This window comes from Paenibacillus sp. EB106-06-01-XG199, assembly GCF_058791575.1.
In genome coordinates this window covers 168,416-223,976 of the sequence record NZ_JBYTDQ010000001.1, presented here as the reverse complement: position 1 = coordinate 223,976, position 55,561 = coordinate 168,416, and the positions used below count along the sequence as shown (strand labels likewise).

68 protein-coding genes and 1 pseudogene (1 of these 69 only partly in view) are annotated in these 55,561 nt (G+C 48.3%); 7 read left to right on the top strand and 62 right to left on the bottom strand.

Annotation, left to right across the window (positions count from 1 at the left end; genetic code table 11):
- Positions 1-10 precede the first annotated feature (10 nt).
- The 25 genes from fliY to AC3WT9_RS01195 form a co-directional block, all read right to left on the bottom strand.
- Entirely contained in the window at positions 11-1,321 is a 1,311-nt protein-coding gene (gene fliY / locus AC3WT9_RS01315) for a flagellar motor switch phosphatase FliY (protein ID WP_341093987.1), read from the bottom strand.
- Positions 1,311-2,309: a flagellar motor switch protein FliM gene (fliM, locus tag AC3WT9_RS01310; protein ID WP_038593500.1), complete on the bottom strand. Its 999-nt coding sequence runs from the start codon at positions 2,307-2,309 to the stop codon at positions 1,311-1,313. Before fliM ends, fliY begins: the two co-directional genes overlap by 11 nt.
- Positions 2,310-2,348: 39 nt before the next feature.
- A complete protein-coding gene (locus AC3WT9_RS01305) occupies positions 2,349-2,816 on the bottom strand; it encodes a flagellar basal body-associated FliL family protein (RefSeq protein WP_038593503.1) in 468 nt (155 codons plus the stop codon).
- On the bottom strand, positions 2,813-3,037 hold the full coding sequence (locus AC3WT9_RS01300) for a flagellar FlbD family protein (protein ID WP_038593507.1): 225 nt from the start codon (positions 3,035-3,037) through the stop codon (positions 2,813-2,815). The genes AC3WT9_RS01305 and AC3WT9_RS01300 overlap by 4 nt, the downstream gene beginning before the upstream one ends.
- Before the next feature lie 84 nt (positions 3,038-3,121).
- Positions 3,122-3,940 carry a flagellar basal body rod protein FlgG gene (gene flgG / locus AC3WT9_RS01295; RefSeq protein ID WP_341093988.1) on the bottom strand — a complete coding sequence of 273 codons (819 nt, stop codon included), beginning with the start codon at positions 3,938-3,940 and terminating at the stop codon, positions 3,122-3,124.
- 123 nt (positions 3,941-4,063) lie between these two features.
- A complete protein-coding gene (locus AC3WT9_RS01290) occupies positions 4,064-4,447 on the bottom strand; it encodes a TIGR02530 family flagellar biosynthesis protein (protein WP_076110103.1) in 384 nt (127 codons plus the stop codon).
- The gene (flgD, locus tag AC3WT9_RS01285; RefSeq protein WP_341093989.1) at positions 4,444-4,935 is read right to left on the bottom strand and encodes a flagellar hook assembly protein FlgD; all 492 of its coding nucleotides are present in this window, start codon (positions 4,933-4,935) and stop codon (positions 4,444-4,446) included. Before flgD ends, AC3WT9_RS01290 begins: the two co-directional genes overlap by 4 nt.
- 28 nt (positions 4,936-4,963) lie before the next feature.
- Positions 4,964-6,598, bottom strand: a complete 1,635-nt coding sequence (locus AC3WT9_RS01280) for a flagellar hook-length control protein FliK (RefSeq protein WP_341378944.1) — start codon at positions 6,596-6,598, stop codon at positions 4,964-4,966.
- A gap of 23 nt (positions 6,599-6,621) precedes the next feature.
- Positions 6,622-7,569 carry a MotE family protein gene (locus AC3WT9_RS01275; RefSeq protein ID WP_341093991.1) on the bottom strand — a complete coding sequence of 316 codons (948 nt, stop codon included), beginning with the start codon at positions 7,567-7,569 and terminating at the stop codon, positions 6,622-6,624.
- Between the two features lie 18 nt (positions 7,570-7,587).
- Positions 7,588-8,031 carry a flagellar export protein FliJ gene (gene fliJ / locus AC3WT9_RS01270; protein ID WP_341093992.1) on the bottom strand — a complete coding sequence of 148 codons (444 nt, stop codon included), beginning with the start codon at positions 8,029-8,031 and terminating at the stop codon, positions 7,588-7,590.
- Between the two features lie 6 nt (positions 8,032-8,037).
- On the bottom strand, positions 8,038-9,351 hold the full coding sequence (gene fliI / locus AC3WT9_RS01265) for a flagellar protein export ATPase FliI (RefSeq protein ID WP_038600094.1): 1,314 nt from the start codon (positions 9,349-9,351) through the stop codon (positions 8,038-8,040).
- Positions 9,344-10,198 (bottom strand): FliH/SctL family protein, encoded by an 855-nt coding sequence (locus AC3WT9_RS01260; protein ID WP_341093994.1) that lies wholly within the window; start codon positions 10,196-10,198, stop codon positions 9,344-9,346. The genes fliI and AC3WT9_RS01260 overlap by 8 nt, the downstream gene beginning before the upstream one ends.
- On the bottom strand, positions 10,191-11,207 hold the full coding sequence (gene fliG, locus AC3WT9_RS01255) for a flagellar motor switch protein FliG (RefSeq protein ID WP_341093995.1): 1,017 nt from the start codon (positions 11,205-11,207) through the stop codon (positions 10,191-10,193). Before fliG ends, AC3WT9_RS01260 begins: the two co-directional genes overlap by 8 nt.
- A 4-nt stretch (positions 11,208-11,211) precedes the next feature.
- The gene (gene fliF / locus AC3WT9_RS01250; RefSeq protein WP_341093996.1) at positions 11,212-12,801 is read right to left on the bottom strand and encodes a flagellar basal-body MS-ring/collar protein FliF; all 1,590 of its coding nucleotides are present in this window, start codon (positions 12,799-12,801) and stop codon (positions 11,212-11,214) included.
- A 35-nt stretch (positions 12,802-12,836) separates the two neighbouring features.
- A complete protein-coding gene (gene fliE, locus AC3WT9_RS01245) occupies positions 12,837-13,145 on the bottom strand; it encodes a flagellar hook-basal body complex protein FliE (protein ID WP_341378948.1) in 309 nt (102 codons plus the stop codon).
- A 30-nt stretch (positions 13,146-13,175) separates the two neighbouring features.
- Complete coding sequence (gene flgC, locus AC3WT9_RS01240) at positions 13,176-13,622, bottom strand: flagellar basal body rod protein FlgC (protein ID WP_341093999.1); 447 nt, start codon at positions 13,620-13,622, stop codon at positions 13,176-13,178.
- A 6-nt stretch (positions 13,623-13,628) separates the two neighbouring features.
- Positions 13,629-14,036, bottom strand: coding sequence for a flagellar basal body rod protein FlgB (gene flgB / locus AC3WT9_RS01235; protein WP_076110108.1), 408 nt, complete (start codon positions 14,034-14,036; stop codon positions 13,629-13,631).
- 380 nt (positions 14,037-14,416) lie between these two features.
- Positions 14,417-15,817: an ATP-dependent protease ATPase subunit HslU gene (gene hslU / locus AC3WT9_RS01230; RefSeq protein ID WP_341094000.1), complete on the bottom strand. Its 1,401-nt coding sequence runs from the start codon at positions 15,815-15,817 to the stop codon at positions 14,417-14,419.
- 33 nt (positions 15,818-15,850) lie between these two features.
- Positions 15,851-16,393 carry an ATP-dependent protease subunit HslV gene (hslV, locus tag AC3WT9_RS01225; RefSeq protein WP_341094001.1) on the bottom strand — a complete coding sequence of 181 codons (543 nt, stop codon included), beginning with the start codon at positions 16,391-16,393 and terminating at the stop codon, positions 15,851-15,853.
- A gap of 66 nt (positions 16,394-16,459) precedes the next feature.
- Complete coding sequence (gene trmFO, locus AC3WT9_RS01220) at positions 16,460-17,818, bottom strand: FADH(2)-oxidizing methylenetetrahydrofolate--tRNA-(uracil(54)-C(5))-methyltransferase TrmFO (RefSeq protein WP_341094002.1); 1,359 nt, start codon at positions 17,816-17,818, stop codon at positions 16,460-16,462.
- A gap of 24 nt (positions 17,819-17,842) precedes the next feature.
- The gene (topA, locus tag AC3WT9_RS01215; RefSeq protein ID WP_341094003.1) at positions 17,843-19,939 is read right to left on the bottom strand and encodes a type I DNA topoisomerase; all 2,097 of its coding nucleotides are present in this window, start codon (positions 19,937-19,939) and stop codon (positions 17,843-17,845) included.
- A 99-nt stretch (positions 19,940-20,038) separates the two neighbouring features.
- Positions 20,039-21,157, bottom strand: a complete 1,119-nt coding sequence (gene dprA, locus AC3WT9_RS01210) for a DNA-processing protein DprA (RefSeq protein WP_341094004.1) — start codon at positions 21,155-21,157, stop codon at positions 20,039-20,041.
- 227 nt (positions 21,158-21,384) lie between these two features.
- The gene (gene sucD, locus AC3WT9_RS01205; RefSeq protein ID WP_038593560.1) at positions 21,385-22,314 is read right to left on the bottom strand and encodes a succinate--CoA ligase subunit alpha; all 930 of its coding nucleotides are present in this window, start codon (positions 22,312-22,314) and stop codon (positions 21,385-21,387) included.
- A 66-nt stretch (positions 22,315-22,380) separates the two neighbouring features.
- Entirely contained in the window at positions 22,381-23,538 is a 1,158-nt protein-coding gene (gene sucC / locus AC3WT9_RS01200; protein WP_492407242.1) for an ADP-forming succinate--CoA ligase subunit beta, read from the bottom strand.
- A gap of 348 nt (positions 23,539-23,886) precedes the next feature.
- Positions 23,887-24,351 (bottom strand): MarR family winged helix-turn-helix transcriptional regulator, encoded by a 465-nt coding sequence (locus tag AC3WT9_RS01195; protein ID WP_038593568.1) that lies wholly within the window; start codon positions 24,349-24,351, stop codon positions 23,887-23,889.
- A gap of 147 nt (positions 24,352-24,498) precedes the next feature.
- On the opposite strand from AC3WT9_RS01195, the gene AC3WT9_RS01190 reads away from it, so the two are divergent.
- Complete coding sequence (locus AC3WT9_RS01190) at positions 24,499-24,927, top strand: organic hydroperoxide resistance protein (protein WP_341378950.1); 429 nt, start codon at positions 24,499-24,501, stop codon at positions 24,925-24,927.
- 122 nt (positions 24,928-25,049) lie between these two features.
- Here AC3WT9_RS01190 and AC3WT9_RS01185 read toward each other — a convergent pair whose 3' ends face one another.
- Both AC3WT9_RS01185 and AC3WT9_RS01180 read right to left on the bottom strand, forming a co-directional pair.
- Positions 25,050-25,421, bottom strand: coding sequence for a magnesium chelatase subunit ChlI family protein (locus tag AC3WT9_RS01185; RefSeq protein WP_341097706.1), 372 nt, complete (start codon positions 25,419-25,421; stop codon positions 25,050-25,052).
- A pseudogene (locus AC3WT9_RS01180) lies at positions 25,410-25,526 on the bottom strand (ATP-binding protein); the annotation flags it as partial. The pseudogene AC3WT9_RS01180 and the gene AC3WT9_RS01185, both read right to left, overlap by 12 nt.
- 62 nt (positions 25,527-25,588) lie before the next feature.
- On the opposite strand from AC3WT9_RS01180, the gene AC3WT9_RS01175 reads away from it, so the two are divergent.
- A complete protein-coding gene (locus AC3WT9_RS01175; RefSeq protein WP_492407241.1) occupies positions 25,589-26,002 on the top strand; it encodes a helix-turn-helix domain-containing protein in 414 nt (137 codons plus the stop codon).
- A gap of 126 nt (positions 26,003-26,128) precedes the next feature.
- Here AC3WT9_RS01175 and AC3WT9_RS01170 read toward each other — a convergent pair whose 3' ends face one another.
- The 3 genes from AC3WT9_RS01170 to AC3WT9_RS01160 form a co-directional block, all read right to left on the bottom strand.
- Positions 26,129-26,602, bottom strand: a complete 474-nt coding sequence (locus AC3WT9_RS01170) for a YhjD family protein (RefSeq protein ID WP_492407240.1) — start codon at positions 26,600-26,602, stop codon at positions 26,129-26,131.
- A 13-nt stretch (positions 26,603-26,615) separates the two neighbouring features.
- Entirely contained in the window at positions 26,616-26,822 is a 207-nt protein-coding gene (locus AC3WT9_RS01165; RefSeq protein WP_492407239.1) for a hypothetical protein, read from the bottom strand.
- Between the two features lie 85 nt (positions 26,823-26,907).
- On the bottom strand, positions 26,908-27,105 hold the full coding sequence (locus AC3WT9_RS01160) for a hypothetical protein (RefSeq protein WP_492407238.1): 198 nt from the start codon (positions 27,103-27,105) through the stop codon (positions 26,908-26,910).
- 143 nt (positions 27,106-27,248) lie between these two features.
- Here AC3WT9_RS01160 and AC3WT9_RS01155 point away from each other — a divergent pair, with 143 nt between their 5' ends.
- Positions 27,249-28,022: a DUF5677 domain-containing protein gene (locus AC3WT9_RS01155; RefSeq protein WP_492407237.1), complete on the top strand. Its 774-nt coding sequence runs from the start codon at positions 27,249-27,251 to the stop codon at positions 28,020-28,022.
- An 89-nt stretch (positions 28,023-28,111) separates the two neighbouring features.
- Here AC3WT9_RS01155 and AC3WT9_RS01150 read toward each other — a convergent pair whose 3' ends face one another.
- Positions 28,112-28,327, bottom strand: a complete 216-nt coding sequence (locus AC3WT9_RS01150) for a helix-turn-helix domain-containing protein (protein WP_492407236.1) — start codon at positions 28,325-28,327, stop codon at positions 28,112-28,114.
- Between the two features lie 377 nt (positions 28,328-28,704).
- Between AC3WT9_RS01150 and AC3WT9_RS01145 the strand changes: the two genes are divergently transcribed.
- From AC3WT9_RS01145 to AC3WT9_RS01130, 4 genes are all read left to right on the top strand, one after another.
- The gene (locus AC3WT9_RS01145; RefSeq protein ID WP_492407235.1) at positions 28,705-29,001 is read left to right on the top strand and encodes a hypothetical protein; all 297 of its coding nucleotides are present in this window, start codon (positions 28,705-28,707) and stop codon (positions 28,999-29,001) included.
- Between the two features lie 47 nt (positions 29,002-29,048).
- Complete coding sequence (locus AC3WT9_RS01140) at positions 29,049-29,297, top strand: hypothetical protein (protein ID WP_492407234.1); 249 nt, start codon at positions 29,049-29,051, stop codon at positions 29,295-29,297.
- A 67-nt stretch (positions 29,298-29,364) separates the two neighbouring features.
- On the top strand, positions 29,365-29,532 hold the full coding sequence (locus tag AC3WT9_RS01135) for a hypothetical protein (RefSeq protein WP_492407232.1): 168 nt from the start codon (positions 29,365-29,367) through the stop codon (positions 29,530-29,532).
- A 267-nt stretch (positions 29,533-29,799) separates the two neighbouring features.
- Entirely contained in the window at positions 29,800-30,249 is a 450-nt protein-coding gene (locus AC3WT9_RS01130) for a hypothetical protein (RefSeq protein WP_492407231.1), read from the top strand.
- A 94-nt stretch (positions 30,250-30,343) separates the two neighbouring features.
- Here AC3WT9_RS01130 and AC3WT9_RS01125 read toward each other — a convergent pair whose 3' ends face one another.
- From AC3WT9_RS01125 to AC3WT9_RS00975, 31 genes are all read right to left on the bottom strand, one after another.
- Entirely contained in the window at positions 30,344-30,505 is a 162-nt protein-coding gene (locus tag AC3WT9_RS01125; RefSeq protein WP_492407230.1) for a hypothetical protein, read from the bottom strand.
- Between the two features lie 142 nt (positions 30,506-30,647).
- Positions 30,648-31,064, bottom strand: a complete 417-nt coding sequence (locus AC3WT9_RS01120; RefSeq protein WP_492407229.1) for a hypothetical protein — start codon at positions 31,062-31,064, stop codon at positions 30,648-30,650.
- Positions 31,065-31,250: 186 nt separating this feature from the next.
- Complete coding sequence (locus AC3WT9_RS01115) at positions 31,251-31,466, bottom strand: phage holin (RefSeq protein ID WP_492407228.1); 216 nt, start codon at positions 31,464-31,466, stop codon at positions 31,251-31,253.
- Positions 31,466-32,173 (bottom strand): M15 family metallopeptidase, encoded by a 708-nt coding sequence (locus AC3WT9_RS01110; RefSeq protein WP_492407227.1) that lies wholly within the window; start codon positions 32,171-32,173, stop codon positions 31,466-31,468. Before AC3WT9_RS01110 ends, AC3WT9_RS01115 begins: the two co-directional genes overlap by 1 nt.
- Positions 32,173-32,439: a phage holin family protein gene (locus tag AC3WT9_RS01105; protein ID WP_492407226.1), complete on the bottom strand. Its 267-nt coding sequence runs from the start codon at positions 32,437-32,439 to the stop codon at positions 32,173-32,175. The genes AC3WT9_RS01110 and AC3WT9_RS01105 overlap by 1 nt, the downstream gene beginning before the upstream one ends.
- 14 nt (positions 32,440-32,453) lie before the next feature.
- Positions 32,454-32,732, bottom strand: coding sequence for a hypothetical protein (locus AC3WT9_RS01100; protein WP_492407225.1), 279 nt, complete (start codon positions 32,730-32,732; stop codon positions 32,454-32,456).
- A gap of 99 nt (positions 32,733-32,831) precedes the next feature.
- Positions 32,832-33,173, bottom strand: a complete 342-nt coding sequence (locus AC3WT9_RS01095) for a hypothetical protein (RefSeq protein WP_492407224.1) — start codon at positions 33,171-33,173, stop codon at positions 32,832-32,834.
- Positions 33,174-33,211: 38 nt separating this feature from the next.
- On the bottom strand, positions 33,212-34,018 hold the full coding sequence (locus AC3WT9_RS01090) for a hypothetical protein (protein WP_492407223.1): 807 nt from the start codon (positions 34,016-34,018) through the stop codon (positions 33,212-33,214).
- Positions 34,019-34,032: 14 nt separating this feature from the next.
- The gene (locus AC3WT9_RS01085; RefSeq protein ID WP_492407222.1) at positions 34,033-37,965 is read right to left on the bottom strand and encodes a hypothetical protein; all 3,933 of its coding nucleotides are present in this window, start codon (positions 37,963-37,965) and stop codon (positions 34,033-34,035) included.
- 11 nt (positions 37,966-37,976) lie between these two features.
- Positions 37,977-38,273 (bottom strand): hypothetical protein, encoded by a 297-nt coding sequence (locus AC3WT9_RS01080; RefSeq protein WP_492407221.1) that lies wholly within the window; start codon positions 38,271-38,273, stop codon positions 37,977-37,979.
- Positions 38,273-39,070 (bottom strand): hypothetical protein, encoded by a 798-nt coding sequence (locus tag AC3WT9_RS01075; protein WP_492407220.1) that lies wholly within the window; start codon positions 39,068-39,070, stop codon positions 38,273-38,275. The genes AC3WT9_RS01080 and AC3WT9_RS01075 overlap by 1 nt, the downstream gene beginning before the upstream one ends.
- Before the next feature lie 20 nt (positions 39,071-39,090).
- Positions 39,091-39,921: a baseplate J/gp47 family protein gene (locus tag AC3WT9_RS01070; protein ID WP_492407218.1), complete on the bottom strand. Its 831-nt coding sequence runs from the start codon at positions 39,919-39,921 to the stop codon at positions 39,091-39,093.
- On the bottom strand, positions 39,918-40,358 hold the full coding sequence (locus AC3WT9_RS01065) for a DUF2634 domain-containing protein (protein ID WP_492407217.1): 441 nt from the start codon (positions 40,356-40,358) through the stop codon (positions 39,918-39,920). Before AC3WT9_RS01065 ends, AC3WT9_RS01070 begins: the two co-directional genes overlap by 4 nt.
- A complete protein-coding gene (locus AC3WT9_RS01060) occupies positions 40,348-40,689 on the bottom strand; it encodes a hypothetical protein (RefSeq protein WP_492407216.1) in 342 nt (113 codons plus the stop codon). The genes AC3WT9_RS01065 and AC3WT9_RS01060 overlap by 11 nt, the downstream gene beginning before the upstream one ends.
- A 2-nt stretch (positions 40,690-40,691) precedes the next feature.
- On the bottom strand, positions 40,692-41,672 hold the full coding sequence (locus tag AC3WT9_RS01055) for an XkdQ/YqbQ family protein (protein WP_492407215.1): 981 nt from the start codon (positions 41,670-41,672) through the stop codon (positions 40,692-40,694).
- 1 nt (position 41,673) lies between these two features.
- Positions 41,674-42,312: a hypothetical protein gene (locus AC3WT9_RS01050; RefSeq protein ID WP_492407214.1), complete on the bottom strand. Its 639-nt coding sequence runs from the start codon at positions 42,310-42,312 to the stop codon at positions 41,674-41,676.
- Between the two features lie 2 nt (positions 42,313-42,314).
- A complete protein-coding gene (locus AC3WT9_RS01045; RefSeq protein WP_492407213.1) occupies positions 42,315-46,196 on the bottom strand; it encodes a lysozyme family protein in 3,882 nt (1,293 codons plus the stop codon).
- Between the two features lie 503 nt (positions 46,197-46,699).
- Complete coding sequence (locus AC3WT9_RS01040; protein ID WP_492407212.1) at positions 46,700-47,110, bottom strand: hypothetical protein; 411 nt, start codon at positions 47,108-47,110, stop codon at positions 46,700-46,702.
- A gap of 64 nt (positions 47,111-47,174) precedes the next feature.
- Positions 47,175-47,621 (bottom strand): phage tail tube protein, encoded by a 447-nt coding sequence (locus AC3WT9_RS01035; protein WP_492407211.1) that lies wholly within the window; start codon positions 47,619-47,621, stop codon positions 47,175-47,177.
- A gap of 3 nt (positions 47,622-47,624) precedes the next feature.
- Positions 47,625-48,977, bottom strand: coding sequence for a phage tail sheath subtilisin-like domain-containing protein (locus tag AC3WT9_RS01030; protein WP_492407210.1), 1,353 nt, complete (start codon positions 48,975-48,977; stop codon positions 47,625-47,627).
- Entirely contained in the window at positions 48,958-49,212 is a 255-nt protein-coding gene (locus AC3WT9_RS01025) for a hypothetical protein (RefSeq protein WP_492407209.1), read from the bottom strand. Before AC3WT9_RS01025 ends, AC3WT9_RS01030 begins: the two co-directional genes overlap by 20 nt.
- Complete coding sequence (locus AC3WT9_RS01020) at positions 49,209-49,700, bottom strand: hypothetical protein (protein WP_492407208.1); 492 nt, start codon at positions 49,698-49,700, stop codon at positions 49,209-49,211. Before AC3WT9_RS01020 ends, AC3WT9_RS01025 begins: the two co-directional genes overlap by 4 nt.
- Entirely contained in the window at positions 49,700-50,188 is a 489-nt protein-coding gene (locus tag AC3WT9_RS01015) for an HK97 gp10 family phage protein (RefSeq protein WP_492407475.1), read from the bottom strand. Before AC3WT9_RS01015 ends, AC3WT9_RS01020 begins: the two co-directional genes overlap by 1 nt.
- On the bottom strand, positions 50,181-50,507 hold the full coding sequence (locus AC3WT9_RS01010) for a hypothetical protein (protein WP_492407207.1): 327 nt from the start codon (positions 50,505-50,507) through the stop codon (positions 50,181-50,183). Before AC3WT9_RS01010 ends, AC3WT9_RS01015 begins: the two co-directional genes overlap by 8 nt.
- On the bottom strand, positions 50,504-50,890 hold the full coding sequence (locus AC3WT9_RS01005; protein ID WP_492407206.1) for a hypothetical protein: 387 nt from the start codon (positions 50,888-50,890) through the stop codon (positions 50,504-50,506). The genes AC3WT9_RS01010 and AC3WT9_RS01005 overlap by 4 nt, the downstream gene beginning before the upstream one ends.
- Positions 50,868-51,173: a Rho termination factor N-terminal domain-containing protein gene (locus AC3WT9_RS01000; protein WP_492407205.1), complete on the bottom strand. Its 306-nt coding sequence runs from the start codon at positions 51,171-51,173 to the stop codon at positions 50,868-50,870. The genes AC3WT9_RS01005 and AC3WT9_RS01000 overlap by 23 nt, the downstream gene beginning before the upstream one ends.
- Positions 51,173-52,120 (bottom strand): major capsid protein, encoded by a 948-nt coding sequence (locus AC3WT9_RS00995; RefSeq protein WP_492407204.1) that lies wholly within the window; start codon positions 52,118-52,120, stop codon positions 51,173-51,175. The genes AC3WT9_RS01000 and AC3WT9_RS00995 overlap by 1 nt, the downstream gene beginning before the upstream one ends.
- Positions 52,121-52,141: 21 nt before the next feature.
- Positions 52,142-53,371, bottom strand: coding sequence for an XkdF-like putative serine protease domain-containing protein (locus AC3WT9_RS00990; protein ID WP_492407203.1), 1,230 nt, complete (start codon positions 53,369-53,371; stop codon positions 52,142-52,144).
- A 35-nt stretch (positions 53,372-53,406) separates the two neighbouring features.
- Entirely contained in the window at positions 53,407-54,024 is a 618-nt protein-coding gene (locus AC3WT9_RS00985) for a hypothetical protein (RefSeq protein ID WP_492407202.1), read from the bottom strand.
- 67 nt (positions 54,025-54,091) lie between these two features.
- Positions 54,092-54,922, bottom strand: coding sequence for a phage minor head protein (locus AC3WT9_RS00980; RefSeq protein WP_492407201.1), 831 nt, complete (start codon positions 54,920-54,922; stop codon positions 54,092-54,094).
- Positions 54,915-55,561, bottom strand: the 3' end of a protein-coding gene (locus AC3WT9_RS00975) for a phage portal protein (protein ID WP_492407200.1). The gene runs 832 nt beyond the window's last position; the window shows 647 of its 1,479 coding nt (coding positions 833-1,479); its start codon lies beyond the right edge, outside the window; the stop codon is at positions 54,915-54,917. Before AC3WT9_RS00975 ends, AC3WT9_RS00980 begins: the two co-directional genes overlap by 8 nt.

The window sequence follows — 55,561 nt, the reverse complement described above, 5'->3', positions numbered from 1 at the left end:
CTAAGTATGCTTATTGTAATTTTTGAATTCGGTCCCACTGGCTGACGATATCCGTAACGCGAACTCCGAAGTTTTCGTCGATAACTACGACTTCACCCTTGGCAATGAGCTTGTTGTTCACCAGAATGTCAACAGGCTCACCAGCCAGCTTGTCCAGCTCGATAATCGAACCTTGCGACATTTCCAGAATATCTTTGATCTGCTTCTGGGTCCTTCCTAATTCTACGGTCACTCTCAGTGGTATGTCCATCAATAAATTTAAATTATTTTCATCAATATTACCAAAGGCTCCTGCGCTAAGATTAGCGAATTGAACAGGCTGTACATTTACATTGCGTCCAAGAGGCGGCGCCTGTGGTGGAACCTGTCCGTAAGGCATTCCCTGCGGCGGTACTCCATATGGCGGCACGCCCGGCGCTCCATAAGCGGGCATTCCTGCCGGTGGATAATAATAGCCTCCTTCAGGCATCCCCGGATAAGGCGGCATTCCCTGCGGCGGATATTGCGGCGGCACTTCGCCAGGTCCAGGCGGTGTCTGCTGCACTGGAGGTGCTGCAGGAGCCTGGGCAGGTGCAGATGCAGGCGCTGGTGCAGCAGACTTATCCGCTGTCGACACAGCCGCCTCCTGATCCGCCTGGCTGACATCACCGAGCAGCATGCTGACCATATCCTTGGCGAACTGAACCGGTAAAAGCTGCATAATCGTGGAGTCGATAAGATCCCCGATTTTCAGACGGAAGGAAATTTGAATCAAGGTTTCGTCATCCGGAAGACTGCCTACCCCTTCTCCACTCGACATATTCAGGATATCAATTCCCGGAGGCGAGATGTTGACGAACCGGTTGAAGATCGTTGACATGGAGGTAGCAGACGAGCCCATCATCTGGTTCATTGCTTCCTGCACGGCGCTGATATGAATTTCATTCAGCTCTTCATCCTTCGGTTCTCCTTCACCGCCAAGCATTAAGTCGGCAATGACTTGCGCATCCCTGATCTTAATTACCAATGAGTTAATGCCTTGAAAACCATCGACGTACTGTACATGTACGGCAACATGAGGCTTAGGAAAAGCTTCCTCAAACTGTCCGCGGGTAATGATGGACACTTGCGGAGTCGTAATATCTACCTTCTTACCCAGCAAAGTGGAAAGTGCAGTCGCTGCACTGCCAAAAGTAATATTACCGATTTCCCCCAGCGCATCCTGCTCAAATGGTGTCAGGTAATCATCAACTGTCTTTTCCTGTGGTTCCATTGAGCCTTCCGCGGACTGTCTGAGAAGAGCATCGATCTCTTCTTGGGATAAATAGTCTTTACTCGTCAAACTCTTCAGCTCCTTCACTGACAATCTCGTCTATTTGCACAGCTACACGCTCTTTAATCATCCCTGGACTTCCGATGAATTTCAGCTTGTCCCCTACTTTGATCGACAGCCCGGAATCCACGGTCTTATTGAGAGAGATTACGTCGCCGACGCTAAGCCCGAGAAATTCAGCTATGGATAACCTGGATTCACCCAGCTCTGCAACTATAGGCAGCTGCGCCCTGTGAACTCTCGAACGGATAGATTCAAGTTCAACCTCGTCCCGCACCTTCTTCTCAGAAACAAACCATTGGTGTACGGACAGCCTTGTCATAATCGGCTCCAGTACGACATGAGGGATACATAGATTGATCATCCCGGTAGTGTCGCCTATTTTGGTGCTTAACGAGATCAGCGCAATCGTTTCATTCGGTGATACAATCTGCATGAATTGCGGGTTCGTCTCCAGAGCTTCCATCCGTGGATTAATATCCAGAACCGTCTTCCAGGCTTCCTGTAGACTTTCAAAGCATCTGCTGAAAATTCTCTCCATGATGGTTGTTTCAATTTCGGTCAGTGCATTAATCTTGCTTGGTGCTGTTCCAAAACCGCCCAGCAGCCTATCGAGCATGGCGAAGGCAATATTCGGATGCACCTCCATGACCATTCGTCCCTCCAGCGGTTCCGCTTCGAAAATATTCAGAATCGTCATTTTTGGAATGGAACGGATGAACTCATCATAAGGGAGCTGCTCTACTTGTACGACACTGATCTGCACAAAGGTACGCAATTGGGCCGAAAAGTACGTCGTAAGATAGCGGGCAAAGTTATCATGAATCCGCGTAAGACTGCGGATATGATCTTTCGAGAAGCGCACGGCCCGTTTGAAATCGTAAGAGCGGATTTTTTTCTGGGTTTCTTCTTTTTTAAGTTCGTCGGCATCCATTTCACCGGATGAAAGTGCGGCAAGCAGAGCATCAATTTCATTTTGTGATAGTACATCAACCAATTCAATCACCCCCCATCAAACAATTAAACCCGCCAGCAGCTAAATAGAAGCCATAATGAATTTAGTGAATTCGATCTGGGTTATAGACCCTTCAGTCAAATTCTTGTTGATTATATTCACCAGCTTGCTGCTGATTTGATCTTTGCCGCTAGCACCATTCAGATCCTCTGGCTTGGTATCGGCAATCGCCTTAATAATTAGCGGCGTGATCTTAATAGCTTTTATCTTTTCGAATTCTTCCTTGGACTTCGCTGTATCCAATTGGAACGCGATGTCTACTGAAAGGATGTAATCGGGATCGGCAAGATTAGTTTTGATATCGGTGATTTGCGCCGTCAGTTCGACGATTTGATCAGCACTCATTCTGTTGGTTTCCACATTTTGAACTGCCGCTTTCACATCATTCGCATCGCTTGGGAAGATCTTATCCATTAGTAAAAATGCAGCTACTACGATGAGTGTTACCGCAAGTAAAATTGTAATGAGCCACGGCATCATCTTTTTCATGAGAGCTCCTCCATAGACTGGACTTTAATGGTGGCAGCATATGTGCCTATGTCCCTGTTATAATCTCGGATCTTACGTATGACCTCATCGGCTTTTTCAAGCACGATCAGTCTTTTTCCGGTTACCAGTGTAATGTAAGTATCCGGGCCTTCCTCTACCATTTCTACCAGCAAAGCATTTAAAAACATTGGCGTTCCATTCAATCTTGTTACCGAAATCATAACAGGCCTCCTAACAAAAATAGGGGGAGGAGTTCCTCCCCCAAGACTTCACAATACAGCAAGTTTATGATTATGGTTTAAAAATTAACGCTTGAGGTTAACAACTTCCTGAAGGACTTCATCAGAAGTTGTAATAATACGTGAGTTCGCCTGAAAGCCGCGCTGGGTTACGATCATTTCAGTAAACTCACCCGTCAGATCGACATTGGACATTTCCAGCTGACCGGAAACGATTTTCCCTGTACCTGCTTCCGCATCATTCGGAGTCGTTATCACAAGCTCGCCATCGGCATTCGCATTCAGCGTCATGCGGTACAGATTGCCGCCGATTTTCTCCAACCCTTGCGGATTGCTTACTTTAGCCATACCGATTCTAACGCCCGGCTCTGTTGTTCCGTCAGCCATCGTCTGTACGATAGTGCCGTCGCTGGAGATTGAAAACGCCGTTACCTCCGGAGCAAGTTGAATAGCCTCGCTATCGGAATTCAGAACATGCAGTCCATCGGAAGTGATCAGGTTGCGGGCTGCATCCATATGGAAATCACCGGCACGGGTCAGAAAAGGAGTCTCTTGATCATCCGAAAGTCTAACCACGAAGAAGCCGTCTCCGTCAATCCGCAGGTCGGTAGGATTGTTGGTAGTCATGGCACTGCCCGCCAGATGCATGGTGTCTACGGAACCGATGCTTACTCCAAGGCCAATCTGCTGCGCATTGACCCCGCCTTGACCGCCATCAACCGGAGCAGTAACGCCTGATACAGTTTGGCTCATGATGTCCTTGAACATTACACGGCCTGATTTGAAACCGAGTGTGTTCACATTGGCAATGTTGTTGCCGATGACATCCAGCTTGGTTTGAAATCCGCGCATACCTGAAACGCCTGAATACATAGATCTTAACATGATTAATATCCTCCCGGATTATAGAGTCAACGGACCCATAATTTATAAAGTAATTTATATTTGAGCTGTAGACACGTCAGTCGGTCGGCGTCCACTCCGGCTCTCCCGATAGGACCGGCCGGTTTATGAGATAATAACTGCACTATCAATTTGTGTGAACACATTGTCCTTCATAGAGCTTCCATCCATAGCTGTGACTACAGTACGGTTAGGCACACTGACAATTAGAGCCATATCCTTCATTAATATCAAGGATTCTTTGCTACCCTTGGCTGCAGCTTTATCCACTGCCGAAGAGATCTCATCCAATTGACGGGTTCCAAGTTCAATCCCCCGTTGCTCCAGTCGTTTCGCGGCATGATTGCTGAATTTCAGTAAATTCCGCTGAAGCACACTTTCAAATGAAGCTTCTGTTTTGACCGTATTCTTTGCTGCCTGCTGTCGCTGTAGAGCCTGAGGATGTACACTTGAGGGATACAGTTGTCCTATAGTCAACCTGTCGCTCATATTGTCCCCCCGCTCTCCCCGGCGCCGTCTTGAGTCTTATCGCTCACAGTTTCCACTTTAGATGCTGCATTCTGGATTTGTGTAATGTCAGTTAAGGCAATTCGCTCGGTGCCTACAACTGCATATTGCACACCCTTATTGACAACGATGGATTCCACATTTCCTGTCTTTGGAAGTTTGGTTTCCGTATCAGTCCAGGTGACATCCTTGCCGATCAATCCGGAGACCGAACCAAGCGACTGACTCATAGCCGTCATTTGGGTCGAAATATTCATAAGTTGCTCTACTGATGAGAATTGAGCCATCTGGGCGATAAATTCTTTATCCTCCATAGGCTGCGTGGGATCCTGATTCTGCAATTGAGTCATGAGGATTTTCAAGAACTGATCCTTGCCCAGGACGGAGCTCCCTGTTGTTTTCTTGCTGCTGTCAGGAACTACATAATTCCATTGATCTTTGGTAGTCGTTATCGGAGTCGTTGATTCCATTTCATTTCACCTCACTTTTTTCAAAATATTAAGCTTTGGCTGAAAAGCCTCCGCCTTCGTTACGGATATCCTCCTGGCCGTTTGCTACCCAATCCTTCCATTCCCCATTAAGCTCTGCAGCAAGCACCGCATCAGCAATTTCCTCATGACGTTCCTTGGAGCGACCATCCTGCTGTTGCCCTCCGGAAGCCGATTGACGTCCCTGCTGCCCGTTGAACTGGGAAAGAAGCGCTGAATTCTGCGAAACTTCCAATTTCTCGACCTGAAGTCCTTGAGACTGCAATGCGCTGCGCAATTGACTCATCTGCTGCTCAAGCATATCTTTGGCTCCGGAATGCTCAGTCAAGAACTGGGCAATCAAATTGCCGTTTTGCATCGTAATCTTAACATCTACTTGTCCCAAATTTTCCGGAAAAAGCGTAATTATAGCTTCAGCTACCCCGCCTTTTTTTAGAATTTCAAGTTTCCCCGTGATCATTTTGTCCATTTCTTGAGCAAATTGATGAACGGGCACTTGGACTGTCGCTGCCTTCAGCGGCGCTGTGATACCGCCTCTAAGCGACAATTGTCCTGCAGTCACGACATTGTTCTCATCTGCAGTCCCATTGATCTCGGGCAAAGCTTCTTCTAAGATTCCGGATGGTTTAATCTCCGCTCCAGTCTTGGAGGCCGGTGTTGTGATCACCTCTGCCGCAGCAGCACCCGTATTTGTTACAGGCGTAAGCGGCTCTGCGCTCTCAACGTTAGCGGCAGTTGTGGCGGCAGCAATGCCGACAGTTGGTACAGGTGCCTTAGCTTCAAAATGATATACAGGCTTGTTATTCTCAGCCATTGCCTGTTGTTTCAATGTCACAGCAGGAGTATTGCTAAGGATCGTTGCCTCTACCGTTTTGGCTTTATTGTCCTGTACAGAAGTTTCTGCCCGAGTTAACTCTATAGCACTACCGTTATTCTCTAGGGCTGATGACTCCGCATGGACAACTGGTTTTGAATTAAGTTTATTTTCTGGAACAGCAGCTTGGGCCATAATGACCGTGAACTCGTTCAACATCTCAATGCCCTCGGCCGCAATTTTTTCATTCCCGGTAACGGACGACTGCTGAATCAGATTTACTAGACTAGTAAGGTCATCCTGAACAACAAAACGAACAGTCTCTGAATTTTGGGCAAGCGGAGATAAGCCCGATGCGGGGTCAATATCCATGTTTGCTGCACCAGTCTGAGCAGGGTTGTTACTGCCGGACAGCAGTGCCGATACCTGAACCAGCCAGACCTGCAAGGCAGCGAGTAAAGCAGGGTCAGCGCTGATGTTGTCATCCAGCTTCTCAATATCCTGCAAAAGCCCCTCCAGCTGCTTAGAGCTCTCGGAACTTTCTGCATCCTTACCGCCCAGCGATTGACCAGCTTCTTCCCCTGTCGGGCTTGCACTATTCAGCAAACCCTGCAGCAATGAAGCCAGGTTGCCCAGTAAAGGCGTCTCTGTTTCCTTTGCAATTCCTCCAGTCATACTCTGAACTAGAGTCTGGGCAAAAGGCATTGCCGTTGTTGTTCCATTTGCAGCAGTTGCTCCACCAAGGGCTGAAGCTGCTCCGGCTGCAGCAGAAGAAGTTCCTGCCGATGTTGTCAGGTTACCGCCAGAAAGTGATGGAACGACTAAACTCATTATTTTTCACCTCCTTTCAAGTGTTATTTACCACCCATCAGCCGATTTACAATTTTGGCAGTTTGAGTGCTATTTTTCTTCGTCATCTCGCCTAAGATTGAGGATCTTACACTGTCACTCACCGTGTTCAATATCGTAATCACCTTATCAGGGCTAATACTGTACATGGAACCAAGCAAGGTTGCCGCTTCTGTCGCAGGCATGGATGTGAATGTCTGGCTGAGCTTGTCCTTATTGAGATTAGCGCTTGAAGTTGTTGTGGCCACACTAGCCTCATTCTGCTTCAACCTCGATTGAAGGGCTGCAATAGCCATATCGGTAGAATCCGTCGTTTCTTTTAGCTTAATCGAGACATCTGCAGCCTTTTTAGGATCCATTTTTTCCAGAATCGCTGTTTTGCTGGCTTTACTCATGGCGCTGAAAACTTGAACCATTTCTTCGGTAGTTAAATTTTCCATAATCGGAGCTGCCTTGGAGGCTTTCATGCCCGCATACAGCTTGGCTAATTCAGCAACCTTCACTTCATACGGATCTTCCGTCTCCTCAGGAGCAACCTCCGCAGCTGCAGCTTCTTCCTTCATACCGTCAATCTGCTTTTGGAGCGCCTGAACCTGTGTTTGCTGAGTCGTTTTTTCTTCGGTCACCTGCTGCAGCTGTTTGGACTGCTCAGCAACCTGGGCCTTAAGTTTTTTGATCGTTGTTTCCGAACTTGCCTCCTGCTCTTCGCTTTGCGCTTCAGGATCAGCTGCAGTCTCGCTCCCCGGTTCGGCGGGAGGATCAGGAATCACCTTTTCGATAAAAGGGATCTTGTTTCCGATTGCCAGCACGTTGTTGCGGATATCCATATTAAATAGAGTCAACAACACACCAAGCAGTACGAGAGTGAATATGATCGGAATCATTAAGAACAAAAACCGCTCGAATTTACCTGCTGACTCTTCATTTTCAAATTCCATATCATTGTTAGCCACTAGCGGAAACCTCCCGGGTTAGAGGGATTTCATCGCGAAGCGGACGGTAGCCATCTCATCCAGTTCGTTTTGTTCCCGTAAAATCATATTCTGCTGAAATATAGTTTGAGCCTTGTCTTTGGCTTTCAGCCAGACCTTCTCGTCAAGGACCTTGGTGCTGAGATGATCCTGCTTATGCTGCACCTCTACATGAGCCCGGCGGATATCCAAATGCTTGCGGGTGATACAGGTATCCAGATAATCCATGTAATCCTGCATCTCTCGAATCTTGGCCATCGGTGTCTTTTGTTCGGCTGCACTTTGCAGGGACAGCATCAGTGTGCTGCGCTGAGAGATTAATTCATCAAGACTTTTTTCCTGGGCTTGCAATTCTCCGAGCGCACTTGAAAGCATCCACTCTGCCTGTGTTTTTTCGTTGCCTTTCAAGTCCACAACTTTTTGAAAAGTATAATGGAACCTCACTGCTGATCAACTCCTCGAGAACTGTGAAATTAATGATTGTTGAACCTCGGCCAGCGTCACTTTTTCGTTAACTTTCTGTTTCGTGAAATCCCAGATGCTGTCTATATAATGCATCGACTCATCAATCTGGGCATTGGAGCCTCTCTGATAGGCACCGATATTGATCAAGTCCTCTGAATCCTTATATACCGCCATAAGTCGTTTTACATTCTCGGCCGCGTCAATTTGCTCCTCGGGAGCAATATCCTTCATTACACGACTGATGCTGGCCAGTACATCAATTGCAGGAAAGTGGCCTTTATTGGCGATATTCCGGTTGAGCACAATATGTCCGTCGAGTATACCCCGCACAGCATCGGCAATGGGTTCATTCATATCGTCACCGTCAACCAGCACTGTGTAAAAAGCGGTAATGGAACCCGTTGGCCCTGTTCCCGCCCGTTCCAGCAGCTTGGGCAGACTGGCAAATACGGAAGGGGTGTAACCTCTCATTGCAGGAGGTTCGCCTACCGCCAGCCCTACTTCGCGCTGTGCCATAGCGTAACGTGTTACCGAATCCATCATCAGCATCACATTCAGTCCCCGGTCGCGGAAATATTCAGCAATCGTTGTGGCGATCAGTGCACCTTTGATCCGGATGAGTGCCGGCTGGTCGGATGTGGCAACAATAACTACCGAGCGCTGCAGTCCTTCCGGCCCTAAATCACGTTCAATGAAATCCAGCACTTCCCTGCCCCGTTCACCGATAAGGGCAATCACATTCACGTCCGCCGAAGTATTGCGGGCGATCATGCCCATTAGAGTACTCTTACCGACGCCGGACCCTGCAAAAATCCCTACCCGCTGACCTTTGCCGATCGTAAGCAGACCGTCGATCGCCCGGACGCCAATACTGATAGGCTCATGTACCCGGGGACGATTCAGCGGATTGGACGGAATATTGAAGGTAGAGCTATGCGGCATCCGGGCCGGAATCAGTGAGCCGTCAAGCGGCTGGCCCAATCCATCGAGCACCTTGCCAAGCAGTTCGGAACCAACCTGAACGCTCAGCGGTTTGCCTGTACCTACAACATCACAACCGGGACCTATCGCCTGCAATTCTCCAAGAGGCATCAGCAGCACTTTATTATCGCGGAAGCCTACAACCTCAGCTTGCAGCGGCTTATTGCCTTTTGAAGGATAGATGTAACAGACATCACCGATGCTGGCATCCGGTCCTTCTGACTCAACCATCAGCCCGATCACCTGGGTAACCTTCCCGTTAATTCTTACAGGATCGAAATTACGCAGCTGTTCTTTATATCGCCCACTGTCAAGCATCGCCTTCCCCATTTCTGTGCTCCTCGGTGTCTAATGCGATTCGAACCAGCTCTTTCTTAATTTCTGCAAGCTGAGTGTCGATTCGTGCATCAATGCTGCCGAAGGAAGAGCGGATCACACAGCCAAGATCCTTAACTGTGGAATCAGGCAGGATTTGTAGTTCGGCCTGCGAATCCACCGCCAGTGCCAATTCTTCCCTGGCCGCATTGACGAAAGCGAACTGTGCAGGTGAAACGCAGAGGGAGATAAGTCCCTGCTCGCGTTTGCGGGCCAGATTCTTGCGGATCAGATCCAGTGCGAACTGCGGTTCAACCGTCAGCTGCTTGTCCACAATTTTCTCGGCGATACTGCAGCTAAGTTCCACCAGGAAAGGTTCAGCCTCCTGAATAATGACGTCTCTACCGCGGTATGCTTCTTGAAGAACATTACGTGCTTCCTCCATCATCTCCGCAAGCTTCTGCACCATATCCTGTTCAGCCTGTGTGACGCCTTCCTGATACCCTTGCTGAAACGCCTCGGCCTTGATAGCTTCTATAAGGTGCTCATCCTGCTCCCTGCGCTGTCTCCACCATTCCTCAGCTTCATTCCGTGCCGATTCCACAATATTCTCTGCTTCCTGCGATGCGTTCCGGACCTGTCCTTCAGCGAACTCCTGAGCGTCCTTCAGCATTTGCTTGCGTGCTTGCTCTGCCTCTTCACGGGCCGGGTCCTGATATTGAACCTCTCCTGCTGCTGCTGTTTCTTCGTGAGCCGGTTCTTCAACAAGCCCTGCATGCTGCCTGGCTTGTTCCAGCCGTTTAAGCACATCTACGGGAACATATTGAGAATGTTTAATCAGCTTAGACAATGATGTCATCTCCTCCACCACGGGCGATGATAATCTCACCTGACTCTTCGAGTCTGCGGATCGTGCCTACAATGCGGGTCTGTGCTTCCTCAACATCACGCAACCGCACCGGACCCATATATTCCATTTCCTCGCGGAAGCTTTCGGCCATCCGTTTGGACATGTTGCGGAAAATAACATCGCGCACTTCTTCGCTGGCCACTTTGAGTGCAAGCTGTAAATCCGTATTCTCGATATCTTTGATAATGCGCTGGATGGAACGATTGTCCACATTGACAATATCTTCGAACACGAACATCCGTTTTTTGATCTCTTCGGCCAGCTCCGGATCCTGTATTTCCAGGGAATCCAGAATCGTACGTTCTGTCCCCCGGTCAACACCGTTCAGGATCTGTACGATAGATTCGATACCGCCTGCATTCGTATAATCCTGCGTTACTGTTGCAGAAAGCTTCTGCTCCAGCACGCGTTCGATTTGCGTAACGACCTCTGGTGAAGTACTATCCATAATCGCGATTCTTCTCGCAACTTCAGCCTGCTTCTCTTGTGGCAACGAAGAAAGAATGGAAGCTGCCTGCTCAAACTGCAGATAAGATAATACAAGGGCAATGGTTTGTACATTTTCATTCTGGATAAAGTTTAATATTTGATGCGGATCAGCTTTGCGTGCAAAATCAAAAGGTCTGACTTGCAGCGTTGCCGTCAGGCGGTTAATGACCTCCATAGCCTTGGTTGAACCAAGCGCTTTCTCCAGAATCTCCTTGGCGTAGTTAATACCGCCTTGAGAAATATATTCCTGAGCGAGGCATATTTGGTGAAACTCGGACATGATTGACTCTTTCTCGCCGCTGTCTACCTTACGGACATTGGCTATCTCCAGAGTCAACTGTTCAATCTCCTCGTCTCTTAGATGTTTGAATATTTGTGCCGATACCTCAGGGCCTAGTGTGATAAGCAGGATCGCCGCTTTTTGACGGCCGCTGAGACCCTGCTGGCTAGCTTTTGCCATTAGTTCACCTCTGTTCGTCTGCAAGCCATGTACGCAACAAGTTTACGAATTCATCCGGCTTTTTCTTCGCCAGACTTTCCAACTGCTTGCGAACCTGACTTTCATTCGTCACGCTCTCCAAGTTAATAGAAGGAAACTCGGTAGGAACCTGCAGCGGAATGTCTTCTTCCACTTCTTCTTCTTCTGTCTTCTTGCGGCTGCGGTAAATGAAGTATCCCCCGCCTGCGCCGACCAGCAATGCTGCCGCGGCAATGGCCCAAATCATCCACGTAGCAAGTCCGCCCGACCCTGAATCAGCAGCTGTATCTCCAAATTGTTGCGAGAATACCGAAACTTTTTTGGTCAAATCTGCGTCTGTATAAGTGACTCCTGAATCTGCTAGAGTAGCTCTTACAATATTGGTCAGAATATTCTTAATTGCTGCTGAAGTAGTGTCATCCAAAATATTTTTTCCTGTAGGTGGTTCAACCGCAACATTTATGGTTAAATCTTTTACAGTATACGGGCTAGCGATAATATCCTTGGTGATCCGGTTCACTTCGAAGTTCCGGGTCTCTGATGATTCTTCAGATGTAGAAGTGCCTGTATTAGTTCCAGATGGATAACCTGAGACATCTTCTGAGCCCGTACCCGCAACGCCTCCGGTAGTATTTCCTTGCCCCGAATAGGAATTGCTGATAATCTGCGAACTGATTTCAATCCCTTTCATATTCTCTGTATCTACCGGAGTAACAAGATCTTCTTTCCGGTTCTCTTTGTCAAAATTCAACTTAGAGAAGACAAGGACATCGACTTTATCTGGTCCTGTGAGCGTAGTTAGGAACTGTTTCACATTTTTCTTAACTTCTTCTTCAAATTTCTTTTGAAGAGCAAAGTTTTCTTCAACTTGGTTGGTAACCCCTGCCTGTCCGCCTTTAGCTGTCGGCATCAACTCGATCTCGTTATTTGCAATCGTGATGTTGTCAATCGGCAAATTCGGCACAGCAGTTTTTACAAGGTTGAAATAACCGTCAATATTGTCCTGTGAGGGTCTAAATCCTGGATCAAAGGAAAGTACAACGGAAGCCGAAGCCTGCTCCTGACCCTCTTGAGCGGCAAAGACCGTCTCTTTGGGCAAATTAATCAGCACCTTAGCATCCTTGATTCCCTGCATCCGTCTCATCAGCTGTTCCACTTCACCATTTAAAGCATTGTTGTATTTAACATCAAACTCACTGTCCGTCGTACCGATCATCGACGAAGATTCGTCAAACACTTTATATCCGATGGAACCTCCCTGCACGATTCCCTGCGAGCCAATATCCACTTTAATGCGAGCGGCTTCTGTGCTTGGTACGGATATGCTGTGTCCATCTGGACTTAACCGGTATGAAACTCCTTTTGTATCCAGGTAAGTCATGACTCCAGCGGAGTCTGTGCTGTCCAGATCTCGAAATGCTACTTCATATTCCGTTTTCGAAAGCCTCATGGTCAAAACTACGATTATTAAAATAATAATAAACAATGTAGAAAAAAATAAAATCTTCTGTTTAGCGCTAAATCTGTTCCAATACTGGGTGATTTTCTCCCGGTACTGGGCCAATCGTTCATTCACAGTGTCACCCCATCCGAAACTAAGCTAAGGATTATTTAGATTTGAGTTCTCATAATTTCCTGATAGGCTTCGATCACTTTGTTCCGGACTTGTGTAGTCAGCTGCAAACTCAGCAATGCCTGCTGGGAAGAAATCAAAGCCTCATCAATGTTGACTTCTCCCAATACGAATTTATTATTCATTTCCTTGGAATATTGCTCTTGCTCTGCCACTTGATTAAGTGCATCCTGCAGATAAGAACCAAAGCTTTGTTTGGAACCGCTAACCGCTTCTGACTCTGTAGCTACTGGCTTCATAGCAAGCGGTTGAACAGCTTGGGTTCCGATAGTTAAATTCTGTATCAACTGTTTTCCTCCTAAGATGTCATTTCAAAATTACCGTCCAATTTCAAGCGCTTTGCTTACCATAGCCTTGGACGCGTTCAGCATCGTAACATTAGCTTCATAGGAACGGTAGGAAGACAGCATATCCACCATTTCCTTCGTGACATCTACGTTAGGCATATACACATAACCTTCGGCATTCGCATCAGGATGGCTGGGGTTATATACCGGCTTCATAGGTGAGGCATCATCAATAATCGACTGTACCTTAACCCCTTCGCTTTCACCATTCATCTTTGCATTCAATATGTTGGAAAAGCTTTTGTTCTCGGCTGTTTCCAGCACTACCAGCTTTCTCCGGTAAGGTACGGCTTTGCCGTCCACTACAGAGGCTCTGGTTGTTTCAGCGTTAGCAATATTAGAGGATATTACATCCATCCGCAACCGCTGAGCGGTTAAAGCTGAAGCGCTTATTCCAAAACTGCTACCAAAATTCACTATTTGCTACCTCCCCTCAACTGCTGTGCGCATTTTAGTAATATCACTGTTTAACAGATGTACATAAGAGTTGTACCGAAGCTGATTCTCGGCGCTTAACGCCATCTCGCGTTCCATATCCACATTATTATCATTGTTGTTCATCGAGGTGGTGTGGTCGGTAGTGACTACTGCTGACGGAACGGCTGTAGCCGATCCGAATTGGAAATGGCGGGAATCCGATATCTTCGCGTTAAGCGTTGACTTCAGCCCACTTTCCTGTTGCCTAAGCAAACTTTCAAAAGAAACGTCGGAGCGTTTGAAATTCGGTGTGTCGTTATTTGCCACATTGTTGGCCAAAACACTTTGTCGTTTATTGGCGGCATCAATGCCTGCCTGTAGTCTTTGAAAACTGACATTGTTTAGCAAACCCATGCAAATCCCCCCCTTCCAAAGCTATCATAATGAAAAGAATTCCACAACTTCTTCCGAAATCCTGCTACTTTCGACAAATAAAGCTAAATTTTTAACTTTTAATCCTAGCGCGCAGGTCGAAAGCTGTCGATGAAGATTTAAAATGTCAATCTCATATACATTGATTCTCTTAGAAATTGTATATTATTACAATAAGAAATAAGCCCTATCTTTTCTGAAAAGAGAGGGCTTAAAGCATGGTTTTTCAATTTTTTACCTTTTTCGTTCCAATATCTAACTTTATTTAGCATTTAGTGACATAAAAAGGTTGATTTTCACCGACTTTTGTCATGTCACTACTTCCATATACCTAATTTGAAGTAATTTCGAAGGCTGTCGGATTAGAGGATATACTGGCTTAAATCGCGGTCCTGTGCGATTTCCGACAGTTTTTCACGAACATATTCCGGAGTGATTACCATTGTTTCGAGAGTTAATTCAGGAGCTTCAAAAGATAGGTCTTCCAGCAGTTTCTCGAGAATGGTATGCAAACGACGCGCACCTATATTTTCCATGTTCTGGTTCACAGAGGCTGCAATTTTTGCGATTTCCTGGATCGCTTCCGGTTGGAACTGAATTTCAATATTTTCCGTCTTGAGCAAATTAACATATTGTTTGGTCAGCGCATTCTCCGGTTCAGTCAATATGGAGACGAAATCCTCCAGGGTAAGACTGCTCAGCTCCACACGGATCGGGAAACGCCCCTGAAGCTCAGGGATAAGGTCGGAAGGCTTCGCAATATGAAAAGCTCCCGCTGCCATAAACAGAACATAATCCGTCTTCACAGGTCCGTATTTAGTCATCACCGTAGATCCTTCGACGATAGGCAATATATCACGTTGCACCCCTTCACGGGAAACATCGGGTCCAGAACCTTTGCCCTGGCTGGCAACCTTATCAATTTCATCGATAAAAATAATGCCGGACTGCTCGGCACGGGACACGGATTCCTGAATGACGTCGTCCATGTCAATCAGCTTCGCTGCTTCATCCTGAATCAGCACTTTGCGTGCTTCCTTGATCGGCAGCTTGCGTTTTTTGGTCCGCTTGGGCAGTAGACTGCCGAACATTTCCTGCATGTTCATTCCCATCTGGTCATTGCCTTGCCCGGCAAACATGTCCAGCATCGTAGGAGCGGTATCCTCCACGTCGATTTCTATGATGTCATCTTCCAGCTGCCCTGCCAGCAGTTTGAATTTGACACCACGCCGGCGTTCGCTGAGTGAACCATCCTCGGGCTCTTCCTTTGTGTCTTCGGAGCTTGCGTTATTGCCGCCGAAAATCATTTCGAAGGGATTCCGCTGTGACTTGTTCTTGGAAGTAGAGGGTACAAGAATTGAGACAATCCGCTCATTTGCCAGCTCTTCAGCCCGGTCTTTCACCTTTTCTGTCCGCTCAAGCTTAACCATACGGATGGAGGTCTCCACCAAATCACGGACCATGGATTCCACATCGCGCCCCACATAACCAACCTCGGTAAACTTGGTAGCCTCTACTTTGATGAACGGGGCATTTACAAGCTTGGCGAGCCGGCGGGCGATCTCAGTCTTCCCTACCCCAGTAGGACCGATCATCAGAATGTTTTTTGGAACAACTTCATCCCGCAGCTCTTCAGCAAGCAAACTACGGCGGTAACGGTTACGCAGTGCAACTGCCACCGATTTTTTTGCCTGCTTCTGGCCAACGATATATTTATCGAGCTCTGCTACGATTTGACGCGGTGTAAGCGATTGATTACCCATTATGACTTCCTCCCTCTTTCTGCGGCGCCGTGCCTATAATTGTTCAACAATAATATTGGAATTCGTATATACACAAATCTCGGAAGCGATTTGCAGTGCTTCCCTGGCAATTTCGGCAGCTTCTAAATTTGGAGCATGGCGCTTCAACGCACGTCCTGACGCCAGTGCAAAGTTGCCTCCGGAGCCAATAGCCAACACATCATCATCCGGTTCAATGATTTCACCGTTACCGGAGATCAGCAGCATTCCCTCTTTATCCATCACAATCATTAAGGCTTCCAGCTTGCGCAGAATTCGGTCCTGGCGCCAATCCTTGGCCAGCTCCACAGCTGCCCGCTGCAGATTGCCGTGATGCTCCTCCAGCTTGCCTTCAAACTTCTCGAATAAAGTAATCGCATCGGCCACGGAACCCGCAAAGCCAGCGATTACTTGTCCTCTGTACAGGCGGCGGACTTTTTTAGCCGTCGTCTTCATGATGACACTTTCTCCAAAAGTAACCTGACCATCGCCGGCTATTGCCGAATGGCCATTATGTCTAACCGCACAAATTGTAGTCGCATGAAAGCTGGGTAACATGATTTTGCAACCTCCTAAAAGTTTTGTGAGATGCCATTGCAAAAGAACGGCTTAACACACCCTAGTTTATGACGGGTTTGGTTCAGTGATCTCCGGTTCTGTGTAGGGAAGTCCTGTACGTGCAGCGAAATCGGCAATACTGTCCAGTGCACGCTGAGCCAGAAATTCATTTTTTTCCTTCTTACTGCGGATTTTCTTCTCAAGCTTAGGAAGCAGGCCAAAGTTGGCATTCATTGGCTGGAAATGCTCTGGATCTGCAGAAGTAATGTAAGCAGGCATGCTGCCCAGTACACTGTCCTCCGGAAAGATCAGGCCTTCCTCGCCAAGCGCAGCTCTGGCCGCGTTGATTCCGGCGATCATTCCGGAAGCAGCCGATTCCACATAACCTTCGACACCCGTCATCTGTCCGGCAAAAAACAATCTTTCTTTGCCTTTCATCTGATATGTGGGATGCAGCAGTTTTGGAGAATTAATAAAAGTATTGCGGTGCATTACGCCATAACGAACATATTCTGCATTCTCAAGACCCGGGATCAGTGAGAAAACACGTTTCTGCTCCCCCCATTTAAGATGGGTCTGGAATCCAACCAGGTTGTACAGTGTACCGGCAGCATTATCCTGACGCAGCTGCACTACTGCATAAGGCAATTTCCCAGTGTGGGGATTCATGAGCCCTACCGGCTTCATTGGACCGAACAATGCCGTTTGCTTGCCACGCTTCATCATGATTTCAATCGGCATACAGCCTTCAAAGTAAATCTCTTTCTCAAAATCTTTAAGTGCTGCGGTCTCGGCCGAGATCAGCGCATCATAAAAAACATCAAATTCCTCTTCCGTCATCGGACAGTTTAGATAGGCTGCTTCCCCTTTGTCATAACGGGAGGCCAAATACACCTTGCTCATGTCGATGGTGTCTTTCTCCACAATCGGCGCTGCAGCGTCATAGAAGTAGAAATATTCTTCACCGAGCAGCGCTTTAATCTCAGCAGACAAAGCCGGAGAAGTCAGCGGACCGGTCGCGATGACAACAATCCCTTCCTCCGGTATATGCGTAAGTTCTTCATTTATGACTTCCACCAAAGGATGATTGTGCAGCGTCGAAGTAATCTCACCCGAAAATCCGTCCCGGTCTACGGCGAGCGCGCCGCCGGCAGGAACGGCATGCCGGTCTGCGGCACCCAGGACAAGTGAATTCAAGCGCCGCATTTCTTCCTTTAATACACCGACGGCATTACCAAGACCATTTGCACGCAGGGAGTTGCTGCATACCAGTTCAGCGAACTGATCCGTGTGATGCGCAGGCGTCTTTACAACAGGTCTCATTTCATATAGTCTGACCGGCACTCCGCTCGAAGCGATCTGCCATGCGGCCTCACTGCCGGCAAGACCGGCGCCTATTACTGTTACTTTAGCTGTTTCTGTCAATTTCCTTTCCTCCTGTAGCGACTATTATTCTGCTAATTCTTCGTTGTCCAACACGGCCTCTGTATGATCGCACGAGGTGCATTGCAGCTTGGTCCCTTGCTTGTTGCGCTTCTCAACCATCCAGGAGTTGCATACAGGGCATGGCTTAATGGAAGGTCTATCCCAGGAAACAAAATCACAGCCTGGATACTGATCGCAGCCGTAGAAGACGCGTCCCTTTTTACTGCGCCGCTCAACAACCTTGCCTTCATGACATTTCGGACAGTTTACTCCGATATCCTTCACGATCGGCTTGGTATTGCGGCAATCCGGAAATCCTGAGCATGCCAGAAATTTCCCGAAACGCCCCAGCTTGTAAACCATCGCTTTACCGCATTTCTCGCAGAGCTCGTCAGAGACCTCATCTTCAATCTCGATCTCTTTCATTTCTTCTTCCGCGAAGATTAGCCGCTTCTCGAAAGACTCGTAAAACTGGGCCAGTACCTTCACCCAATCCTCTGCGCCTTCTTCTACATGGTCAAGATCCCCCTCCATGTGTGCTGTAAATTCCACATCAAGAATTTCGGGGAAAAATTCCTCCATCTGCTCTATAATCAGCTCACCAAGCTCAGTAGGCATAAATTTCTTCTCTTCGATAGCCACATAACCACGCTTCTGGATCGTTTCCAGCGTTGGTGCATAGGTACTTGGACGCCCAATACCCAGCTCTTCCAGCGTCTTTACAAGACGTGCTTCTGTATAACGCGGTGGAGGCTGCGTGAAATGCTGTTTGGGCTCAATGTCCTGTTTAATCAGATCATCTCCGGCTTTGAGCGGAGGCAGAAACTTCTCTTCATCTGTTGTTCCATCATCATTACCTTCTACATAAACCTTCATAAAGCCCGGGAATGAAACCTTCGAGCCTACGGCTCTGAAGATTGCATCGCCTGCGGCGATATCCACGGAGAGCGTATCCAAGAGCGCCGAAGCCATTTGACTGGATACAAAACGCTCCCAGATCAGCTTATACAAGCGGAATTGATCGCGGCTCATATATTCTTTGACGGTTTCCGGCTCGCGAAATGCTGATGTAGGGCGGATCGCTTCATGCGCGTCCTGCGAACCTGCGGCTTTTTTGGAATACTGGCGAGGCGACTCCGGTATAAACTTCTCACCGTATTTTGTCCCAATCAGTTCCTTGGCTTCATCCTGTGCCGTTGTGGACAGCCGGGTGGAGTCAGTACGCATGTAGGTAATTAAACCGACGGTGCCTTCTTTGCCCAGCTCCACACCTTCATAGAGCTGCTGTGCCACAGACATAGTCTTGGCTGCACGAAAACCCAGTTTACGCGCAGCTTCCTGCTGCAGCGAACTTGTCGTAAACGGTGCAGAAGGGTGGCGCTGCCTCTCCTTCTCTTTCACTTCATTTACTTTGAAAGCGGCATTCTTGATAGCTTCCAGAACTTCCTGAACATCGCTTTCCTGGCCCAGCTCTTTTTTCACTCCGTTCAGCTTATGAAACTTCGCTTCAAAACTGGAGTCACGAATGCCGAGCTTTGCGGTGATGCTCCAATATTCAGTAGGGACGAAAGCGGAAATTTCATTCTCCCGGTCCATAATGATCTTGACTGCAACCGATTGAACCCGTCCGGCGGACAGGCCTTTTTTGACTTTCTTCCATAATAGCGGGCTAATCTTGTAACCGACAAGGCGGTCAAGAATCCGCCGGGCCTGCTGTGCATTCACAAGATCCATGTTGATTTTGCGGGGTGTCTTAAAAGCATCCTTGACTGCTTGTTTGGTGATTTCATTAAAAACAACACGGCACTCCTCGGTATTATCCAAATCCAGCGCATGCGCCAGATGCCAGGCAATGGCTTCACCTTCACGATCCGGGTCAGCCGCCAGATAGACTTTTTTCACTTTTTTGCTGGCGTCTTTGAGTTCCTTCAATATGGAACCCTTACCGCGGATCGTGATATATTTGGGACTGAAATCATTCTCTACTTCTACGCCAATCTGGCTCTTTGGCAAATCTCTGATATGTCCCATTGAGGCCTTTACGATATATTTACTGCCTAAATATTTGCCGATGGTCTTCGCTTTTGCAGGCGATTCGACGATAACTAATGCATCCGCCATAGGTTGTTCCTCCTAAAAGTTTTGTAAGCATAAGCTTCCTAGAACTGCTTCGGGCATATCTGAATCCGAAAGCATACGCTTAACACAATCTCTTCTATATTAAATTACCTTATAAATTGCACCCGGTAATTGTGTTACCGCTTTTTTTATGATTAAAGATAACAGAACTGAATGCAAATGTCCAAAATCCCATTTCGTTCTACCCAACAGCTCATCCAACGTAAATGGGCCTTGATGCAGTATATGGTATAGGTGAGACTCCTCACTTGTCAATTTCTTTTCTGCCTGCTTGTCTCCGTTTTCCGGGTTAAAGAGCTCTTTCTCTCTCTGTTCCACCGGCTTTACAGGCAGATAGGATATGTATTCCTCCACGATGTCGTGAGCGCCGGTCACTAATTTTGCCCCTTGTTTGATCAGGTCGTTCGCACCCCTGCTTTTGGGTGAAGTCACTGGACCCGGTACGGCAAAAACATCTCTACCAGCCTCAAGGGCTGCATCGGCAGTAATTAGTGAGCCACTGCGGCTGTCCGCCTCTACAACCACCGTCCCAAGGGCAAGGCCGGCAATAATCCGGTTGCGCTGTGGAAACAAGCCTGGGTGGCTTTTAGTGCCTATTGGATATTCGCTAATTACAAGTCCGTCCTGAGCGATTTGATGTTCCAGTTCCCGGTTTTCTAAGGGATAGACCTTATCCAGTCCTGTCGCGACCACCGCAATCGTACTCCCGCATCCACGCAGGGCCGCTTCATGGCATACACTGTCGATCCCCCGGGCCAGTCCGCTGACCACAGTAAGACCTGCCCCGCTCAGCTGCTCTGACAGCGTCTCCCCTACCTTACGGCCATAAGCCGTAGGCACACGGGTACCAACCATGGCAATCGCCGGGCGGGAGGCCAGGGGCAGGCTGCCTCGATAGTAGAGCACCCACGGCGGCTGCGGCGTCTCTTTCAGAAGCCCGGGATACTCCTCGTCGAGCAGAGTTACCATTTCTACTCCGCTTTCTTTCATTAGAATGTGACGACGGTGTATCCACTCGGAAGTATATACAGCTTCGAGACGCTGCGACATTTTCCCGCTGATTCCCACACGTTCCCAATCACCGGCACCACAGGTAAAAGCCACATCCGTTAACATACCCGCTCGACAAATTTTGTCGATACTCTTCCAGCCGATGCCTTCCACTTCATTTAATCCAAACAACAAATATCGCGAATCCATACGTACATCTCCCTCGTGAGGAAGGTCAGCCTTCCCTATTTTGTGATACCTGTGTCAGAAATGCAAGTTACAGTTCCTTAAACGTCTATACGGCAGCAGACTTGAACGCAAAAAAAGCAACCTTTTATCCCCATGAACAGGAACAAAAGGTTGCTTACCTTTGAACATATTATACACGATGCCCTGCTAAAGAACATACGTATGCTGATAAATATAATAGTAGAAACTTAGCTTCCAGTAAAGGCGCTCAGAATGCCGCGCTCTTCCAGCACACTTACAAGCGTAGAGCCCATTTCTGCCGGAGTAGGGGCCACCTTAATACCGCAGGATTCCAGCACGGCAATTTTTTCGCTGGCCGTCCCCTTGCCTCCGGAAATAATCGCACCTGCATGGCCCATTCGTTTGCCGGGAGGTGCGGTAACCCCGCCGATAAAACCAACTACCGGTTTGGTCATATTTTCCTTGATCCATACAGCAGCTTCTTCCTCTGCCGTACCGCCGATTTCTCCGATCATAATGACCGCCTTGGTTCCCGGATCCTCATTAAACAGCTTGAGAATATCAATAAACTCCGAGCCCTTAACCGGGTCTCCGCCAATCCCTACTGCCGAAGACTGGCCAATGCCGCGCTCAGTAAGCTGATGCACCGCCTCATAGGTCAAAGTTCCACTGCGTGAGACAACCCCTACGTACCCAGGAGTATGGATGTAGCCCGGCATAATGCCGATTTTACACTCTCCCGGTGTAATCACACCCGGACAGTTCGGACCAATCAGAACCGTAGAACGACCTTCCATGTAACGCGATACTTTCACCATATCCAGTACCGGGATGCCTTCAGTAATGCAAATGACCAGTTCCAGTCCTGCATCCACTGCTTCCATAATGGAATCGGCAGCAAACGCCGGTGGCACATAGATTACACTCGCAGTTGCCCCGGTCGCTGCCTTGGCTGCTATCACCGTATCAAATACCGGAAGGCTGACCTCACTGCCGTTCTCCAGCGTGATATTCACCGTCGTGCCGCCTTTGCCCGGTGTAACCCCGCCCACCATTTGCGTGCCGTAATCCAGCGCTCCCTTGGTATGGAACAAGCCCGTCGAACCTGTTATGCCCTGCGTGATGACTTTCGTATTTTTATCTACAAGAATGCTCATGTTTTAGGTCACATCCCTACTTAGTTTGTCGAATACGAGCACTGGTGCCCAAAGGCCCAGCTGCGATTACACAAGAGCAACAATCTTTCGGGCACCGTCCGCCATGGAGTCGGCAGCAACGATATTTAGTCCGGAACCGGCAAGAATCTGCTTGCCCAGTGCCACATTGGTTCCCTCAAGACGCACGACGAGCGGTTTGGTCAGACCAAGCTGCCGGGCCGCTTCCACCACACCCGTGGCGATAACATCGCAGCGCATAATTCCACCGAATATATTGACGAAGATCCCATTCACTTTATCATCGGACAAAATGATTTTAAAAGCTTCGGTAACCTTCTCGGTCGTCGCACCGCCCCCTACATCCAGGAAATTGGCCGGTTCGCCGCCGTAATATTTAATGATATCCATTGTAGCCATCGCAAGTCCCGCGCCGTTGACCATACAGCCGATGTTGCCGTCAAGGGCAATATAGCTGAGATCGTATTTCGAGGCTTCAATTTCCTTCTCGTCCTCTTCATCAAGGTCCCGCAGCTCCAGAATATCCTTATGCCGAAACAATGCGTTAGAGTCAAAATTAAGTTTGGCATCCAGAGCCATTACATTCCCGTCAGCTGTAACGACCAGCGGATTAATCTCCGCAATAGAGCAATCCTTATCCACAAAAGCCAAATATAGCGCTTGCATGAACTTGACAGCCTTATTCACCAGTTCTGTCGGAATAGCAATGCTGTACGCCAGTTTGCGGGCCTGGAAAGTCTGCAAGCCTACTGCAGGATCAATGATTTCCTTGAATATCTTTTCCGGATGAGTGGCCACTACCTCCTCAATTTCCGTGCCGCCTTCTTCAGAAGCCATCATGACCACCCGGCCGGAGCCACGGTCCACCACGATTCCAATGTAATATTCTTTCACAATCTGGCAGCCTTCTTCAATCAGCAGCCGCTTTACAACCTTGCCTTCAGGACCGGTTTGATGGGTCACCAGTGTCTTGCCAAGAATCTCTCCGGCATAAGACCGGACTTCTTCAAGCGACTTCGCTACCTTCACACCGCCGGCTTTTCCGCGTCCGCCTGCATGAATCTGCGCTTTTACCACCACTACCGGTGTACCCAGCGATACTGCAGCTTCTACTGCTTCCTCCACTGTATAAGCTACTTTTCCGTTCGGTACGGCTACGCCGTACTTCTTAAGTACTTCTTTTCCCTGATACTCGTGGATATTCATACCGGAAGCCTCCTAAAGTGTTGCGGTGGCTTAAACAGGCAGCCTGCAGCCATTCCGCTTTCCGTTTTGATTGTCCAAAGCCGGGTCCAGACCGGTTTATTGCTACATATTCCGGCACAAGCAGAAAACCTAACCGCATCTAATAGAAACGGCGTGGCTTCTGCCAGTGACACAAGCTTTGAAATACAGATTTTCATCTATATTTAGCTATATGTCAGAAAAGGAAACCCAGAATATTGTAACATGTTTTAAAAGCGCTTTCCTCAAAAACTTTCACTATTTGCACACACATTTTCGCTTGATTTCATGCCGGAATGCGAACGATTATATTGACACAGCTTTCAAGAGCTATTTAGAGGCATTAATGTTAGCTTCGTGTACACGAGCCAGAAGGTCTTTAAACTGGCCCAGCAGAGCAACAAATTCATCTGCCGAGAGCATCGTTCCTTCCGCCATTTTCCCCGGGATGCATGCCGCTTCACCCTGCAGCGCCCAGCCCTTTTCTGTCAGGGAAATCAGAACCTTCCGCTCATCCTGCAAGGAACGCTCACGCAGAATTAAGCCTGCTGCCTGCAGCCGTTTCAATAGCGGCGTTAAGGTACCGGAGTCCAAAAAGAGGGCTTCGCCCAGTTCTTTAACCGTACACTGCTGTCTTTCCCAAAGCACAATCATTACTAGATACTGGGAGTACGTTAAACCGATCTTGTCCAGGTGAGGCTGATACAGCTTCGTAAATTCGCGCGAGCAAGCATAGATGGTAAAACAAAGTTGATTATCAAGCATTAGCTCAGGAGTTGTCGTTGTCTTTTGCATTTCTTCTTCACCTGCCTTTATGACATTATTTTATCACAATTCATCCGTAATATCATGTTAATAGCGAAAAATAGATTGACTATTATTTTAATTGTGTTAAATTAAGTTGTGTACAATACATTATCGGATGAACGGGAGCGGATAATAATGATGACTATTCAACAAAAAATGTATGAAACTACAGTTAAAGCAGTAGGCGGAAGAAACGGAACTATTGAGTCGGAGAACCCTAAGCTGGCGCTTACGATCAGCACTCCCCGCGAAATGGGCGGCGCCGGCGGAGAAGGCACAAATCCTGAGCAGCTGTTCGCTGCCGGATATTCTGCTTGTTTTGACAGCGCGCTGAACATGGTGGCCCGGATGGGCAAAGTGAAGATTGAAGGCAGCGAAGTTACCGCTACTATAAGCTTCGGCAAAGTTGAAGACGGAGGTTTCGGCATCGCTGTGAAGCTTGATGTTCTTGTTAAAGGCGTTGACCATGAAACTGCAGCCCAGCTTGCAGAAGCCGCCCACGGCGCCTGCCCTTACTCCCGCGCTACCCGCGGCAACATTGAAGTGGAAATAAACGTACTGTAAAGAATCTGCGTCCTTCCAATCATTCTCAGAATGAGAACATTACAAGCCGTCCATTGGCTATGGGCGGCTTGTATGCCGTTAATATATCTCATTATTCGTAATAGTCTATATACTATAAATCGCTAGTCCTCTGTCATGATCTGCCTGTCGAGATTGCGGTACTGCACTGCCTCCGCCAGATGTGCAGAGACAATGTCTACAGATCCCTCCAGATCGGCAATCGTCCGGGCCAGCTTAATAATCCGGTCATGGGCCCGCATGCTTAAGCCGAGACTTTCCAGAATGGTGTGCAGCATCAATGTGCCTTCCCTGCCCAAGCTGGCATAACGGCGCAGTGCCGCACCGGATAGTTCGCTGTTCCAGGATATCGGCAGAGTCTTATATCTCTCTGTCTGAATAGCCTGGGCTTTCAGAACCTCTGCGCGCATCTCTGCCGAGGATAATGAAGGCCCCTCACCACCCCAATCCTTCGGACGGGGAACATCCACCTGCATATCAATCCGGTCCAGCAGCGGTCCGGAAATCTTAGAGCGGTATTGTGCAATCCTCGCAGGACTGCAGGTGCATCTCTGCTGCAGCTCTCCGCTTCCCAAATACCCGCAATGGCATCCGTGAAGAAAATACCTCTGGAATTTCTATATTGCAACGGAAACCAATGCAATTGACACAAATAGATAACGTGATACCAACTAAAGCCGGCAGTAGAATACGACAAGGTAGAATTAACAAAGATTTACTAATTGCCGAAGTGGCCAAAGAGATAGGAATATCCCCCACAGCTCACTCTTATATAGAAAGAAATATTCACGCTCCTTCCCTCCTTACCTTAAAAAAGCTATCTGCTCTTCTGGATCTCCCTGTCTCATTCCTGGGTTGTTTTGAAAACTTACCTGAAAGAACTTTGGGTGAACGGATCAGAAAGGCTCGTGTTTATAACGGCATGACAGTTAAGGGGCTCGCGATTTATTTTTGCGTAGATGCGAAAACTATAACAAACTGGGAAAATGATCGACATAAACCGTCTTGCATTAAAATGAAGGAAATAAATCAATACCTTTCGATATTACAAGGTTAATGCCTTGATATATCAATAGTCAGATTAATTATCTTTCATCTATGTCAATGTGGTACACAAATGTTATCAACACGCTGTGAATAAAAAGAGAGAGACCCCGCCAGTAAAATCACTGACGGGGCTTTGTTATTTAAGGTGATCTTTTAATGAGTCTCCGAGCTCTGCGGTATATTTGGTCAGCTGCAGACTGATTTCAGTACGCATTACATCGCGGGTAAGCCCGAAGCGCTCCTGGTAGCCACGGCAAAAGACTTTGTAATAAGAAATAAAATCGTCTTGCTCATCAGCAATAAACCGGACGTTCCGCTGCTTCAACTCTTTTTGCAGTCGATAGGTATCCTGCATAATCCTGCGCTGGATCGCTTCTCCGGCCAGCAGATACGCACGCTTCAGGATGCCGCTGGAGTGTTCGATCTCCTTCAGGCTCTTACTAACCATAGTATCTATGTAAGGGAGCAGTATGAGGTCCCGCACCATTGTCCGCTCATCGACGGTTATCATTTTTCTGACCTCATCAACTTGTTTTTGATCATGTTGATCTACATGTTCAGTCATTAACATTTTGGTTTTCCACCGCTCGTTACCGTCTAATTTGCTCACGATATGTACCCCCTCAATGATACAACCAGTAATCTATGTTAGGTCCACGCCGGGCGCTCTGTGAGCCTCCCTGCAGCTCTCTATCATACGGCACGTTACGTTCCCAGCCCTCAATTATTACAGCCGTCTCAATAGGTGCAGACGACTCCCATAGTATATATTGCTCCGCTGCCAGCGCTTTGAATCCCTTGATTATCTCCGCAGGCCGCCGCCCGCTCAATCGTCGCAGCTCCTTAATGTTGGGCATCCGTCTAAAATGATACCGGAACTGAAATATGATCCGAAGCAGCTTACGCGGGGTATCATCAAGCATAACGTTTTTCCGCGACAGGCTGCCAGGCGAGGATGTTCGCTGCCAAAAACACGCGCGGCGCGCCAGTGGTCAGGCAAGTAGCTCTTACACGTCCATCACGGACTCCCTTAACCTCAATCTTCCTCTGTGTAATCTTTCCGGCTTTGTCCAGGTATATGATTTCGATGGTTTGGCCGATGCTCATCTTCATGATTGATCGCCTCCGATAAAATAGGAACATTTGTTTGTATTATATACAACAAATGAGATTTTAATCAATGGAATTTAGAGGTATATGACTTGGAACCCAGAATAAGAACATTGAGTTAATCTTATTTAAAAGGAGTTATACAAATGGACACTGAAAAAAATGATGAATTGCTCACGATTGAGGAAGGTGAACTGCTCGCTGAAAAAGATCTTGAGGAAGAAATAGGACCTTATTTTATAGGTATTAATAAAACAATTAATGCTATATCTAATGCAGTTGGATTGATCCCTGAGATGGCTTTGAAAGATGTATCAATTTCATTGAAAGTCGTCAACTCATTATTAATGAAATCTATAAACGATCTACGTACAATGTTGATTTTAGCCAAAAAGGGTTATTCTGTTCAATGTGCTACTGTGGCATCATCTTTGTATGAATCAACATTTATGTTGGCCTATATTGGCAATAACGACGAGTTAGCTCACAAGTGGAATACACATGCCAACCCTAAAAACTCACCATTTGGTTCAGTTAAAACTGTAACTACCGAAGCTTTAAGAAAACAGTTTCCGATTGATTTTAAAGACATTGCGGATAAAGAGTATGAAAAATATACTCTTTTATGTATGGCCAAACATGGTAATCCCTTAAATCAAAAAAGCCATGTGTACAAATATGAAAATCATACAATCGTCGCAGACTCCGGTCCTGAAACTAGTGAGCATTCAAAGCGGTTAACATGTTATGCGATTTCAATGTCAATAGGTTTTGCTGGCTATGCAATAGTCTCCTATGTAAATGAACATGTTGTTGCAAACACTACACCTGAATGTATTGCGGAGTTCGAAGAACTTAAAAACTACAATCTTTCTTTAATTGATCAATATGAAACTAAATGGAATGAACAAACAATTTGAGTTTCTAATTAATTCACTACTGGAACTAATCCGCCATGCTGCGCAGACCGGTATTTACTGAATTTATAGTAAAAAAGAGCCGCCCAGGTTTAATCCTGTGGCGGCTCTTCTACGTGTTCTAATATCTCTCCTACACTAACATCAAGAAACGTACACAGCTTGTCCAGCGTGTCCAAGTCAACACGTTTGGAAGTATCGTGGTATAGCCCCGACACTGTATTTATAGCTAATCCCGTACCACGGACCACATCCCGAACTTTCAGCCGTTTCCGCCCCAATATCTCACTCAAGTTATTTTTGATCATGTATAATCCTCCTTAAAGTGAATATACACTAAATAACTTAAAGTATCAACAAGTTAATATTTTATGTTGACTTATGTATTAGGAAATGTTATATTTATATCAGGAAGTTAATACAAATCACTTCCGGAAAGGAGAAAGGTACATGAAAGATTGGGTAAGCTTAGTACACTCCTTCGTGAACTTGGTAACAGCGCTAATCCTACTAAAAAAAGCGACGAAGGAAACAAAAAAGAAAGGAACCAAAAAACGCCGCCGGCCAGGCAAACGTAAATAGGTTCCCGGAGGGTAGGGGTTAGGGCCCCTGCTCTCCACCCAATCTTAACATAAAGGATTTACCGATACAATTCGCCGGCGGGCATACGCGGGAGGGATAAGGGATGGACAAGAAAATAGCTCAGAAAATGATTGATTCATCATTATCACTAAAATCATCGTTTCCAGACGACAAGATCGAAAAGTTGATAGAAACCTACGAGGATACAATAGACGATCTACAAGAAAAAATAGATCGGCTGGAAAGCATGGACGCGTTGGGAGACATGCTGCAGGAACGTCTTGACACTTACAACCTTCGTATGGAGTCTTTGGAAAATTTGAAAGAGCAACTTGAAGCAATACAGGATGCATTTTCTAATTTTGAGGATGCCGTTATAGATTTGCAAACCACAATTTAACCGCTTAACGACTGCCGCAGAATCCGCAACTAAAGGAGGGAAAAGGTATGGAGATCGGCTACACGCGCCCCGATAAAACCCCGCAGCATTGGCGCAGGAATTACTGTTTGAAACCTAGGGCTAAAAAGCAGCTCGAGCAAATCGCGTCAGAACGCGAGAGGCTTCATCGGGAATTGGAGTCTCTGCCGGAGGATGTTTCGGATGAAGTGTATGATTTAGCGTGGCAGGAGATTAAGGCAAAATTGGACGCGTTAATTGAGCGCGAGGACGAGATTCGCCGCAAGAATCCTGCCTGATGATGGTTACAGCGGATAAGTTGAATAACACGGGGCTACGGCCCCTCTAAAGGAGGAAATGAACCATATGGATTTCACACTTTCCGAAGAGTTGGTGATTGAAAGAGCTCTCCTTGTTGCCATCCAACGGTTTGAAACAGATTTAGTAATATTTGAGGGCAAACCCATAGCGGAAAACAGCAGAACGGACTTGGTAGCCGCGCGGTCAGCACTGAAAAAGATCAAGGAGGGATAAAATATGTTGAGTGTAATCACTTGGGTTGTCATTGCTACTGGCCTGGTTGTCTCAATCGCCGCATTGATTAAAGCTCGCCGGCGTTGAAATACAGGAACACCCCCCCCCCCGCCTACCAGTAAGGTTGACGGGGGGGTTCGCCGATGCTTTCGGACTACTTGCCTAACATACACTCTTAAGGCAATCATACAATTATATAGATTGATCCTCATTGTCCAAGAGCATCCCCCATTTCTTTCATATAACATAATGGAGGAGGTGATACTTATGACAATTCAATTTGTAGATCTAAGAATTTCGAACTCGGCGAGTTCGGATGCAACACCAGTAATAATCCCTTTGGCAGCTACACCTTTTGTTTTTGGAGATATCGGCATTCAAACTGCAGGTATCCCAGTAGTGAACCAAAATAACGTGCGTGTCCTTTTAGCTGGATACGCAAAAACTGAAAACAATCCTCTCTTTAACACCAACACCATTAACGTCCGAAGAAATGGCATTATTATTTTCACAACAACATTTGGAGTTGCCATCAGTAGAGAAAATGAGGCTTTTGGTTTTACAGCAGTTGATAACCCGCCAGCGGTAGATGTAGCCGCAGGCCAAATTCGATATACTGCTGAAATCTTCACTAACGCAGCTGCCACAGATGTATTTAATAACATCCAAGCGAGAAACTTTAGCGGAGTAGCTGGAGCAGGTAATTTTACCGGATAAATGTTATAAGCCCGTCAACCATTAATGGTCGGCGGGTTATCTAATGTATGCTCTAAATTCAAATCGTTCCCGGACAAAATATCCACCGGCAATCTTAATTGTCTCTGGGGGAATACCCCTCCACCAACCCGCCATAATCCATTAGGTGACTGATTGGGTCTGGATCTTCCCGGTACCACACTGACACTTTGGATTGCGCAAGGGCAGCAGTCAGGAAGTCTGTATCGCTCTCCAGAACCTTGTATGTAGTGCTCAAAAAATCCCCCCTATGTCAAAATACCCCGCCAATGATGGCAGAGTGCGGTACTTTCGTTGCCTTTATATTACTGGATGCCTGTTTAATATGTAAACGACAAAAAACCCACCAGCCGGAGCCAGTGGGCAAAAATTTGTTCCTACTACAGTCCAATTGCTGTTGCAGAAAATGCTATTGGCCCCTTAACAAAAACTCCAGTCTCTGAAGTACTAACAGCAAGCTGGTAATTTTGCACTCCAAGGATAGCACCATCCACTGCCATGACATTAACAATCGCAGTTGTTGAAAGTGATGTTACATTAAATTCAATTTCTACTAAGCCGTTGTATACTTCAGCCCCATTTCTGAAAATGATTATGTTGACGTTAGGATGATTGCTAGCATTATCGGTGAAGAACCCGATACTCCCTTTAAGTTCTACTCTCGCATTGTAGGACGCTGGATTAGCAGGATCAATATAAACAGCTGCGGTTGCAATTTCTCTTCCTCCTGTTAGCAGTATTCCCGGTGCTGTATTTGCGCTGATATAAGTTGAACCGTAATCAATAATTGATGCCATCTCTCAACAACTCCTTTTCATAGTTATGAAGTATCATATGCAAAGGAATTGTTGAGCGTATAGATATTTTGTCCGGTAAATCAACACATTCTAAATAAATCCAGACTAGTCTATTTGTTTAAATCTAAGTTTTGAAAAAGGCCTGTCTTTTTTAACCAGTGGGCAAAATCCCAAACGCTTCGGAATTTACTTTTTAACCGTATAACCCTTGCCCGCCTCGGGATTGCTCACAATACCCAGCACAACCAGAATGCCCAGTACTGCATTCACTGCCGCTGTAACCTCGTCATACTTCTCCGGGGCCAACTGCACCCCGAATATCACCCCAACCGTTTGCACGCCCAGCAGCACGGCTGCCGTCAAAGATACCCACAATCCATAATTACGCCATTTGCTTTTCATTATTTATCCCCCTTGCTTGTGATTGTCATAGTCTTTGTCTTGGCGTCATAGTCCACTGTAGCCCCTAAAGCCTCTGCTACGGCCCGAGCTGGCGTATAGGTAACTCCTTCATCTGCTACACCGTCAGCCACCTTCTTACCGTTTACGATTACTGACACGATTACATCTTTCTTCACTTCTGAAGCCTCCCCCTTACATTTATTAATCTTGGCATATGCCGCTTTTACCTGTGCTGCCGTTGGCTCCTTGCCTGCACGTAACTGAGAGGTTGTAAGACCGAAGGTCATCTGCAGATGAGGATAGTCTTTAAAGGAAGTCCAATCGCCGCCCCAATCAAACCCCAGTTGTTTAGCTACCTCAGCCACTTCCTGCCAATCTGCGACCTTATCACCGTCTCCATCGCGTTTCAGGTCCCAGGATACCTGTTTCCCATCCGGCAGCAGTAGGGCAAAGTCGATAGCAAGTCCAAAGTTGTGGTAACTGGTACCGCCCTTGGCGTTCGTGACGATTTTCCCCGGCTTTGTACGCCCCTGAGCATAAAGCGCGTTCTGTTCTTCAATGGTCCGCAGCCCTTGGGTAATGACTATATTGACCCCTCGGGCGTAACATCTTTCAATGAGGGCCACCGTAGCCGCTGCAAGGACAGGATGCAGGCCGATTAGGCGTTTATGTGATTTAAGCTTTACCTTTTCAAACGTGAGCGCCATTACTCGTCACCGCTCTTTTGGGCCTGCTTGACCAATTGGTTTCCGTATACAGCCACAGCGCCGCATAAGATACCCTGCAAAAAGCTCTCAGCGGTAAAACCCTGCGTGAGCGATACAAGGATAATGGCCACAACCGTAACACCGTAAATAATCGTCCAGTCCGGCACCTTTGGCGTCTGCTTCAAAATATAGCCGACAACCCAACATACAGCGACAATAGCCAACAGCTCCGGCTTAATAAAATTTGCTACTGCATTCCATTCCATTAATCCCCTCTCCCTTATTCCTCGATTTTGTCTATCCGCTTGTGAGCCTGCTTGGTTGACTCTTCAACCCGCGTCACTCGCTCTGTCAGCGCATCAAATCTCCTTACTTGGTCCTTTAACTCAAACCGGACATCATCAACGCCATGTTTGATGTACTCAACGTCTGTGCGCAAGGCTGCTCCACTCCCGGCCTCTTGAGCCACATCCTTTTTAAACGCTGATGTCCTAGTCACCCACCCAAGCACAACTCCACTTACTGCTGCGACTATTGCTGTGATTGTTGTTATCTCCACTCCCGTTCCCCCGCTCTCTCCCTCAACGTAAAAACCCCCGGAGCAGCTCCGAGGGCAAAATAAAAGACATACCCAATTCAGGCATGCCTCAAAAATTATTCATAATCTTTTCTTTTGAACCGGCTTTCCTTCACTTATATCCTTTTTTGATCTATTAATATAACTAATAAGGTTATTGTAAAAAGACCCACCCATAAGCTGCTTCTTCCGCTCTAATTGCTCCGACTCTTTTAAGAAGGTGTATAGATCGTTTAATTTATCTTCAAAGTTAATTTCTTTGTTGCTCTGTAAGGAAAGAATGTGGTCATAAACTCTCTGGGCTGGTTCTCGGTCCCCATGACCTTTGCTGTAGCCGATAGTGTAACTGGGCAACAAAGGTGATTTCGCCCACCTTTTGCATAAATAAAATGCATTACGAAATTCCGTTTCCCTGTCTATCAACCGCCTCGCCCCTTCCCATTTATCAGGTGACTCCAATTCTACGCCAACAAACCAAAAGCGTAAACCTCCCGGTAACTCTCTGCGGAATTCGTGAAGCGTACATACACTGCGTCGGCTGCTGCAGGCATCTTTACGATTCCATCGACAACCACTGTCAGGCTTGAAGCTGCTGCCCCGACTTCGACCGTGATTCCCTCCTGGGCTTCCAGGTACAGCCGGATTGTGTTAGTAGACTTACCCAACGGCAGCTTAACCGTCCGACATTTTCCGCCCGGATGAATGGCCATTACGCCGTCGCCCATGTTTGCCGCATGCTCTGCCAAATCGTCAGAAAAATGATCCAGGCTAAAATCTTCGTCGTAGTACAGCAGCTGCTGGGGCTTGTACGCTTTTTCCAGGCTGGCCCGCTTGGCGGTACTTAGTTCGTCGAAGGTGAACAGGCTCGGCTGCTCCGCGAAACTCACCTGGTACAGCTCCACATTCGGTACCATAACCGGCTCCAGGTATTCCCATGCCGTAGCGACCTTGGCCGTTTTGCTTACCGGTGTCCGGCTGCCGTCCTCATTGATAAGGTTATATTCCTGAGTCTGTTCCTCCCAGGCTGTAGCAATCCTGGAAGTAGTGACTTCGTTCTCTGACTCCGTGCCGTCTTCCTCTGGGATCGGCTCGCCATAGTACAGCAGCTGGCCGTCTTCATTTTTCTTCTGCTTCTCTCCGTTGATCCGGGATACTTGTTTATTTGCTGTAATTGGATACGGAAGGGCCAGGCTATATTCCGCAGGACCAGCCGGGCGATTAAGCCCGGTAACAGTGTGATCTTGCCGATTAAAAGTGACGTTATCCATAGGTTCAATCCTCCTTAAAGTTTAATTAATGGGCGACCAGGTAAGCGAAAATATACATATGTCGCACCGCCGCCCAGCCCAGGTAATGCTTTTCGACTTCTGCGGTTCAACTGCAGCCGAATAAGCAGCTCACCATTATATGTCACTAATGATTGTGTGCAAAACAAGAATTCAGCTATTTGTTTGCACCATTCCGGCAGATCATCGGTGTACCATGCCGTAGATAATTTGGCGACGTTAGGGGAGTCTGCGTAAGTATAGCGCACCACGCTAGCGACGTAGTTATCTACATAATTACTAGTCTGCATAAGACTCTGCGGGTCCACTTTGTAATTAAGATCATCCCCTGGACCCATTAAACGGGCAATAGCATTACTGTAGCTGTTTAAATCACCGTAGGCCTTATTCGTTCCTGCTACTGAAACGATGCCCTGCATGCTTAGTAATACATCTGTGGTGTCAGATAAGGGGGCTGTGATTGTAGCCATATCTTGCATCGGCAGGTAATCCCCCAATACGAAAATTCCGTTATCTTCGTCATTACCTGGGAACAGGCTTTCGACTTCTCGGGTCGTTCTGCGGACATAGAGGATACTGCCCAGGCCAGCGTCACGCCGCGCATTTTCTGGAACCAGGGCATCGTATCCCATTTTTGCATTGAAATCTAAAGTGATATTAATGTTATCCACGTACAGGGTGGATGGTGTTACACCGTCCGAAGCGTCGGCACATACAAGTACGTGCAGCAAGCCGCCGGTGGTTATAAATTGATTTATATTAGACGATGCAGCAGCGTTCCAGATTCCCGCGACCGTTCCCGTAGTGTTGGTTATGACGCCGGTCCAGCCAGGTGTGGCAATGGAAGCATTCCAAACATAGATGGACACTTTACTCCCTGCAGGGCTGGTTCCGTTGCCCACGGCCCACCAGACTAATCTGCCAACATTAGCCACAATCCAAGCGACCTTTTCTGTCGTAGTATACGCGCCTGGAATTGCCCCAAATTTATCCTCTATCAGCCGGATAATATCAAAAGTAAAGAAGTTTTGTGCGATCCCACCGTTAACCGTTGTGGTCGTGGTCCGTAACGAACTGTCTTGAACTTTGATAGCATCATAATCCGCTTGTGAAAATTCTGTACCCGTAGCCGATGGAGAAGCATGCGCGGTAGCTATAGAGCTATAGGCCTTATGCGGATTAATACTGGTGTTGCCTGTAATTTTATCAGCAAAATCGTCCTTTACAGCAGTTGACCCTACAATCAGTTTTTTACCGTTTGCTTCACCGCCCCGCGTGGTCGTGTATACCTGGTACAGCCCACCCTGTCCCGCAGGCATATTAAGGCTGTATTCGATTATGATTTCCTGGGCAGCAAGACCTGCAGGCAATGACCCAAGGGTTACTTCGGCTTCGTTTGTTCCAAGGGCGGTCCAGGTTCCCGGTACGGTCGTCGAAGTGCCGGAAATGATAGTCCGCACAACAGGACTTGAAGTGCTAGCAGTCGTTTCCACTAAATAGTATTGATTCATGTTATTTAACTCTACTGAAGTACTCAGGGATACGGTTTTGGTTTGGGCGTCTATAGCTGTAATGCTAATGGGATTGCCTACTGCATTGACAGTTCCGTCCCATATTCGAATGGTATCATTTACTGCAATTTTACTCAGATCATCTACCTGCCAGATAAGGCCAATACCCCCGCCTGTACTATTTATTTTCGTCAGTGCCGTGTCTGCGTCAATTACCCCGCTGATAATCTCCCCAGCAAGGCCCATCACTTTGATTTTATCCCCAGCTTCCCATACTGCGGTATTAACGCCGCTTCCCTTTGTGACGGTGACCCCGCGCTCCTGGGTTTGATTCTTCACCTTTGCGACCGCATAGGATTTCTGGGCAGTCGGTGCGTCGCTATTGATCCGGCGCTGATAGTTTAGCGCCGGCATAACATCGGCATAACCGGCAATAAAATCAGACGGTAGGTTAGCAAAAGCCGCGCCCCGGTTTACTTTTGAAATGGATACGTCGCAGACAAGACCGTCCCACGCATACGTTTGGTTATTACGCTCGTGCATAAACAAATAGGCGTAGTTTAGGGCCGCCCCGCCTAAGTCCGGCATAACGATGGAATTGACCAGGCTGCCGTTAACGTATAGCGTCAGCGTCCGGGTTGTTAAATCCCAGGTAAGACGTACATGAGTCCAGCGAATATCCTTTGGTACGGTCTGGGCAATGGTCGTCAGTACGACTCCGGTTAGACCTGTGGTGCTAGCCATGATTAATTCCCGTTTTGAATGCCTCCACCATAAATCAAAGTACCGGTAATTCGCCCCACTGGTTGGGTGCGCATAATGCACCGAAAACAAGCACCGGGAATCTGTATTATATCCCCCATCGGTTAGGGACCAGCTATCAAACCAGGCATCGAATGTTCCCTGGTTCGCGATATATCCAATGGGCAACGAACCGCCGTCTGTTGGTTTATTAATACGGGCAGCGCCGCCCGTAACACCAGGAACTAACCCTCCGACAAGCCTCGCGCTATCAGCTACCGTGCCGACTTCCGGAACATTAGTACCGTCGAAGGAGGCATAAAATACATGATTTGCATCCAACGGCGTTTTTCTTACCCCTACATACGTTTTCCGCATCGCCGTCTTCCTCTCAACCTGGGAAGCACCACGAAGAATTTGGTCCGTGCCGTCGATCAGTAACTGCTCGTAACTCGGGGCTATCAAGTGTGTCTTGTGCCGCAGGTCAGTTACATCTCGGGTGGCGATAATATTCGCGTATAGACCGTCCGGGCGCTCAGATTCTAAATTAAAGGTGACGTTACTAGACCCGCCAGCGCCGGTTATGATCTCGCCATCCGTATTAAACACGGTGATCGTGTTAGCGTCCACTATGGACCTCACTCGGCATCTTGGGTTAAAAACGGCGCCCTGGCCGTTTGAAATGGTAACAAGGTCTCCTACTTGAATACCAGTTGGAAAGTTACCGGTAACTGTGACCCAGTTCTGGCCCGGGGTCCAGCTTTGTAACGCTTGAAAAGCGTAGTAATTCCGCGCCCCGTTTGGATTAGTAACGCTGTATCCCCCGGTGTTTCTCCGGCTAACTTTGGCTACAGGGATCGCATATACGTAGCCGTCATAGGTTTTAAGCAGGGCTTTACTCGACTCGTTTCCATTTCCTGCAACATATAACCCAAAATCACTGGGTCCACCTTGATTAGCAAATAACCCATTCCCAGGATGGGTCCGCTGTGCAGCACCTTGAAATATTGTAGCGAATCCTCCTACCGTATCCGCCGGAAGTATAACCGGCGCAGCGTTACCGCCTTGCGGCATTATGTTCCCGTTATTAGCGGGTCGGGGATTCTCATTTAAGGTCATATAGCCGGAGGACCCCGTCGCTTCCGTAGTAAGGAACCCATCAACGGGGTACTTTGCAAAATCGACTCCCGATACAACCCGGAAACGGTACTTCCAGGCCTGCGTCGCTTGATCTCTCCAGGCTTCCAAAAAGACAAGATCGTCGCGTGTGCCTTCTATAGGCGGCTCAGGCAATGCAATCCGGGTTAGCATACCATTCCAAGGGAACCCCGGGTCGGTACTTTTAACCGGTAATATATGCCCCATTATTAGGGCCTTGGACTCGCTCAAACCGATAGCGTTAATGCTCGCAGAATACCAGGACGATTGCGCTACCTGTATTTGACCTGGTTTTAAGGTAGGTAAGGAAGTATCATAAGCCGGATGAATCCCCACATGGTCAATAAATCCACTATGCGCCGCAGCTGCGCCAAGCTCCCCAGCTGTAAGCGCCATAGCATTCGCCAGGCCTTCTTCAATGTGCAGCAGGTTCTTCGCATTCAGCGGTGTACCCTGCTGGACGATGTTGCCCTGGCTATCCTTGATATGATCTTTCCAGGCTGTTTTTGTATATGGCATCATCTGGCCCCCTATACTCTTGTGAGTGTGTATTTAAATGTCACCAGCAGCCCATTAAGCGCTGGCTTTACAATGCTGTCTGGCTGGTCGTCCCAGACCCCGCCGTCTTTGTCGATCACCTGGAACTGTGTAATCGTACCGGCGACCGTTTCGGCCAGATAAAACTGCAGCGTGATTACGTCCCCGGTCAAAGTCAGCGAATGAATAGGCATTTGGGTAACCGTACTGCCTATCGTGTACGTTCCATATGCGATCATGTCCCGGAACCAGGATTTTGTCTTGTTATGGGCGCTTGTCGTTAGTGCCATTACGTTTCCTCCATTCCAGTATTAATTGTGCCGGTTAGCTTGTAGGTAGCCTGCTGCGTGGCGCTGTAAGTTGCGGTGATCTGTTCCCCGCCGGAATAGGTGACTGCCTGGTTAACCGGGATCACGGTCACCGGTGCGGCCAGTCCTCCAGCATATAGTGCGCCGGTGATCGGGAAGGCCGCCTGCAGGACCCGTTCAAAGGTCTGCGCGATCCGCTCCCCTCCGGAATAAACCGGTGGCGTAGGTAGTGTTATGACCTGCGGGCCGTCATATGGAACGCCGCAGTAAAGTGTCTCGCTGGCGAATGCCTGGAACGGGTAAGAAATAACCGAATACTGCTCAGCTATCGCTATACCACTATTCCAATCTGGCTCCTTGAGACTCACTACCATAGATCGAACATGAATGGGCCGAATATATTCAAAATTACGTTGTAAAGACTCCTGATCGATAGGGTTTTCCGTTGAAAACTGGAATTCGATCTCCTTGTTATTTAAATCTTCAATGATATCCACCAATTTGCCATATTGACTCCCCAGATCATGCAAGACAGAAATCCGGAATGGTCTGTCCCCCCAACGCTTCTGCCGAATGGCATCCCTTCGGAAGCTATCAGACCCATTCATTTTTCTTCTGAAATAGATCCATTCCCAAATCCATAAGGACCAAGTCGCCCGCGGTAGAAGAAACTGGTTGCTAAGATCATCAATGGTCCGCTCCCGGTTTATCATCTCCTGTTCCACAACAGAAAAGTGCCGGTCAGCGATATCGATCTCATACCAATATGGTGGCAACATACCCCGGTAGCGCTCTGGAATCACGTCAAAATCACCTCAATACGGGGAATGGAGGAAGGCGTCATCTCGACATCTTCCTCCATTCCGTTCAAGGTATAGTTTTCGTAATCCTCCACTCCATTAACAAGCAGCAACGAACCTACATAATTGTAAGCTAATTTTGTTCGCTCCTTTGCGTATGCCAAAATCCGTTGCTGAATTGTTGTGGCCATTTCATTCAGGTCTGCACCTTCAGAGGTTACTAAATGTGCCGCCACCACTACGACAAAGACCGGAGCAGGATGCACCCCCAAGTCATGGCCGGCGATCCGCCGTTCCTCCCACATCCACGACTTGACGGTGTCAGCAAATGCTTCGGTGATTGGCTGCCCTTCCAGGTCCGTAAGATAGAGATCAATAGAATTATCGTGCCGTTCTTTCTCACGGGCAATAGCCCCACCCACACCGGCCATTTCCAATGCCCAAGTTTCATAATCCTTCCGCCGTCCGCTGCCCACTTCCGTCACAGCGCGCTCCAACATCCGGAGGCGCAACGCGTCGTCGTCTTCCCCTTCTTTTCTCGTTACCCCCGCTGCCCAACCATGGCCGTCCAAAAATTCCCCATCTGCCCAAATCGGAAAGCCCTGAAGGAAACCATATGTCCAGAGAACCTGCTGCTCCGCAATCTCGATAGCCAACGGATACCACAGGTCGTAAAAATATTCGCCTTCTTCCGTAGGCGGCGGGGGCAAGCCACGTTCAAGGGCCAGAGCAATTGCCCGATTGACCCAGCGCCGGTATATATCCTCCGGGGTTTCTTCCAGGATCGGCATGCTAGGCATTGACGGAAGATCAGATAATTTGATAGTCATACACCAATAACCTCCTCTACTTCAGCATTTCCGGCCACACCTATTAAAGAAATGCTTAGGTGCATCTCACGACCAGCTCGTTCCATTGACTTCACTTCAGCACGCTGGATCTCGATGTGGGCCATCAATGCCTCTTCTATGTCCCTCTTAATCTCTACATCTTCCCAACCAGACCACTCGGACCTTTCAACACCGACCTCTTCCCCATACAAAACATACCGAAAACGCTCAGTGTTCAATATCTTCAAGGCTGTCTGTACCAAATACTCTTCATAGGTACTTGTCTTTTTAGGATAACCAGCATCATCAAGCACAGCGCTCCTATTACGATAATCAATAACATAGGTCCACTTGGTCTCTGAAGCCACGGACTCTGTCAGTTCAATACCATCAAGGTCCGTCAGGTCCAGTACAGGAAACAAGCTATCATCCGCCATTGCCGACCACATCCTTTCCGTGTACATAGTAACGCTGTCCGGTTAATCGGGAGACAATGAGCCGGTCACCCGCCTGCAGCGGACTGGGGAGAATCAGAATGCCTGTAAGCGTAGAGACCGCTGGCTGCTTGACCTCAAATACTGTATCGATGCGGCGCTCCAGCAGATACTCTGCAAAGACCAGCTTATCCGCCGGATACGGTTCAGGGTCCTCATCAACCTGAATCTTTGGATTGGCTGGCCAACTTAATAACGTAGCCCGTTCAGTGTCCCTGGCGTCAATGTGACCGGCGGTTTTTTCTCTCAACATTTTCAACGCATCATTAAGCACGGTTACACTCTCCTTTCTAGCTCCAGCTTAACGGTGTACATCCCGTTCTTAAAGCTGGATTCCGCACTCTCCACTATCCATTTCGAGGTGTGGTCCGTTTTGATCAGCACCATCCATCCAGCACGCAAGCGTGAAAGCGAATGATCTTCATGCCTCACAGTAATCTTTTTAATCTGCTTGGCCACCGATAAAGCTTTTAGACGCTGCGTTGCTACGGTTGCAGGGTCCTCATCTTCTTCCGCTTCCAGGATCTCTTCCATTCGGCCCAAGGTCTTCACCGCACCGGCTGCCGTCTTAGTGACGGAGGATGAAAGTTTGTCATCTTTGTACTTCTGTACGGTCACAACAGTATAGGTTTCTTCGATGCTGTAGCCGGCGGTACTTGACTCCATTTGCTCTGGGATAAATACAGGAACAAGAGTATTCGTCCCCTCTCTTACGACCTGTAAGTAAAAACTTTGATCCGTCCGGATTACATCGATATGGTAACGGTAGCCACTGCGCTCATATGCCTTTTGCAGCACATCTAGGATGATCTCAGAATGAAACATGGTGCCGTAGCGTTCATCCAGATTAAAGCCGAAGGCAGGACAGCGGAAATCAATCCCCGTGGATTTAACATATCGTTGCAGTTCTGCTCCTGCCTCCCCCTTTAGATAAGGACGAGCGCCTTTATTCTTAGCCAGATACCAGCTAATCTCCCGGGCATCGATCTCCCATTCATCCGTAAATTCATTTTGCTCAAATTTGAGAATCGGACCATGAAAAAACTGATTTTTACCGTGTAGCAATGCAACTCCCTTTATCTGCTGAGAAAAGCACATCAATGTCCCTGCAGCTTTCAGATCAGTGGCATCTCTCAAACGCACGGTCATACTGCGGGCGATCTCATCCCGCGAAGAAGACCAAGACAACTCTGTGATTGCATCAGTCAGCAAAAATCGACTGTTCTCCTTGCCATATAAAACGGCGAAATTGTCCAAGTTATTTCCCTCCCTTTACGCTGGAGGTCTTATCCAAAATACGCTCCTTTTGAGTCAGGTAATCGAAATTGCCTTTGGCATTGTCTGCCGCCGCTTTCTTCTCAGCCTTCTTCTGCTTCTCGCTCTTCTTTTTTTTATTCTTCTTGTCCGTCTTCCCGGTTGTGTTTGGGCGACTTTTGGATGATTTGGTGATGATCACGCCAGGCTTCAGGAGCTGCTTTGCGTTTGAGTATGATACGATTTTTACCGGATCGTACTCCACAAAATTAAAATTGATATGCAAATTAGCCTGGCCATCTTTATAAGTAGCCTCAAAACTCTCAAACCACATGGTTTGTGAAAATAGCGATTCAAAGTTAATGACCACCGGCTTCGATTTCCATTGCTCCATAAGCTTCCATGCCTGTTCCGGGGATTGGTAAGCCACCGTCTCTTTTCCAGTTTCCCAAATCTCTTTCCAAGCACGCGGGAAGATAACAGAAAAAGAGACCCGCTTCAGTTTAGAAGTGAGTCTCTTACTGGTTTTCTCTTCTCCGGTAATCACCGTGAAGGAATCTATTTCGTTGCTACTGGTGATCTGTATTTCTGTCGGCGTTATAGGGAAGGTGAACCTGTTCTTGTCTCGAATCATGGTCAGCATACTTATCCCCCACTTTCCAGAGCCTTGTACAGCTCCTCGCCAAATATCTTCCGGAACAACGCTCGCCCCTGCGGGCTGGTTAGCATCTTTGCAAATTCAGCAAAGTTGGTAATTCCCTTCGCGAGTTCCCCGAAATCGATGTTGATGTTCTCAATCACGACGTCACGCATCGCTGCGGGTGCCTGTGCCAGCGTCTTGGCCACCGGGATGTTGGACGATTTCATGCCCACCGCCCCACCATCTGCATAAGGACGAGCACCAAGCAATGCCCCAGCTTGTTTCCATAGATCAAGCCCGCGGCCTCGCTTCCCTGCAGATAGTGGAATAATCATTTCCGGACCGGCTTCGCCGACCAGTCCGAGATGAGGGTCATTGATTAGGCCCCCAAACGCATATTTCTTCTTTTTCCGCTTCTTTCTGCGGCCGAAGAAACCGGAAATCCCATCAAACAGTTTGGTTGCCAGCTTCTCGCCCCCAATCGTCCCCAACAGACCGCCAATCGCGCCACCAACAGCTGTACCGACACCAGGCATGAGGAATGTACCAAGCAATGCGCCAGTTGCAGCTCCGCCGGCGATCCCTCCTCCAATTCCCCCTGCCACTTTGGCTGCCTGCCGTCCACGTTTACCTTTGCCAGCAAAGAGGATATCCCATCCGTCCATAGCGTAACCAATCGGACGAACTACTTTGCCGAGAAGCTTTGTTCCTTTAGCGAAGTTCTTCATTTTGGTGGCTTGCCTACGCAGTTGATGACCGGTTGCCCGGATTTTATACGCATCTGTGAGACTGCTGGCTTTGCTCATAGCCTTTGTGTAACGCTTCAGGCCTTGCTTCTTCACCATTTCAAGTGATCCATGGATACCTTCAGCATAGCCGGCCCCGTAACCTATTTTGTCGTTGTTATCATCAATGTAGGCTTTAGCCTGTAATCCTGTAGTCCGGAGCTGTTGCGCTCCGACAATGCCACCATTGGCATAAGCGCGGACACCAAGCATTTTCCCTGCCCGTTCCCACAATTCCACGCCACGCTTGCGGCGACCGCCAGAGAGCGGAATGATAGCTTCCGGCCCCGCCTCACCGACCAACCCGATATGAGGCCGAGTAATAATATCGCCGTTAGCGTATGCTGTTCCGCCGGAGGAGGTATGGGGTTTGTTTCCGGATGTCGGCGCTGCTCCCGAGGTAATTAATTGTTTGAACGCTTTACCGATTTCAGATACCACGGCCGTCACCGCAGGGTATTTACTCCGCATTCCGGCAGCAATCCGCGTAACAAAATTGCTCCCCCAGCTCTCGGCCTGGCTCGTGACGGTCTGGATGGAAAGCAAGTGCTGCTTTGTCTCATCTGTAGCCGTTTTTACAGCGGACCCGACACCGAGCATACTTGCGCCCGCTGTGCCGGCACCCTGGACAATTCCGGCGGTGCTGGTCTTTGTGGTGACACCCAGCTGCTGAGTCTGTCCAGATGTTTTCTGTGCAGCTGTTCCAACAGCCTGCACATTATGCTGAGCCTTATCTGATTCCGTGCTTTTCCATGCACCAACAAATGTATTCTTAATCTTATCGACAGTACCTTTCACACCGCTCTCGTTAACGGCGCTGGTCAATGCAGTCTTTAATCCATCCTTGGCCACATTGGCTCGGAAAACGTTGAAGGTCTCCTGCAGCTGCTTTTCACGCTCGGGCGTTAAGTTGCCAAAGGTGACCTTGGATTCAGGCGGAGGTTTAACCTCAGGCTTTTTCTCTTCCTTTTTTCCGAAGCCGAACCAACCACCTATTGAAGCTGCCGCATCCTTAATGCCGCCAGCAGCCGAAACCACTCCATCAACAACGGACTTTGTAACCCCGCTCGAATCAGCTAGGGAACCCAATTTGTCGCCAACCCATCCGCCCGCTGTTGCTCCAAATGCGGTTCCAAGCGGACCGGCGATAGAGCCAACTATCCCCCCGACTACCCCTCCAGCCGTACCACCTAACATGGATCCGCCAGTCGAAGATATCCCTGCCCTTAAACCGTCTTCCTTTGAAGCTTGGTAGAGATCATATCCAGTAAGACCAACCCCAGCTACTGTTCCTAAAATACCGGCAGCTTTAAGAGCCTTCTTTCCACCTTTAAATAACCCCCTGATCCCCCTGCCGCCCGGGGCATCAGGAATAACATCCGGGATCGGTGAACGAGTTGGAAGTCTATTAGTGTTCCGGTAGGTTACACGGCCTGTGCGCCGTTGCCCAACATCTGGAGTATCAATATCAGGCATGTCCGGTGTACTCGTCCTACGACGTGCAGAGATAGAGCCATTCGAGTTACGGCCACGCTGTGTGTTTCGGGCATTTACGCCACCGCTCCCAGATCGTCCGCGTCGCCCCCGTCTCTGACCACCTCTGTTATTTCTTCCACCGCCATTTTGCCCACCAAGTCCTCCAGCCTCGTTGAGATAGACCACGCTAGCATTGATGGTCATAGAAGGAACTCTGCTCAAACCGCCAATTCCTCCGCTGCTGCCGCTACCTCTACGACCTCGATTAAGTGTGAAGCGGCGACTTGTAGGTCCGCCTACTTCTTCGGTAGGCAGAGGGGAATCAACGCCTGTGTTTCTCCTATTATTTATCCACTCTTTAACGCCATTGTAAGTATTTTTCGTCTTGGTATAGCCTTTAGTGAGAACTTGAGCTCCTTTGACCAATGCAAAGGCACCGACTAATCCAACAATACCATTATTGATTATTTTAAAATTATCACTGTACAGGCTAGTCACCTTGCTCACGACATCTACGATGTTGGATCCCAATGCCTGAATCCCGTCCTTGTTCGTTGTGAGAAGGTTATTAAATTCTTGCAGAGCAGGTAGAACTGCCGTCGAAAGGTTCGCCCCTAAATCCTGCATCTGTTGATCAATCTCAGCACGAGTTTGAATAATATCTTGCATCGGATTCGCAGCTTGTTGAGCTTGAACCATTCTTTCCGTTGTTCCTGCAATCCCAGAAGGTGCCGGCTGAAAAGGTACTTGGAAAGTCTTAAGCACAGCAAGCCCGTTGTCTTCGGCAGTAGCCGATCCAAGTGAGACAAGCGAAGCCTTCAATTGACTCTGCGTTTGACTGGCCAAATCAGCAACCAGGGCCATCAAAGCGCCCTTTGCACGCTGCTCATCACCAGAATTGATATCACCAGTGAATGCCGCCGCTTGCTTCGCTGCGTCGTTCTTACCAGCTCCGCGCAGAGTGAAATACTTCTCCATATCGCCCGAATCGAGCGCTTTGACACCAAAGGTCTCCTTAATGAAGTCCGCTGGCTTGTCAAAATTAAAGGCTCCTTCCTTCACACTCTGGGTCAAGAAGTTGGCCATCTGACCCGAATTTGCGCCAGTGTTCTTAAAATATCCGGAATACTCCCAAAATGTATCGAAGAGATCTTTCTGTGGATCACCTACTTTGCTATAGGCATACGCCATGCTGTCTGCAACTGAAGCATAGGATTCTTTGAAGGTATTCGCAGATTGCGAGAGCCCTCTCCCAATCTCCTCAATACTTGCATCTGGAATAAGAAATTGAAGTTGCACAGCAGATGAAAGCATATCTCCCGCCTTAGATTTATCCCGAACCATTGGGGATAAATCTCCCAGCATTCCAGCTGCTTGGGCTTGCGAAGCCACAAGGCCTTTGGCATGCAACTCATTACCTACTTGAAGAGCATTGAGCCGGTCCTTTTCAGGTAAGACCGTTGCACTGCGGGCAGCTTCGGAATAGTAGTCCATCACGTTTCCGAATAAGGCGTCTTTGATACCGCCGCCAATGAGAATCGCTCCAGCTGTTGCTGCCAAAGTTGTTAACTTTGAGGAAATCCCGTCTATAACCGGACTGACTCCATCTTGCGCTTGTATATGCACCCGAGAATCATTCAATCCGCGAATTTCTGAGTCTGCGCGAGATGCGGAACGGCGCAGTTCTTCCACGCCCGAACGTGCCCGTCGGAAGATATCATCTACATTGGATCGCCCCAGTCGACGCGTCTCGTCCGCAGCACCACCAATGCGACTACTTAAATCATCTGCTGCGTTCCGGGATCGTCGGAGATCAGATACAAGGTTATCCCCCATCTGCCCAGCGGCACGCCGGAAGTCGAGTAAATCATCGGTCGCCCCGCGGAGTGCTGTTCGCATATTCCGGACAGCACCGGAAATAAGGTCCTTCGCTTCGAACGGGACCGTCACTTTTGTTGTTGCTGCTATGGTTGTTCACCCCCATCCTGCCTATTTCTTGTTGGCCAGGCGCTTGGCTTCTTCTTCTGCTACCATGCCCGCGGCAAGACAGAAAAAATACTGCCGTTGCTTGTCTACCTCATACGGCAGTATTTCTGCTGGTAATCGCTTCTGATTAACCCAAAACGACGCTACCCAGCTTGCTTCTCCATCTTGCTTGATGAGTTTTTTGCTTCTTTCAACAACTCATCCTTGGTTTCCTGAAAATTGCGTACAGCCTTGCTGAGCTCCGAATAATCAGCAGGATTATCAAATAAGCGCGGCGGAAGCTCAAACTTACTGGCGCACTTATAGGTTTTCAGCAACTCTGTATTGTTCCAATCAAATTCATGTTCGGTCGCCTTTACGATCATCACATCGATCTCATTATAAGATTCCTTCGGATCGCCATTATCTTCATACGCCAACTCATAGGATCGACGTACCTCCATAGTAGTCAGACGGCGAACAGACCATTCTTCACCGTCCACCGGAACAGTGATGGTGTCGTCTTTACGGCCTTCTTTACCTTTAGCCAGGTACTTCTGCAATTTGTCGCTCATTGTTTAAACCTCCGCATATTTTAAATTTTGTTTATAAATGAAGAAAAGGACGGTTGCCCGTCCTTTAAACCATGTAATCCGGGAACTGCTCAATGAAATCAAAATCATTTGCTGTGCCAGACAGTGTAATGTCAATACCGTTGTTCTCGTCGATCTTGGCCACCAGAATGTCCATCTCATCGTGAATGTGGATACCGGAGATCATCACTCGCTCTGTATTCCCAGTCTGACGGTCCTCGAGGGATCCGGTGATCCGTTCAAGGTACATCGTTTTTCCCGCCTTGAAATCAGCAAGGAGCCGGTACCGAAGTCTGGATTCAAGCTTCGACATAACCATCTTTACTGTGATCTCATAACCCACAACCTGCTTTGTCTTGGACATCTTTCTCGCACGGATAATATCAAGAGTCTCCGGCTTCAGAATTACTTCTACCTCTTTGACCGTTTGAATCGGGTCCCCATTATCATCCTGAAGTGATAGATTACGGCCAATAAGTTCGCGTTCCATCATAGATTACGCCACCTCCCAATCAATATTAAAGATTTCAATTGCATCGAGCGGTTTTGCGGACAAAGAGAAGTAAGCATAATCCATATCACTTTTCTTTGTTGGATGCTCAGTAAATGTAAATTCTGAGCCGATCGCCTTTTGCTGCGCCCGCACTTTCAAATAGCTAATGACGGCTGCGATAAACAATCCGCGGCCCTCTGCGTCATTGTCCAACTTTGCCTTATTCGCCTTGCCTGCCGCGTAGATGTCGTTCAAGATTTGGTCGATTGTCATCGAAACCCGGATCTTCCCGAAATCCTCCCGCTCGCCGGTTCCAATTGTGGCCAGCGTGTTGACGGCAGACTCAATGATATAGTCGTAACCATCTCGTGTGACCATAAGCGTACCTTCAGCCAGACCTTTAAGAACCTCGTTGTGGCTCCAGTCAACCTTCGCCTCAGTCATTGGCACCTTTACACCAGTAAAAGACTTATTCGCCGGTGTGCCAGCTGCCAACCCCGCCACCCAAGCCGCCCACTGAAGAGAGTCATAGGTCTTACCATTGGTGTGTACGCCGGCTAAAGAGCAGTTAATGATATAACGGGCATTCGCCGCGCGGCTGCGCGTATTGTGAGCCTCAATTTCACCGTCTGTCGCGGCAGCTCCGGCGATAACCAACTGTGCCAGCTTGCGGGCCTTGGTCCGGCGATCCAGCAGCCACTGCTTGGCGGCTGCTTGCACGGCTGCTTCAGAGGAAGGGAGGTAGACCACATCAAACACCAGTCCGTCAATCCGGTTAAAGATGCCACTCCAATTAGCGGCAGTGATAGCTGCAGTGCCTGTAACGCCGCCAGCCAGCTTGGTATAGGCTACATCGGCCAGGGCCACAGCACCAGTATCCTTGAAGCGAACCATGTTGGACTTTTTGAGTGTTTCGACTGCACCGGCCTTATCGGCCACCAAGAACGTTTCCGTATCAAAAATGCCCTTACTATCCCGGATAACAATCTCCTTTTTGCTGGAGTCCACCAGAGCAGCGCGTACCATATACTCAAAATCATTGCCTCGTGTTCCTGGGTAACGGGCCTCGATGGTGTAGCTGTCCTCCACGGCGGCAACGGCCGCCTTTTCGCTCCCGTTTGTTACCCGGTACCCAATTACGGTAGCACCGCTCTCAGCCGCCAGTTCCAGCTCATCTACCAGCAGCCCGGATTCCTTGAAGCGTTCTGACTGATCCGTCATATCCACAGCTTTGTTCGGCAGGCCCCATTCGGCTTGATATGGCACCAGCACGCGGCCAGATACTGATAAGACACGCGACTTCGCGACCGCCTGCAGATCCACATACGAGCCAGCTCTACTCCGTTGTATCGACATTTACTGTTTCCTCCTTTGTTGTCAGACCCATATAGGCGTCTACTTTCTGAATAACTTCCTGCTTTGAGAGCAGGGCATCATCCACACAATCAAAAAGAGCGCCAGCAATCTCAAAGCGTTCCCGCTTCAAAACCACTGCGCTCTCAATCCATTCTTGCTTGCTTCGCTTGTTCACATCCTCTGTTGTCACCGGTAGGCTGGACGGCTGCGGACGTTGCAATCGCTTATTGCTCATGCTTGATGCTCCTCTCCTTCGTAATCATAATAAAAATCATTAATCTTTTCGACCGGGCTGCCGTCGCCATTTACAAGCAGCTTTTGAACGTGAATCAGGTACGAATACCTGAAGGTGACTTCCATCCGATCATTCAACGGTCGTGTGCGCGGGGCTTCAATTACCATCATGATGCCAAAGCGCTGAGAGGCCACGCAGAACCGCTGCTGCCGGAGGAAAAGGAAGAAGGGGGATAAGTCATAGGGGATCGGCTCCCCGGCTTCCTCTGCCTCGCTACGGTCCATGTCATAATGAAAGACAAGACCCACATCCTCAATGATCCGGTCTGCCCTCGGTGTGTGTGCTTTATCGGACACCAGGTCCGTCTCAATGAACACGCTCGGACGATCAAACTGCCCTGCCATCCAGCGAGAGCGATTCCGCAAAATCGGAAGATCCGGGTAGACCTGCTGCACGAGTTCTGCCCAAGCTTTTAATCCTACATCCATCATGACAGCATCCTCTCCAGTTCCTTCTCCAGCCGTTTCATAATCAAAGCATTCATACCGCCTTCCAGCTCCTTCACGGCAATGTCAAAGTAATGCCGACCGATAAAGGAACGGGGCTTGGCCATAAATCCCGTCCGAGAGTTCGGATCATATACAAACTTGCCGTTCGCTCTCCAAAATCCCGGCACAAAGTGAGCTTTGTGAATAGTGTATCCGTCATTGAGATGTCGCGCATAGGGAAGGTTGGATCCCACTTCAATAGAAATAGCATTGCGGTCCACATCCCACTCCCAGACGTTACCGTCTTCTCCGCGGGTAAAGGAATTCCACATTAAGCCGGTGTCGATGAGGTCCTGCTTATCGATTTCGTCGATGATAAGATTCAGCAGCGTCTCGCCAACAGCCTCCGCGATATTCCGTAGGATTTGATTCACACCATCGTCGCTCAGCTTCTTGAATTTTTTCGCCAGGCCGTCAAAGTCATGCATGTTCACTGCCCTTCACCTCGCAAGTCACCAATAACTCACGCCAGTAACGGCGCGGGTTAGAGTCAATCACCAGATACCGACGTCCGAACAGCAATACTTCGTCACTGATCCGGACGTCCGCTGTCTTCGGCACTCCGATTGTCTTTTTAACAATGTAAATAACAGGAGTAGATTCAGCTTTGGCATCGGTCTGAGTCTTAACAACGAAACACTTCAGATCCGCGACCTTTCCTGCCTTTCGATCGCTGAACAGGTTGTCCGCATCCTGCTGGCGGCCAACCCGGTAAACCGCCAGCGGGGTATTCATGCGGTGATTCATAGCAAATAAGCCGTGATGTTCCCGTCATCCGGCCCGGACTGCTGCTTTTTGACCCACAGGAAGAGAATAGAATCCACATCGGCATTTCCCGTAGTTTTCCCTTCTACTGCCTGCCGGGTGTAGGTCCAGGCGCCGTCACTCTCCGCTGAGTAGCCGCGGGCGACGGAAGCCAGGTATTCCTCACTGTCCTGCAATGCGAGCGACTCCGCCAGCTTCACCCAGGCCAGCATAAGCTGCTTATCTGCCACCGTCGGAAAAGGAACTGGCAAATACAGTTCAATTCGGGTCTGTGCATCATCGATGTACTGTTCAAGCTGATCGCCAGTAGCCTCCTGCACAGCACTGACACGGCTGCGGCTTTTAAGGAGTGTCGTTGTTAGCATCCGGCACACCGCCGCCTTCCAGCGCCTTTAGGGCGGCAATCAGCTCAGGCTTCTTCAGGTCCGCGAAGCCTTCAATGCCGGCTTTCTTCGCCTTGTCCTTCAGCTGAACAACGGTCAGGTCCTCCAGCGGAATCACCTTTTCCTCATTAACTTCAAAATCAGGATGATCACGCAGCTTTTCCAGCACCGTCTCGTCTTCCACAAGCACCGGCTTCGCCGGCTCAAAGCGGATACTGTACAGGCGCAGGGAGGCATTCTTGCCTCGGTAGGTTACGTATGGCATTAAAATTCCACCCCTTTCACATAGGCCAGAGCCTGCGGCTCTTCAAAAATGGAGTCAAAGTCGGAATGGATGGCGTAGAAACGCTTATCCGTCCAAATAGCTTCCTTACCCTCCGTCGTTTTACGGATCTGCATGTCGTAAGTGTGGACCATAGCAAAGTTCGGTTGATATGTGAAAAGAATATCTCCTTCCGGCATGCTCCAGACATCTTCCACATCGTAGGCATTGACCTTCTTGACGCCGCCAGTGATTTGCAACTGAATGGACGCGCTTGTGTCCTTCTCTGCGAGTTTCTGCAGCCGTTTGCTAAAAGTGTTCGGATGCATGAAATATTTAAACACGCCCCCTGCACGGTACCGGGTTGGAATTGCACGTTCCAGTTCGAATAGAACGCCCGTTTTTTCAGCAGTCGACAATGTTGTCCAGTCCAGATAATGCCCCGTGGTACGAGCCTTCTTCAGCCACCCATCATTGAGACTTAAAAACTCATAATCCGGGTCAGTATTAGGGGTTGCGGTGTCACCATTGAAACCAATATCCTGCATGTTTTCCCCGTAATTCTTGGCCATCGCACGCATAATAATTTCTTCAGCGTTTTGGCCACGGACCCGTTGCGTTTGACGAATGAATTCTTCCGTAATGTCGAACGGAACGATTACAGGCACAACCGCATATGGAATCTGCGGGAAGGTAAGCCCTGGTGTATTTGTCGCCATGATGTTCTCTTTTTTACCGCGCATATTCCGGCCACGGACACCGACTTTGTCGATAGTCCCTTTAGAACTCTTCCGGTTTTCATGACGAATCCCTGTAAGGAAGCTATTAGCCTCGTACGCCATGTCGGTGAAAGCTTCTACTTCCTCATAGTTCAAGGCGTTTTGGTCCATCGGTGTAACAATTGTCGATTTTTGAATACTGGTCCGGGCAATATTGCCGTTGGTTCTCATAAATTACATTCCTCCTTCTAATTACAGGAAGCGTCCGAAACTAACGGCGCTCTCTGATTTGCTGATTTCTTCTTGCTCATCGCCTTGGGCAGATGCACCACGGCTGTTTTTCACCAGTTGCACATCCGCTGCCAGTGTCTGCATTTGCTGACTCAGCGGTGCCAGAGCTTTGGCAATGGCATCGGTAATTACGGTTTCTTCTGCGGTAGCAGCTGGAGCAGCGCCGCCTGTATGTTGCTCACCATCGACACCTTCCTCTTTCTTCAACTCCGCAATCTCTGCCGTCAGGCCTTCCACCTGCTTAGCGATCGGAGCCAGTGCAGCCGTTACAGCCTTGGCAATATCTTCAGCTTTCAAATCGTCTTCCTCCTTCGGCTCCTCGTCTACGGGAGCTGTCTTATTTTTCAGTTCAGTCAGTGCTGCAATAGCATCGTCGACGTGTTTCAGGTTGCTAGTGGAAATCTTCTTGCCAGCCTTGGCAATCTGCTCAGGAGGTGTGCCGATGGCTTTCACGATGTCCTCCTTGGTCAGCACTTCCTCGGCGATATCCACAAAATCCTGTAACGCCTCCCGGATGGTCTCCGGATCGGTTTCCAGGCCACTTTGCCAAGTATCCCAATTAAAAAGAACCGAGTTGAGGGCATCCTGCGCCGCCCAAAATTCTCGGTTCTTCCGGTTCTTATGGTATTTGTCAGCGACCGCGCCTTTCTCGATCAGGCCCAGTGCTTTTGCTATTCGGCTCAAGAGTCCCTTGGATACCTCCTCTTCCTCCTCAATCTCTTCCCGCTTACCGACGCCCCACATAGAAAATCCGGTGATCTCGCCTTTCTTGATGGATTCCCAGGTATCATCGTCGGTTACTTTCACCCCGGCCACCCAGGAACCTTTGACAATCACCTGTTCACCAATTTCCATGTCACACGGTGCAATATAAGATTCAACAACATACCCCTTGTCAGCCTCCAGATCATGCTGCTTGTCGATGTTATAGGTGTGCTGCTTCTCCATAAAGAGATGCGCAGCCTTCTCGATTTCCTCAGCATCCATCTCATCTTCATGGGCATCTAACACATCCGGCTGATATACCACACCGATTACAACCCGTTTGGCAACATCGACCTTCGCGATCTGTACCTGTTTCTGGATGGCATTCTTCCCGGCAGCTTTGATGATAGCAAACGGTACACCGTTGGCCCCTTTGTCCACAAGGGAGATGTGCGTGATCTTAGCGTCTTTCAGTTTATAACTCATGTTCTGTTCTCACCTCCTTTCAATAAAAAAAGCCGCTATTCGCGACTCTTTGTAGAACTAGTTATATATTCATGTATATCGATTATGTCTTTGCAAAAATCATAAGGACCATCTTCATTATACCACTTATAATACAAACCACCATTTAATTGACGTTGTCTACAAATATCTCTTATTACAGCTGTATAGCGATGTCTTTCTCTAAAGGGGACGTTAAATAAAGCATTTACTTTCATCTGTGCTTCAGAGATAAGAACATGTTCTTCATCGGTATTAAATAAACTTTTTAAATTTCCAATTCCCGTTCCTGTGAAATTGTGTATTTTAGCAATTGATATAGTTTCATCATTGTAAGTTCTTACAGGACCATAAACATGGCTTACCTCTCTTCTTGAAAGCTGAGATACCTTCCCATTAGGAAGGAGAATATTGTATTTCCTCTCAGCGATTAATTGTTCGTGAATCTCCGATAAATAATTTTCAACCACTAGTTTATTCTCATCAAAATAATAAAAGTAACATGGAAATAATATAGGTCGAATATATCCATTAAAATTCATTTTTTTCTTTCCTAAATCAATTATTCGGTCTCTAATTTTGATTTGAAAGGCTTGCCCTGTATTCTGTATTTTGAAAATCAATTCTTTGTCCATAAAATCCCTCCTTAATTTGATAAAACTAAATTTACCAAAGAAGGTCTACTTTATGAAACTACTTTTCTTATTGCAATATAGACTGCATGGTGCAGCGGCATTGAATAATTTCTTCCGCGCGTCCGCTTGGGTCACCGGGGAACATCAGCTTGCTCTTACCAACTTCAAAAGGCTTATCCAGCGGCTGCACCTGGCCGTTGGCTTTACGGTGTGTCTTCCGGGTGCGGTCCCCCTTGGAAGATCTCCACTTCTTCCCGGTTACCACCTCGGACTGCTTCCAGCCCTCCAGTTTACCTCCATTGGCCGCTGCCGTGCTCAGCGTACGGGAGACTTTAATAGCCCGTTCCATAGTAAATGGGCCGACTTCGGCTGAAGCAGCAGCCTCGCTGATTCCCCGTACCAGAAGCGCTCGCTCGGAAGGTGTCTTGCCCTCCTTGATGGCTTTCTGAAAGGCCCGGGTCATAACGTCCTTGCTGGTTCCGTTCATGTCCGGAACAAGCTGCTGCAGGTTCTTCGCAAAACGGGAAGCGGCCTTGTTCTTGATGGACCATGTTTTGTCAGGATCGAGCGCAATCAGCTCTGTTTCGCCAGCAAGATGATAAAGAGGTTGAAAAGCATCATATACCGCCTGTTCAAACTGAACTGTGAAGAGATCCCCGCTCTGGACTGAGAGCAGAACCTTGCCAAGCTCACCAATATCAATCAGCAGTTCCTCGCTGAGTTCCATAATCGCATCATGTAGTGCCTTCCCCTGAAGCTCAAGGATTTCGACAATCCGAATCTCTCCCTGCTTGTACAGCTCCTCCAGTACTTTACGCTCCGCATGGGTCAGTTCCAGGCTATCCAGGAACTCGGTATCGTCCGCTTTGGCGATCCGCTCCCAGCATTCCTTACACATGACCAGTTGCCTCCTCATGACTCTGCCGCAACAAGCGCTTGGCGATGGTGGATACCTGCTCCTGCAGATCATTCGCATCGGTGTCAGGTTCAGGAACGGTTAATGCCGGCTGGCTGTTTAAGAGCTGAGCAATTGGTGTATCCAGGTATTCTTCACTATACTTGGACTCATCAATGGTTGTATCTAGTACTTCCTCAGCGATAGGAATCAGATCACGAACCAGCATAATTCCCTTGTCTGCGATAAAGTCCAGCAGCGCCTTACGGTCTTCTGGATCGATAATCCGTGGCCCCCGCAGGGTAGCCCGCACCCGGAAGATGCCCATGGCCGGGAACAGCCGCTTATTAAAGATCTCATCCATAATCCACTTGCGGTACGGTTCGAAGACCTGCTCCTCTGCAAATCGAAGCGCGGCCTGTGCCGTGGCACGGTTGTAATCGGAGCTCTGGCCTACCAAGATTGGCGGCAGTCGGAACGCAGAAAGGATATCTGCCTTCTTCTCCTTACCGTATTCCAGGAATAAGGCATCCTGCTGCAGCAGATCGTTCAGCTTGTCCAGCTTGATAGATACCTTTTCGATCTTTTCATCTACCAACCCACCCGTTTCCTCACCTATCGCCTCCAGGTACAGAATTCCCC

Coding starts and splice junctions, on each gene's coding strand:
- AC3WT9_RS01305 (WP_038593503.1), bottom strand. CDS start 2,816: ATGAAAAAGATGATGCCGTGGCTCATTACAATTTTACTTGCGGTAACA.
- AC3WT9_RS01300 (WP_038593507.1), bottom strand. CDS start 3,037: ATGATTTCGGTAACAAGATTGAATGGAACGCCAATGTTTTTAAATGCT.
- flgG (WP_341093988.1), bottom strand. CDS start 3,940: ATGTTAAGATCTATGTATTCAGGCGTTTCAGGTATGCGCGGATTTCAA.
- AC3WT9_RS01290 (WP_076110103.1), bottom strand. CDS start 4,447: ATGAGCGACAGGTTGACTATAGGACAACTGTATCCCTCAAGTGTACAT.
- flgD (WP_341093989.1), bottom strand. CDS start 4,935: ATGGAATCAACGACTCCGATAACGACTACCAAAGATCAATGGAATTAT.
- AC3WT9_RS01280 (WP_341378944.1), bottom strand. CDS start 6,598: ATGAGTTTAGTCGTTCCATCACTTTCTGGCGGTAACCTGACAACATCG.
- fliI (WP_038600094.1), bottom strand. CDS start 9,351: ATGCTTGACAGTGGGCGATATAAAGAACAGCTGCGTAATTTCGATCCT.
- fliG (WP_341093995.1), bottom strand. CDS start 11,207: ATGGCAAAAGCTAGCCAGCAGGGTCTCAGCGGCCGTCAAAAAGCGGCG.
- flgB (WP_076110108.1), bottom strand. CDS start 14,036: ATGGGTTTGCTAAACAATGTCAGTTTTCAAAGACTACAGGCAGGCATT.
- hslU (WP_341094000.1), bottom strand. CDS start 15,817: ATGGGTAATCAATCGCTTACACCGCGTCAAATCGTAGCAGAGCTCGAT.
- hslV (WP_341094001.1), bottom strand. CDS start 16,393: ATGTTACCCAGCTTTCATGCGACTACAATTTGTGCGGTTAGACATAAT.
- topA (WP_341094003.1), bottom strand. CDS start 19,939: ATGGCGGATGCATTAGTTATCGTCGAATCGCCTGCAAAAGCGAAGACC.
- dprA (WP_341094004.1), bottom strand. CDS start 21,157: ATGGATTCGCGATATTTGTTGTTTGGATTAAATGAAGTGGAAGGCATC.
- sucD (WP_038593560.1), bottom strand. CDS start 22,314: ATGAGCATTCTTGTAGATAAAAATACGAAAGTCATCACGCAGGGCATA.
- sucC (WP_492407242.1), bottom strand. CDS start 23,538: ATGAATATCCACGAGTATCAGGGAAAAGAAGTACTTAAGAAGTACGGC.
- AC3WT9_RS01195 (WP_038593568.1), bottom strand. CDS start 24,351: ATGCAAAAGACAACGACAACTCCTGAGCTAATGCTTGATAATCAACTT.
- AC3WT9_RS01190 (WP_341378950.1), top strand. CDS start 24,499: ATGATGACTATTCAACAAAAAATGTATGAAACTACAGTTAAAGCAGTA.
- AC3WT9_RS01185 (WP_341097706.1), bottom strand. CDS start 25,421: ATGCAGGTGGATGTTCCCCGTCCGAAGGATTGGGGTGGTGAGGGGCCT.
- AC3WT9_RS01160 (WP_492407238.1), bottom strand. CDS start 27,105: ATGAAGATGAGCATCGGCCAAACCATCGAAATCATATACCTGGACAAA.
- AC3WT9_RS01155 (WP_492407237.1), top strand. CDS start 27,249: ATGGACACTGAAAAAAATGATGAATTGCTCACGATTGAGGAAGGTGAA.
- AC3WT9_RS01150 (WP_492407236.1), bottom strand. CDS start 28,327: ATGATCAAAAATAACTTGAGTGAGATATTGGGGCGGAAACGGCTGAAA.
- AC3WT9_RS01145 (WP_492407235.1), top strand. CDS start 28,705: ATGGACAAGAAAATAGCTCAGAAAATGATTGATTCATCATTATCACTA.
- AC3WT9_RS01140 (WP_492407234.1), top strand. CDS start 29,049: ATGGAGATCGGCTACACGCGCCCCGATAAAACCCCGCAGCATTGGCGC.
- AC3WT9_RS01135 (WP_492407232.1), top strand. CDS start 29,365: ATGGATTTCACACTTTCCGAAGAGTTGGTGATTGAAAGAGCTCTCCTT.
- AC3WT9_RS01130 (WP_492407231.1), top strand. CDS start 29,800: ATGACAATTCAATTTGTAGATCTAAGAATTTCGAACTCGGCGAGTTCG.
- AC3WT9_RS01120 (WP_492407229.1), bottom strand. CDS start 31,064: ATGGCATCAATTATTGATTACGGTTCAACTTATATCAGCGCAAATACA.
- AC3WT9_RS01115 (WP_492407228.1), bottom strand. CDS start 31,466: ATGAAAAGCAAATGGCGTAATTATGGATTGTGGGTATCTTTGACGGCA.
- AC3WT9_RS01110 (WP_492407227.1), bottom strand. CDS start 32,173: ATGGCGCTCACGTTTGAAAAGGTAAAGCTTAAATCACATAAACGCCTA.
- AC3WT9_RS01105 (WP_492407226.1), bottom strand. CDS start 32,439: ATGGAATGGAATGCAGTAGCAAATTTTATTAAGCCGGAGCTGTTGGCT.
- AC3WT9_RS01090 (WP_492407223.1), bottom strand. CDS start 34,018: ATGGATAACGTCACTTTTAATCGGCAAGATCACACTGTTACCGGGCTT.
- AC3WT9_RS01085 (WP_492407222.1), bottom strand. CDS start 37,965: ATGCCATATACAAAAACAGCCTGGAAAGATCATATCAAGGATAGCCAG.
- AC3WT9_RS01080 (WP_492407221.1), bottom strand. CDS start 38,273: ATGGCACTAACGACAAGCGCCCATAACAAGACAAAATCCTGGTTCCGG.
- AC3WT9_RS01075 (WP_492407220.1), bottom strand. CDS start 39,070: ATGTTGCCACCATATTGGTATGAGATCGATATCGCTGACCGGCACTTT.
- AC3WT9_RS01070 (WP_492407218.1), bottom strand. CDS start 39,921: ATGACTATCAAATTATCTGATCTTCCGTCAATGCCTAGCATGCCGATC.
- AC3WT9_RS01065 (WP_492407217.1), bottom strand. CDS start 40,358: ATGGCGGATGATAGCTTGTTTCCTGTACTGGACCTGACGGACCTTGAT.
- AC3WT9_RS01050 (WP_492407214.1), bottom strand. CDS start 42,312: ATGCTGACCATGATTCGAGACAAGAACAGGTTCACCTTCCCTATAACG.
- AC3WT9_RS01040 (WP_492407212.1), bottom strand. CDS start 47,110: ATGAGCGACAAATTGCAGAAGTACCTGGCTAAAGGTAAAGAAGGCCGT.
- AC3WT9_RS01035 (WP_492407211.1), bottom strand. CDS start 47,621: ATGATGGAACGCGAACTTATTGGCCGTAATCTATCACTTCAGGATGAT.
- AC3WT9_RS01030 (WP_492407210.1), bottom strand. CDS start 48,977: ATGTCGATACAACGGAGTAGAGCTGGCTCGTATGTGGATCTGCAGGCG.
- AC3WT9_RS01025 (WP_492407209.1), bottom strand. CDS start 49,212: ATGAGCAATAAGCGATTGCAACGTCCGCAGCCGTCCAGCCTACCGGTG.
- AC3WT9_RS01020 (WP_492407208.1), bottom strand. CDS start 49,700: ATGGATGTAGGATTAAAAGCTTGGGCAGAACTCGTGCAGCAGGTCTAC.
- AC3WT9_RS01015 (WP_492407475.1), bottom strand. CDS start 50,188: ATGCATGACTTTGACGGCCTGGCGAAAAAATTCAAGAAGCTGAGCGAC.
- AC3WT9_RS01010 (WP_492407207.1), bottom strand. CDS start 50,507: ATGAATCACCGCATGAATACCCCGCTGGCGGTTTACCGGGTTGGCCGC.
- AC3WT9_RS01005 (WP_492407206.1), bottom strand. CDS start 50,890: ATGCTAACAACGACACTCCTTAAAAGCCGCAGCCGTGTCAGTGCTGTG.
- AC3WT9_RS01000 (WP_492407205.1), bottom strand. CDS start 51,173: ATGCCATACGTAACCTACCGAGGCAAGAATGCCTCCCTGCGCCTGTAC.
- AC3WT9_RS00995 (WP_492407204.1), bottom strand. CDS start 52,120: ATGAGAACCAACGGCAATATTGCCCGGACCAGTATTCAAAAATCGACA.
- AC3WT9_RS00990 (WP_492407203.1), bottom strand. CDS start 53,371: ATGAGTTATAAACTGAAAGACGCTAAGATCACGCACATCTCCCTTGTG.
- AC3WT9_RS00985 (WP_492407202.1), bottom strand. CDS start 54,024: ATGGACAAAGAATTGATTTTCAAAATACAGAATACAGGGCAAGCCTTT.
- AC3WT9_RS00980 (WP_492407201.1), bottom strand. CDS start 54,922: ATGTGTAAGGAATGCTGGGAGCGGATCGCCAAAGCGGACGATACCGAG.